Annotated in this window: 56 protein-coding genes (2 of these 56 only partly in view); 30 read left to right on the forward strand and 26 right to left on the reverse strand. The window is 59.9% G+C overall.

The genetic code is table 11. The annotated features are described in order from the left end of the window. From FHT76_RS29935 to FHT76_RS29965, 7 genes are all read left to right on the forward strand, one after another. Positions 1–183, forward strand: the 3' portion of a protein-coding gene (locus FHT76_RS29935; RefSeq protein ID WP_183757513.1) for an ATP-binding protein. 1332 nt of this gene lie to the left of the window's left edge; the window shows 183 of its 1515 coding nt (coding positions 1333–1515); the start codon falls outside the window, past its left edge; it ends in the stop codon at positions 181–183. Between the two features lie 153 nt (positions 184–336). After that, entirely contained in the window at positions 337–1794 is a 1458-nt protein-coding gene (phoA, locus tag FHT76_RS29940; protein ID WP_183862630.1) for an alkaline phosphatase, read from the forward strand. Between the two features lie 255 nt (positions 1795–2049). Beyond that, positions 2050–2667 carry a 30S ribosomal protein S4 gene (gene rpsD, locus FHT76_RS29945; RefSeq protein WP_183757462.1) on the forward strand — a complete coding sequence of 206 codons (618 nt, stop codon included), beginning with the start codon at positions 2050–2052 and terminating at the stop codon, positions 2665–2667. A gap of 69 nt (positions 2668–2736) precedes the next feature. Continuing rightward, entirely contained in the window at positions 2737–3666 is a 930-nt protein-coding gene (locus FHT76_RS29950; protein ID WP_183862627.1) for a glutaminase, read from the forward strand. 59 nt (positions 3667–3725) lie between these two features. Beyond that, entirely contained in the window at positions 3726–4610 is an 885-nt protein-coding gene (ttcA, locus tag FHT76_RS29955; protein WP_183862625.1) for a tRNA 2-thiocytidine(32) synthetase TtcA, read from the forward strand. Positions 4611–4639: 29 nt separating this feature from the next. After that, entirely contained in the window at positions 4640–5464 is an 825-nt protein-coding gene (locus tag FHT76_RS29960) for an inositol monophosphatase family protein (RefSeq protein WP_183862623.1), read from the forward strand. A gap of 157 nt (positions 5465–5621) precedes the next feature. Continuing rightward, complete coding sequence (locus FHT76_RS29965; RefSeq protein WP_246712617.1) at positions 5622–6221, forward strand: LysE family translocator; 600 nt, start codon at positions 5622–5624, stop codon at positions 6219–6221. A 52-nt stretch (positions 6222–6273) separates the two neighbouring features. On the opposite strand, the gene FHT76_RS29970 is transcribed toward FHT76_RS29965, so the two are convergent. The 3 genes from FHT76_RS29970 to grxD all read right to left on the reverse strand — a co-directional run bounded on the left by FHT76_RS29970 (position 6274) and on the right by grxD (position 9265). After that, a complete protein-coding gene (locus FHT76_RS29970; RefSeq protein ID WP_183862621.1) occupies positions 6274–7545 on the reverse strand; it encodes a multidrug effflux MFS transporter in 1272 nt (423 codons plus the stop codon). Between the two features lie 35 nt (positions 7546–7580). Beyond that, complete coding sequence (locus FHT76_RS29975) at positions 7581–8786, reverse strand: multidrug effflux MFS transporter (protein WP_183757512.1); 1206 nt, start codon at positions 8784–8786, stop codon at positions 7581–7583. 143 nt (positions 8787–8929) lie between these two features. Continuing rightward, on the reverse strand, positions 8930–9265 hold the full coding sequence (grxD, locus tag FHT76_RS29980; RefSeq protein WP_016554134.1) for a Grx4 family monothiol glutaredoxin: 336 nt from the start codon (positions 9263–9265) through the stop codon (positions 8930–8932). Positions 9266–9550: 285 nt separating this feature from the next. On the opposite strand from grxD, the gene FHT76_RS29985 reads away from it, so the two are divergent. Next, positions 9551–10702: a hypothetical protein gene (locus FHT76_RS29985; RefSeq protein ID WP_183862619.1), complete on the forward strand. Its 1152-nt coding sequence runs from the start codon at positions 9551–9553 to the stop codon at positions 10700–10702. A 21-nt stretch (positions 10703–10723) separates the two neighbouring features. Here FHT76_RS29985 and FHT76_RS29990 read toward each other — a convergent pair whose 3' ends face one another. The 3 genes from FHT76_RS29990 to FHT76_RS30000 all read right to left on the reverse strand — a co-directional run bounded on the left by FHT76_RS29990 (position 10724) and on the right by FHT76_RS30000 (position 14944). Beyond that, positions 10724–10957 carry a BolA/IbaG family iron-sulfur metabolism protein gene (locus FHT76_RS29990; RefSeq protein WP_183757455.1) on the reverse strand — a complete coding sequence of 78 codons (234 nt, stop codon included), beginning with the start codon at positions 10955–10957 and terminating at the stop codon, positions 10724–10726. A 19-nt stretch (positions 10958–10976) separates the two neighbouring features. Next, entirely contained in the window at positions 10977–13211 is a 2235-nt protein-coding gene (purL, locus tag FHT76_RS29995; protein ID WP_183862617.1) for a phosphoribosylformylglycinamidine synthase subunit PurL, read from the reverse strand. A 314-nt stretch (positions 13212–13525) separates the two neighbouring features. Further along, a complete protein-coding gene (locus FHT76_RS30000; RefSeq protein WP_016554130.1) occupies positions 13526–14944 on the reverse strand; it encodes a PLP-dependent aminotransferase family protein in 1419 nt (472 codons plus the stop codon). 78 nt (positions 14945–15022) lie between these two features. Here FHT76_RS30000 and FHT76_RS30005 point away from each other — a divergent pair, with 78 nt between their 5' ends. After that, positions 15023–15280, forward strand: a complete 258-nt coding sequence (locus tag FHT76_RS30005; protein ID WP_183862615.1) for a DUF1127 domain-containing protein — start codon at positions 15023–15025, stop codon at positions 15278–15280. Here FHT76_RS30005 and FHT76_RS30010 read toward each other — a convergent pair whose 3' ends face one another. The 7 genes from FHT76_RS30010 to FHT76_RS30040 all read right to left on the reverse strand — a co-directional run bounded on the left by FHT76_RS30010 (position 15281) and on the right by FHT76_RS30040 (position 21186). Further along, entirely contained in the window at positions 15281–15679 is a 399-nt protein-coding gene (locus FHT76_RS30010) for a hypothetical protein (RefSeq protein WP_183757452.1), read from the reverse strand. A 47-nt stretch (positions 15680–15726) separates the two neighbouring features. Then, entirely contained in the window at positions 15727–16398 is a 672-nt protein-coding gene (gene purQ / locus FHT76_RS30015) for a phosphoribosylformylglycinamidine synthase subunit PurQ (protein WP_183862613.1), read from the reverse strand. Positions 16399–16406: 8 nt separating this feature from the next. Then, complete coding sequence (locus tag FHT76_RS30020) at positions 16407–16652, reverse strand: hypothetical protein (protein WP_183757450.1); 246 nt, start codon at positions 16650–16652, stop codon at positions 16407–16409. A gap of 21 nt (positions 16653–16673) precedes the next feature. Further along, positions 16674–16916 carry a phosphoribosylformylglycinamidine synthase subunit PurS gene (purS, locus tag FHT76_RS30025; RefSeq protein ID WP_007789552.1) on the reverse strand — a complete coding sequence of 81 codons (243 nt, stop codon included), beginning with the start codon at positions 16914–16916 and terminating at the stop codon, positions 16674–16676. Between the two features lie 34 nt (positions 16917–16950). Further along, positions 16951–17715, reverse strand: coding sequence for a phosphoribosylaminoimidazolesuccinocarboxamide synthase (purC, locus tag FHT76_RS30030; protein ID WP_007532892.1), 765 nt, complete (start codon positions 17713–17715; stop codon positions 16951–16953). A gap of 230 nt (positions 17716–17945) precedes the next feature. After that, positions 17946–20240 carry a bifunctional diguanylate cyclase/phosphodiesterase gene (locus FHT76_RS30035; protein ID WP_183862611.1) on the reverse strand — a complete coding sequence of 765 codons (2295 nt, stop codon included), beginning with the start codon at positions 20238–20240 and terminating at the stop codon, positions 17946–17948. A gap of 391 nt (positions 20241–20631) precedes the next feature. Beyond that, the gene (locus FHT76_RS30040; RefSeq protein ID WP_183757448.1) at positions 20632–21186 is read right to left on the reverse strand and encodes an alpha/beta hydrolase; all 555 of its coding nucleotides are present in this window, start codon (positions 21184–21186) and stop codon (positions 20632–20634) included. Positions 21187–21344: 158 nt separating this feature from the next. On the opposite strand from FHT76_RS30040, the gene FHT76_RS30045 reads away from it, so the two are divergent. Both FHT76_RS30045 and FHT76_RS30050 read left to right on the forward strand, forming a co-directional pair. After that, entirely contained in the window at positions 21345–22148 is an 804-nt protein-coding gene (locus FHT76_RS30045; RefSeq protein ID WP_183862609.1) for a DUF2189 domain-containing protein, read from the forward strand. 70 nt (positions 22149–22218) lie between these two features. Continuing rightward, on the forward strand, positions 22219–22707 hold the full coding sequence (locus FHT76_RS30050) for a low affinity iron permease family protein (protein WP_183862607.1): 489 nt from the start codon (positions 22219–22221) through the stop codon (positions 22705–22707). Between the two features lie 6 nt (positions 22708–22713). Here the strand turns inward: FHT76_RS30050 and purB are convergent, their stop codons facing one another. From purB to FHT76_RS30070, 4 genes are all read right to left on the reverse strand, one after another. Continuing rightward, on the reverse strand, positions 22714–24021 hold the full coding sequence (gene purB, locus FHT76_RS30055; RefSeq protein ID WP_183862605.1) for an adenylosuccinate lyase: 1308 nt from the start codon (positions 24019–24021) through the stop codon (positions 22714–22716). 63 nt (positions 24022–24084) lie between these two features. Then, positions 24085–24576, reverse strand: a complete 492-nt coding sequence (locus tag FHT76_RS30060) for a hypothetical protein (protein ID WP_183862603.1) — start codon at positions 24574–24576, stop codon at positions 24085–24087. A gap of 16 nt (positions 24577–24592) precedes the next feature. Next, positions 24593–25273 carry a ribulose-phosphate 3-epimerase gene (gene rpe / locus FHT76_RS30065; RefSeq protein WP_183862601.1) on the reverse strand — a complete coding sequence of 227 codons (681 nt, stop codon included), beginning with the start codon at positions 25271–25273 and terminating at the stop codon, positions 24593–24595. A 39-nt stretch (positions 25274–25312) separates the two neighbouring features. Continuing rightward, on the reverse strand, positions 25313–26395 hold the full coding sequence (locus tag FHT76_RS30070) for a branched-chain amino acid ABC transporter substrate-binding protein (RefSeq protein WP_183862599.1): 1083 nt from the start codon (positions 26393–26395) through the stop codon (positions 25313–25315). Between the two features lie 169 nt (positions 26396–26564). Here FHT76_RS30070 and FHT76_RS30075 point away from each other — a divergent pair, with 169 nt between their 5' ends. Genes FHT76_RS30075 through FHT76_RS30105 form a run of 7 tightly spaced genes read left to right on the forward strand, consistent with a single transcriptional unit; the run spans position 26565 to position 32255 of the window. Next, positions 26565–27059: a flavin reductase gene (locus FHT76_RS30075; protein WP_183862597.1), complete on the forward strand. Its 495-nt coding sequence runs from the start codon at positions 26565–26567 to the stop codon at positions 27057–27059. Positions 27060–27080: 21 nt separating this feature from the next. Then, a complete protein-coding gene (locus tag FHT76_RS30080) occupies positions 27081–28010 on the forward strand; it encodes a MoxR family ATPase (RefSeq protein WP_183862595.1) in 930 nt (309 codons plus the stop codon). A gap of 3 nt (positions 28011–28013) precedes the next feature. Then, positions 28014–29273, forward strand: coding sequence for a VWA domain-containing protein (locus FHT76_RS30085; protein WP_183862593.1), 1260 nt, complete (start codon positions 28014–28016; stop codon positions 29271–29273). Then, the gene (locus FHT76_RS30090) at positions 29270–29599 is read left to right on the forward strand and encodes an XdhC family protein (RefSeq protein WP_183862591.1); all 330 of its coding nucleotides are present in this window, start codon (positions 29270–29272) and stop codon (positions 29597–29599) included. The genes FHT76_RS30085 and FHT76_RS30090 overlap by 4 nt, the downstream gene beginning before the upstream one ends. Continuing rightward, a complete protein-coding gene (locus FHT76_RS30095; protein WP_183862589.1) occupies positions 29599–30303 on the forward strand; it encodes an XdhC family protein in 705 nt (234 codons plus the stop codon). The genes FHT76_RS30090 and FHT76_RS30095 overlap by 1 nt, the downstream gene beginning before the upstream one ends. Next, on the forward strand, positions 30300–31934 hold the full coding sequence (locus FHT76_RS30100) for a molybdopterin-binding/glycosyltransferase family 2 protein (RefSeq protein ID WP_259128539.1): 1635 nt from the start codon (positions 30300–30302) through the stop codon (positions 31932–31934). The genes FHT76_RS30095 and FHT76_RS30100 overlap by 4 nt, the downstream gene beginning before the upstream one ends. 3 nt (positions 31935–31937) lie before the next feature. Next, entirely contained in the window at positions 31938–32255 is a 318-nt protein-coding gene (locus FHT76_RS30105; protein ID WP_016554111.1) for a TfoX/Sxy family protein, read from the forward strand. Positions 32256–32258: 3 nt separating this feature from the next. Here FHT76_RS30105 and FHT76_RS30110 read toward each other — a convergent pair whose 3' ends face one another. The 5 genes from FHT76_RS30110 to FHT76_RS30130 all read right to left on the reverse strand — a co-directional run bounded on the left by FHT76_RS30110 (position 32259) and on the right by FHT76_RS30130 (position 37023). Further along, positions 32259–32681 carry an NUDIX domain-containing protein gene (locus FHT76_RS30110; protein WP_183862586.1) on the reverse strand — a complete coding sequence of 141 codons (423 nt, stop codon included), beginning with the start codon at positions 32679–32681 and terminating at the stop codon, positions 32259–32261. A 7-nt stretch (positions 32682–32688) separates the two neighbouring features. Continuing rightward, entirely contained in the window at positions 32689–34176 is a 1488-nt protein-coding gene (locus FHT76_RS30115; RefSeq protein ID WP_114712783.1) for a DEAD/DEAH box helicase, read from the reverse strand. Positions 34177–34333: 157 nt separating this feature from the next. Further along, complete coding sequence (locus tag FHT76_RS30120) at positions 34334–35632, reverse strand: M23 family metallopeptidase (RefSeq protein WP_183757434.1); 1299 nt, start codon at positions 35630–35632, stop codon at positions 34334–34336. A 96-nt stretch (positions 35633–35728) separates the two neighbouring features. Continuing rightward, positions 35729–36553, reverse strand: a complete 825-nt coding sequence (locus FHT76_RS30125) for a ferritin-like domain-containing protein (RefSeq protein ID WP_183862584.1) — start codon at positions 36551–36553, stop codon at positions 35729–35731. Beyond that, positions 36550–37023, reverse strand: coding sequence for a peroxiredoxin (locus FHT76_RS30130; protein ID WP_183862581.1), 474 nt, complete (start codon positions 37021–37023; stop codon positions 36550–36552). The genes FHT76_RS30125 and FHT76_RS30130 overlap by 4 nt, the downstream gene beginning before the upstream one ends. A gap of 119 nt (positions 37024–37142) precedes the next feature. On the opposite strand from FHT76_RS30130, the gene FHT76_RS30135 reads away from it, so the two are divergent. Beyond that, positions 37143–40535, forward strand: a complete 3393-nt coding sequence (locus FHT76_RS30135) for a DUF3971 domain-containing protein (RefSeq protein ID WP_259128551.1) — start codon at positions 37143–37145, stop codon at positions 40533–40535. A 51-nt stretch (positions 40536–40586) separates the two neighbouring features. On the opposite strand, the gene tyrS is transcribed toward FHT76_RS30135, so the two are convergent. Then, positions 40587–41843, reverse strand: coding sequence for a tyrosine--tRNA ligase (gene tyrS, locus FHT76_RS30140; RefSeq protein ID WP_183862577.1), 1257 nt, complete (start codon positions 41841–41843; stop codon positions 40587–40589). 116 nt (positions 41844–41959) lie between these two features. Here tyrS and FHT76_RS30145 point away from each other — a divergent pair, with 116 nt between their 5' ends. Both FHT76_RS30145 and FHT76_RS30150 read left to right on the forward strand, forming a co-directional pair. After that, complete coding sequence (locus FHT76_RS30145; RefSeq protein WP_183862575.1) at positions 41960–43078, forward strand: anhydro-N-acetylmuramic acid kinase; 1119 nt, start codon at positions 41960–41962, stop codon at positions 43076–43078. Positions 43079–43116: 38 nt separating this feature from the next. Beyond that, positions 43117–43599 carry a GNAT family N-acetyltransferase gene (locus FHT76_RS30150; RefSeq protein WP_183863012.1) on the forward strand — a complete coding sequence of 161 codons (483 nt, stop codon included), beginning with the start codon at positions 43117–43119 and terminating at the stop codon, positions 43597–43599. Here FHT76_RS30150 and FHT76_RS30155 read toward each other — a convergent pair. After that, positions 43596–44273: an alpha/beta hydrolase gene (locus FHT76_RS30155; RefSeq protein ID WP_016554101.1), complete on the reverse strand. Its 678-nt coding sequence runs from the start codon at positions 44271–44273 to the stop codon at positions 43596–43598. The genes FHT76_RS30150 and FHT76_RS30155 overlap by 4 nt on opposite strands. 203 nt (positions 44274–44476) lie before the next feature. Between FHT76_RS30155 and FHT76_RS30160 the strand changes: the two genes are divergently transcribed. The 9 genes from FHT76_RS30160 (at position 44477) to FHT76_RS30200 (ending at position 53347) form a co-directional block, all read left to right on the forward strand. Then, positions 44477–45643, forward strand: a complete 1167-nt coding sequence (locus FHT76_RS30160) for a cysteine desulfurase family protein (RefSeq protein WP_183757428.1) — start codon at positions 44477–44479, stop codon at positions 45641–45643. Positions 45644–45787: 144 nt separating this feature from the next. Next, positions 45788–47257, forward strand: a complete 1470-nt coding sequence (gene sufB / locus FHT76_RS30165) for a Fe-S cluster assembly protein SufB (protein WP_183862573.1) — start codon at positions 45788–45790, stop codon at positions 47255–47257. Between the two features lie 73 nt (positions 47258–47330). Further along, complete coding sequence (gene sufC / locus FHT76_RS30170) at positions 47331–48086, forward strand: Fe-S cluster assembly ATPase SufC (RefSeq protein WP_259128553.1); 756 nt, start codon at positions 47331–47333, stop codon at positions 48084–48086. A 23-nt stretch (positions 48087–48109) separates the two neighbouring features. After that, positions 48110–49384 carry a Fe-S cluster assembly protein SufD gene (gene sufD / locus FHT76_RS30175; RefSeq protein WP_183862571.1) on the forward strand — a complete coding sequence of 425 codons (1275 nt, stop codon included), beginning with the start codon at positions 48110–48112 and terminating at the stop codon, positions 49382–49384. 12 nt (positions 49385–49396) lie between these two features. Continuing rightward, the gene (locus FHT76_RS30180; RefSeq protein WP_183862569.1) at positions 49397–50638 is read left to right on the forward strand and encodes a cysteine desulfurase; all 1242 of its coding nucleotides are present in this window, start codon (positions 49397–49399) and stop codon (positions 50636–50638) included. A gap of 11 nt (positions 50639–50649) precedes the next feature. Next, positions 50650–51030: an SUF system Fe-S cluster assembly protein gene (locus FHT76_RS30185; protein WP_016554095.1), complete on the forward strand. Its 381-nt coding sequence runs from the start codon at positions 50650–50652 to the stop codon at positions 51028–51030. A gap of 77 nt (positions 51031–51107) precedes the next feature. Next, complete coding sequence (sufA, locus tag FHT76_RS30190; protein ID WP_016554094.1) at positions 51108–51500, forward strand: Fe-S cluster assembly scaffold SufA; 393 nt, start codon at positions 51108–51110, stop codon at positions 51498–51500. Positions 51501–51635: 135 nt separating this feature from the next. Continuing rightward, on the forward strand, positions 51636–52253 hold the full coding sequence (locus tag FHT76_RS30195; protein ID WP_183862567.1) for a LysE family transporter: 618 nt from the start codon (positions 51636–51638) through the stop codon (positions 52251–52253). 311 nt (positions 52254–52564) lie between these two features. Continuing rightward, the gene (locus FHT76_RS30200; RefSeq protein ID WP_183863010.1) at positions 52565–53347 is read left to right on the forward strand and encodes an alpha/beta fold hydrolase; all 783 of its coding nucleotides are present in this window, start codon (positions 52565–52567) and stop codon (positions 53345–53347) included. A gap of 56 nt (positions 53348–53403) precedes the next feature. On the opposite strand, the gene FHT76_RS30205 is transcribed toward FHT76_RS30200, so the two are convergent. Further along, entirely contained in the window at positions 53404–53676 is a 273-nt protein-coding gene (locus FHT76_RS30205; RefSeq protein ID WP_183757422.1) for a DUF982 domain-containing protein, read from the reverse strand. Between the two features lie 70 nt (positions 53677–53746). Continuing rightward, positions 53747–56000 carry the 3' portion of an aminomethyl-transferring glycine dehydrogenase gene (gene gcvP / locus FHT76_RS30210; protein WP_183862565.1) on the reverse strand. The gene runs 611 nt beyond the window's last position, so only the last 2254 of its 2865 coding nucleotides appear in the window; its start codon lies off the right edge, out of view; its stop codon occupies positions 53747–53749.

Below are 56000 nucleotides of genomic sequence, written 5' to 3' on the forward strand. Positions count from 1 at the left end.
GGCACTCATTCGGCCCGGCGGGCGCGACGTCTGCTCGGCTATTTCGAGGAGCAGGGGACGGTCGTGGTCCACACGGATTTCGCCGGCAAGCGCATCGTCGCGTTCCCCGATATGAATTGCCAGACAGCCCCCGGCGATGCCAACGCGCCCGATGCGGATGAAATGCGCTCCGCAGCGGAATGAAGACTGGATCGAGCGCGGGTAATCGGCTCGGTCTATAGTCGATCTCAAATGTCACACGAAGAAGTTGCTTTTGTCACAAGAGCTTCATTCGGGTGGTGGATAAGGCGCGCGACCCATGCGGTCGATGCGGATTATCAAAAGGAGATCTCGGTCATGAGAAACAATGTTCGTCACCCGCTGCTGCGCCTTGTCGTCGGCGGCCTGCTTGCAACCGTCGCCATTCAGCCAGGCTATGCCGACGATGCAGCGAACAAGCTTCTGCAGCGCGCGGCAAGCGCCGATCTGAGTGCTCCTGGTGGCGCACGCCGCCTTTCCGGCGATATCACCGAAGCCTATCGCGCGGCGCTGAGCGACACACGCCCGAAGAACGTCATCCTGCTGATCGGCGACGGCATGGGCGATTCCGAAATCACCATCGCGCGCAACTACGCGGTTGGCGCCGGCCAGTATTTCAAGGGCATTGATGCGCTGCCGGTCACCGGCCAGTACACGCATTATTCGCTCGACAAGAAGACGGGCAAGCCGACCTACGTCACCGACTCCGCTGCCTCGGGCACCGCCTGGGCGACCGGTGTTAAGTCCTATAACGGCGCAATCGGCGTCGACATTCACGAGAAGGCGCACGAAACCCTCCTCGAAAAGGCAAAGGCCGCCGGCATCGGCACGGGCAACGTCTCGACGGCCGAATTGCAGGATGCGACGCCCGCAGTCCAGATCGCACACGTGACCCAGCGCAAGTGCTACAGCCCGTTGTCCACGACCGAGAAGTGCCCGACGAACGCGCTTGAAAACGGCGGCAAGGGATCGATCAGCGAGCAGTTGCTCAATGCACGCGCCGACGTGACGCTCGGCGGCGGCGCCAAGAGCTTCGCCGAAGCCGCGAAGGCAGGCGAATGGAAGGACAAGACGCTTCGTCAGCAGGCCGAGGAGCGTGGTTACAAGATCGTCTCGAATCTCGACGAGCTCCAGGCTGTCAAGCAGGCGAACGACAGCGCGCCGGTGCTCGGCCTGTTTGCCGAGGGCAACATGCCTGTTCGCTGGGAAGGCCCGAAGGCCAGCCACTACGGCAATGTCGAGAAGGAACCTGTCGTCTGCAAGCCGAACGAGAAGCGCACGGCAGCAACCCCGACGCTGGCACAGATGACGTCGAAGGCGATCGAGTTGCTCCGGACAAATGAGAAGGGCTTCTTCCTGCAGGTCGAAGGCGCCTCGATCGACAAGCAGGATCATGCCGCCAATCCGTGCGGGCAGATTGGCGAGACGGTTGATCTCGACGAAGCCGTTCAGGAAGCGCTGAAGTTCGCTCAGGAAGCCGGCGACACGCTCGTTATCGTCACCGCCGACCATGCGCACGCCAGCCAGATCGTCGATGCCGATACGAAGGCTCCGGGCCTGACGGAAGCGCTGATGACGAAGGACGGCGCTGTCATGGCCGTGAGCTACGGCAACTCCGACGACGCTGACGATCAGGGTCACACCGGCTCGCAGCTGCGTATCGCTGCCTTTGGACCGCGTGCCGCCAATGTCACCGGCCTGACGGACCAGACGGATCTGTTCTATACGATCAGCGACGCACTCGGCCTGAAGACCGAAACGGCGAGCGCCAAGTAAGCTCCCAAGCCTGGCACATCGGGGTTATTGAGGGGCGAGGGCGTGGAATTGTGATTGACATTCCAGCGACTTCGCCCTAAAGACCGCGCAGCACCGGGCAGAGATGTCCGGTGTTTCATTTGACATGTCCCGTGGATTTGTCCTGTTCGCGTAATAGGATGATCCTGTCGGATCCTCGAAAGAAGATCAAAGGAGGGCGTGTTTCCTTCGAGCGGTTTGGAAACAAGCCGCCGTAACACTCTGAAAGGAAATACGATGAGCAAGCGCGAATCGTCCAAGTACAAGATTGACCGCCGTATGGGCGAAAACATCTGGGGCCGTCCGAAGTCCCCGGTGAACCGCCGCGAATACGGCCCGGGCCAGCATGGTCAGCGCCGCAAGGGCAAGCTTTCGGACTTCGGTGTGCAGCTGCGCGCCAAGCAGAAGCTCAAGGGTTACTACGGTGACCTGCGCGAGAAGCAGTTCCGTGCAATCTTCGCTGAAGCCTCCCGCCGCAAGGGCGACACCTCTGAAAACCTGATCGGTCTTCTGGAGTGCCGTCTGGACGCGATCGTCTATCGCGCCAAGTTCGTTCCGACCGTTTTCGCTGCCCGCCAGTTCGTGAACCACGGCCACGTGACCGTGAACGGCGTCCGCGTCAACATCGGTTCCTACCGTTGCAAGGCTGGCGATGTCATCGAAGTTCGTCAGAAGTCGAAGCAGCTCGTTTCCGTTCTGGAATCGATTTCCCTGGCTGAACGCGATGTTCCGGACTACATCGAAGTCGACCATAACAAGATGGTTGCGACCTTTGCTCGTGTTCCGGCGCTCGGCGACGTACCTTATCCGGTCGTCATGGAGCCGCATCTGGTGGTCGAATTCTATTCGCGTTAATCGCGAGGCGTTTTCGCTTACGGAAAAGCCGCCTCTTGGGGCGGCTTTTTTGTTATCTGGAGAGGTACGATGACGGACTTGCAGGCAGTTCTCGACAGCATCCATAAGGAACTGGCGCCCCGTATCGGCGAAGGCAAAGTTGCGGACTATATTCCAGAGCTTGCCAAGGTGGACCCGAACCAGTTCGGCTTGAGCGTGGTGACCGTAGACGGCAAGGTCTATAACGTCGGCAATGCAGACGTGCCGTTCTCCATCCAGAGCATTTCAAAGGTTTTCATGCTGACGCTTGCGCTCGGCAAAGTCGGCGAGGGCTTGTGGAAGCGCGTCGGCCGTGAGCCTTCGGGCTCGGCGTTCAATTCGATCGTCCAGCTCGAGCACGAGCAGGGCATTCCGCGCAATCCCTTCATCAACGCCGGTGCGATTGCCGTGACAGATGTCGTCATGGCCGGCCATGCGCCGCGCGAGGCGATTGGCGAGTTGCTGCGGTTCGTCCGCTATCTGGCGGATGATGAGTCGATCAGCATCGATGATCGCGTTGCAAAGTCAGAGACGCAGACGGGCTACCGCAATGCGGCGCTCGCCAATTTCATGCGTTCCTATCGCAACCTCGATCATCCCGTCGATTACGTGCTTGGCGTCTATTTCCACCAGTGCGCTCTATCGATGACTTGCGAGCAACTGGCGAAGGCAGGGCTCTTCCTTGCCGCACGTGGCAGCAACCCGATGACCGGCCATTCGGTCGTATCGCCGAAGCGGGCCCGGCGCATCAATGCGCTGATGCTGACATGCGGCCACTACGATGGTTCCGGCGACTTCGCCTACCACGTCGGCCTTCCCGGAAAGAGCGGCGTCGGCGGCGGTATCTTTGCTGTGGCCCCCGGCATCGCGTCCATCGCTGCGTGGTCACCGGGCCTGAACAAGGTCGGCAACTCACAGCTCGGTGCTGTCGCGCTCGAGATGCTGGCCGCGCGCACGGGCTGGTCGGTTTTCGGGGATTGATGCTGGGTTGTCTTGGCGCTTTCTGCTAAGGCGGAGGCAGTGACTGATTGGAAGAGAGAATGAACATCGCAGCCAACATTGCCGATGAGCTTGAAACGCCGAACGCGGACGGCGCGATCGCGCACGCGCTCTTTGCCGAAGCTCCGAACTCGGTATCGTTCAACAAGCTGCGCAAGCGGCTGCTGCGAAACGTCAGGCAGGCATTCGACGATTTTGCGATGCTGAAGGGGCAGAAGCGTTGGCTGATCGGTGTCTCCGGCGGCAAGGATTCCTACGGGTTGCTCGCCCTTCTCCTCGACCTGCAGTGGCGCGGTCTTCTGCCGGTGGAACTGATCGCCTGCAATCTCGACCAGGGCCAGCCGAACTTCCCCAAGCATATCCTGCCTGAGTATCTTACCAAGGTCGGGGTCAAGCATCGGATCGAATATCGAGATACCTATTCGATCGTGAAGGAGAAGGTTCCGGAGGGCGCGACGTATTGCTCGCTCTGTTCACGGCTGCGCCGCGGCAATCTTTACCGGGTTGCCAGGGAGGAGGGCTGTGACGCACTGGTGCTTGGCCACCACCGCGAGGATATCCTCGAGACCTTCTTCATGAACTTCTTCCATGGCGGGCGGCTCGCCTCGATGCCGGCGAAGCTGCTCAATGACGAGGGCAACCTGATGGTACTGCGCCCGCTCGCCTACTGCGCGGAAGACGACATGGCGAAGTTTGCGGCTGCCATGCAGTTTCCAATCATTCCCTGCGATCTCTGCGGCTCCCAGGACGGGCTGCAGCGCAATGCGATGAAGGACATGCTCGCCGATATCGAACGGCGCATGCCGGGCCGCAAGGACACGATGCTGAGAGCACTCGCACATGTGAATCCTTCACATCTGCTCGATCCAAAGCTTTTCGATTTCGCCGGCCTGATGGCCGGAGAGACCGCGCCGAAGAGCGAATAGTCGGCGCTCACGCCAAAGAAGGAAAGTCCATGAGTTCCACGATAGATGTAACGACGCTAGCCGATCTCCTGAGGCGGGCGGCGAAGGCAGAGATATTGCCGCGTTTCCGTCGACTTGGAAGCGATGACGTGCGCGCCAAGAGCGAGGCGACCGACCTGGTGACGGAAGCCGACCTGCAGGCGGAGCGGATGATAAAGGCGGAAGCCGGCGCGCTTTGGCCAGATGCCGTGTTCATCGGGGAAGAGTCGGTCGCTGCGGATCCTGGCCTGCTTGGGAGGCTCGAGGGAGCGGACCTTGCCATCGTCGTTGATCCGGTGGATGGTACGTTCAATTTCGCGTCCGGGATTCCGGCTTTCGGTGTCATGGCCTCCGTGGTGTTCAAGGGTGAAACCGTTGCCGGCATCATCTACGACCCGATGGGTGACGATTGGGTGATTGCGGAGACAGGCGGCGGCGCATGGCTTCGACGTCCTGACGGGGAGGCAGAACGGCTCTCTGTTGCGGCGCCCGTCGCGTTGGAGGACATGGTCGGCATGGCGTCCACCGGCTTTCTGCCGAAGCCGAAGCGCAGTGAAATCCTTGCGAATTTGGCCAAGGTTCGGTTCCTTGCCAACTATCGCTGCGCCGCTCACGAATACCGCGCCTTTGCTGGCGGCCACGTGCACTACCTGATGTATAACAAGCTGATGCCCTGGGATCATCTTGCGGGCACACTTATCAGCATCGAGGCTGGCGCCCATGCGGCCCGTTTCGACGGTTCGCCCTACCTCCCGCATCACACCCGCGGCGGCTTGCTGATTGCGCCTGACCACGACAGCTGGGACATTCTGCGGCGTGAAGTCTTCACCATCTGATATCGAGGCGGCCGCCACACGCGGACTGCCACCACTAACTTGCGCTTCGTGGGTGCGATATTGGCGCTCCCAACAGAACGCCGTGCGCACAGACGTACAATACGGATAGGCACGCCTATCGTAGATATCCTCTCGCTTTTGAAATGACGAGGAGGGAATGATGGATATCGCGCAGGCGCTGGCTTTCTTGCTGTTTGCGTTTATCGCGGCCGTTACGCCGGGACCCAGCAACACCATGATCCTGTCCACCGGTGCCGCTGTCGGTACCTTGAGAGGCATCGGCTGTCCGCTCGGCGCATCGCTGGGCATGGGCGTGATGATCGTTCTAAGTGCTTTTGGCGTCGGAGAAATTGTCGCAGCCGCACCGGCCATCGTAATAGCGCTGAAGATGGCGGGATCTCTGTTTCTGCTGTGGCTGGCTTGGAAGATCGCCAATGCCGGCACGGTTGAAGCGAATGGACAGAGGCGGACGGTCGGATTTCGGCAGGCTTTTCTATTCCAATGGCTGAACCCGAAAGGCTGGCTGGTCGCGCTGAGCGCAGGTAGCACCTTCCTTGTATCCTCGCAGCAGGCTCAGACTAGCGGCGCTTTGTGGATGGGTGTGCTGTTTGCAGCAGCCGCGTTTCCGGCTGGGTTCCTTTGGCTCGTCCTAGGTGCTCTCGTGGCCCAGGTTCTGCGGACCTCACGCGCGGCGAGGTTCTTCAATATCGCCATGGCGTTTGCGCTGGCTCTGTCGGTTGCTCTTGTGTGGCGCTAACTCCTGAAAGAATTGCGCCCGCAACAACGTGTCGCGGGCGATAAGGAACGCTCTACGCGTTAGAAATGAGTTGCGGGCTGTCGCCCGGATGCGTGAAGAGCTTGCCGCCTTCCGCCCAGAGCGTCGCCGCGATACTGATCGCACCGAACACGGCAAAGCCACCGAAGAGCGGCTGGACAGTGCCGTTGAAGAGCTGGCCAACAGTGCCGCCGAGGATCGCGCCGAAGGTCGTGGACACGAAGCCGGTGATGGCGGTTGCTGTGCCAGCGAGGTTACCCATCGGCTCCAGGCTGATCGCTGTGAAGTTGGTCGCGATGACTGCGAACATCATCAGCAGGATCGTAAACAGCGCATAGGCGAAGGCGAAATCGGGCCGTCCGCCCAGCGCTTTGACGTAGCCGATTGCCGAAACAATGGTGAAGACGATCATGGCGACATGCGAGATACGCCGCATGCCGAACTTACGCACGAAGAAGCCGTTGGCGAAGTTTGCGACCGCGATGCCGCCTGCCGTTGCCGCAAAGGCAATCGGCAGCCAATCGCCAAGGCCGTAGACTTCACCGAAAACCTGCTGGACCGAAATGACGTAGGCGCTGATGACAGCTGTGAACATTGTCAGGCCGATCATATAGCCGCACGTGATCTTATTCGTCAGAACGGTCTTGAAGCCATCGAGGACGGAGCCGACCGATAGCGGAATGCGCTCTTCCTTCGGAAGCGATTCCTTCAAGCGCAGTGATGCCCAGACAAACAGGATCCCACCAACGAGACCAAGCAGGATGAAGATCCAGTGCCAGTTGGCATAGGTGATGATCAGCTGACCGACCGAAGGTGCCACGATCGGAACGATCATGAAGACGATCATTACATAGGACATGACACGGGCCATCTCGCGACCACCAAAGCAGTCACGAACGATGGCCATGGTGGTGATGCGAACCGCTGCGCCGCCGAGGCCTTGTATAAAGCGCATGACAAGCAGCATTTCAAAACTGCCCGTGGCTGCCGCGCCGAACATGGCGAGCATGTAAACCGCCAAACCGCCGAGCAAGATGTTGCGGCGGCCGAACGTGTCGGACAGGCTGCCGAAAATGATCTGCGAGACGCCGAAGCCCAGGAAGAAGACGCCGATGACCAGCTGCGCATCGTTGGCGTTGGCGACGCCGAGCGAATGGCCGATTGCGGGCAGGGCCGGCAACATGCTGTCGATCGCCATCGCGACACTGGCGGTCATGATGGCGATGGTGATGACAAATTCGACGAAGCCCATGCCTATTCGGCGGGAGCCTTGATTCTCAACATGAGGTTTATGTGGTGGCGTCATAATGGAAATCCTGAAATACGGGACGGGCGACCCATTCAGACCGCGGGATTATGCGGTTGAAAGAGGCGCCCTTTTTCTGCGATCAAAACGAAGATCAGACCGATGATCGAGACGGTGAAATAGCCTGCGACCATCGGCAGTGCGGTGCCGTTGAAAGCCTGTCCGATGCCGGCGCCGATCAGAGCGCCGCCGACGGTGCTCATGAAGCCCAGCACGGACGAGGCCGTTCCCGCAACATGACCAAGCGGTTCCATGGCAAGCGAATTGAAGTTCGAGCCGATCCAGCCGAACTGGAACATCGCCAGGCCGAAGAAACTGATAAAGAGGAAGAATGGCATCGGGTGCGGCCCGAGGAGGAGCGCTGCGAGCCAAATGGTGTTGACGGCGATGAAGCCGGTCAGTGCACCATGCGACAGGCGCCGCATCCCGAACTTGCCGACGAGCCGCGAGTTGAGGAACGACGACAGCGACATGAAGACGGCGACACCGGCGAAAGCGAGCGGAAAGTAGGCGCCGAGATCATAGATCCCCACGTAGATCTGCTGGGCGGAATTGATAAACCCGAACAGCGATCCGAAGATGAAGGTGGTAGCGATCGTGTAGCAGAGCGCGATGCGGTTCGTGAGAACAAGCTTGAAGCCGCCGATGACGGAGCGCGCCGTGAACGGCCGCACGTTCGAAGGATGCAATGTCTCGGGAAGGCGCATGTAGGCCCAACCCGAAATCAACGCCGCCATCACCGCGATAAACACGAAGATCAGGTGCCAACTGCCGAAAAACATGATGATCTGACCGCTCCCCGGCGCGATGACGGGGACGATCATGAAGACCATCATGATCAGCGACATGACCTCTGCCATCTGGCGACCGCCGTAGACGTCTCGCACGATGGAGATGGTGATGACGCGTGTAGCTGCGGAACCAATACCCTGGATGAAGCGAAGCACGAGGAGGCCGGTGAAAGTCGGCACCAGTGCGATCCCAAGGGCGGAACAGATATAAATCGCAAGACCGATCAAAAGCGGCAGGCGGCGGCCAAAGCGGTCGGAGAGGGGCCCGTAGAACAGTTGCGCCGAACCGAAGCCGAGGAGATACGCAGAAACGACAAACTGACGATGATTTTCACTCTCAACGCCGAGGCTTGCACCGATCTGCTGCAGCGCCGGAAGCATGATGTCGATCGCGAGCGAATTGATCGCCATAAGGAAGGCTGCGAGCGCAATGAACTCCCCTTTGCCCATGGGCAATCGGCCCGCGTGCACGGCTTGTGATGAATCTGTCACAATGAAATTCCCATAAACAGGCCAAGGCGCTGTTCAGCACAGCGCCTCGGACTCAAAATACAGATTTGGAAACCGGGCGAAGCGTCCGGTGACCGGGCAGGTCAGGCGGCGCCGCGAACGGTGACGCCGTGTTCCTGCAGGTGCTGCTGCAACTCACCGGCCTGGAACATTTCCCGGACGATGTCGCAGCCGCCGACGAACTCGCCCTTTACGTAAAGCTGTGGGATCGTCGGCCAGTTGGAATAATCCTTGATGCCCTGGCGGATTTCGGAGTCAGCGAGCACGTTGATGCCCTTGTAATCGACGCCGATGTAATCGAGAATCTGCACGACCTGGCCGGAGAAACCACACTGCGGAAACTGCGGCGTGCCCTTCATGAAGAGGACGACGTCGTTGCTCTTGATCTCGTTGTCGATGAATTCGTTGATACCGCTCATAGGGACCTAATCCTTTCCACAGGCGAGTTAAAGGCCCGCCGTTTCAATCGTTAAGCTTAGATAGCATGTGATCGCCGGAATTCCAGCAGGCGCCGGCAAAAAAAGAGCACCCTATCGGTTTGCGGGAGGCGGATTGTTGCGCTTGCGTTACGCCGGTTGCTGAACCGGCCCGGGAAGGCATTCGGCGCAACCGGTCTCGGGGTAACTTACCCGGATTTCGCCACAATTGTCGCGGAATGCGTCGCAGCAATTTATCGGCCGCGTGCGCGGCAACGAAAGAAAATAATGACATTGATTTCGAAGAGGGTGGTTCTCCATTTTCCGGGGTTCGAGCCACTTGATGGGCGTGCACACAAGGCACGGTACGAACGATCCGCAAAGCAAAGTGCCGCGGTTTGGGACTGTGGAGTTACCATCGGCGAGCCCAAATGCATGCCGGATTCGACAAGTTTCAAGGTGACGTCGATTGCGGATGGTTGGGAAACCAACAGCCATATTCATGTCTTTGATCACAATGCTCTCGTGGAGTGGCTTGGAGCCGGCAGCCGGGCGTGGCAAATTCTCGCGGGCTTTTGGGCCGCTCTGCAGGTAATCGGTTACGGCGGGATGGCCGGCTATTTCAAGTATGCATGGCGATTTGGACTGTTCTTCATCTTCCCGTTTCTGATGATGATCCTCGGCTTCTCGCTCAGCGCAACGATCGCTGTCATCCCGGTTGGAATGGAATTGCCGGCCCCTCATCTCTTCTGGAGCGTGGGGTTGGCGTCGTGCTTCTTCATCTTCGCGTTCCTGCCCGTTGCCGAGCGCTTCTACACATTGCATCTCTTCGCGGACTGGCGCATGGCGGTAGCGCTCGCTCGCATGAGCCATGCGGAATTCAATGAATGGCTCGATCGCTGTGCTGTGGCAGCGCGTGCCGCTTTGTCGGAATCGGCGGATGAATACGTGATCTCGTCTCACAGCATGGGTTCGAGCGTTGCCGCGCATGTGATCGGGCGCCTTCTCGAGGAACAACCAGATGTCTTCCGCGATAAGAGAGTAGTGTTCGCAACGCTCGGGTCGGCGCTTCTGCAATGCGCGCTATTGCGCCCGGCGAAATTGTTGCGGTCACGAGTGGGCTTGATCGCCCGCTGCGAGAACATCCATTGGCTCGACGTCCAGTGCCTGACGGATGCAATTCACTTCTACAAGGTGCCGGTCGTGGCCGTTTGCGGACATGGCGATCTACGCCCTGCCAAGATGGTGTTCATCCGCGTCAAGCAAATGCTGACGGTCGAACATTACCGCAAGATCAAAAAGGACTTTCTGCGCGTGCACCGACAGTATGTCCTGGGGTCGGATCTGCGGGCGCCGTTTGATTTCACGCTGCTGACGGCCGGCCCACGCTCGGCACTCGTGCTTGCCGAGGCCGGCTACAGCAAAATGCCCGGCTTCTAACCGGGCATTTTGCGTTCGATATCAATCGGGTGCCGATGTCTGCAGGGCCAGGGCGTGCAATATGCCGCCCATGTTACCCTTAAGAGCCTCGTAGACCATCTGGTGCTGCTGCACGCGGCTCTTTCCGCGAAATGCTTCGGCGACGACCTCGGCAGCATAATGGTCGCCGTCACCAGCGAGATCTCGGATGGTCACCCTGGCGCCGGGGATGCCGGCTTTGATCATGTCTTCGATATCACCGGGTTTCATAGGCATGATCGTTACTCCTTGCGCATTATTCCGTGGCAGCGAGTGTGCCATGGCCTTCCATGTAATCAGGGAACCATGATTCATGGGCGTCGCGCAATTGCTGAATCGGCAGCGTCAGCAGATCGTCGACCACGAGCTTGTCGCCTTCAACCGTGCCGAGGCGGCGGAACGGGACACCCGCACCTTCGGCATTTGCGCAGACGAAGCTCGCAACGTCCGCCGGCACCGTCAGGACATAGCGGGCCTGATCCTCGCCGAACAGCAACGCGTGTGGTGCACCCCTGCATTCATTGAGGCTAATCTTGAGGCCCTTGCCTGACGCCATCGCCATTTCGGCGAGAGCAAGGACGAGGCCGCCGGAAGAGATGTCGTGGCAGGCGGTTGCCTGGCCATTACGGATGACCGAGCGTACGAAGTCGCCATTGCGGCGCTCCGCAAAGAGATCGACCTCAGGGGCCGGGCCTTCAATGGTGCCAACGATATCCCGCAGATAGGCCGACGAGCCGAGATGGCTGCCGTCCGTACCGATCATGATGACCTTGTCGCCATTGGAGGCGCTGCCGATACGCGCCATCTTCTTCCAGTCAGGCAGAAGACCGACGCCGGCGATCGTCGGGGTCGGCAGGATCGCAACGCCATTGGTTTCGTTATAGAGCGAGACGTTACCCGACACGATCGGGAAATCGAGGACGCGGCAGGCTTCGCCGATGCCTTTTACTGCCAGGACGAACTGCCCCATGATTTCCGGCTTTTCAGGATTGCCGAAGTTCAGGTTGTCGGTGGCCGCCAACGGCTCTGCCCCTGTGGCGGTGATATTACGCCAGCACTCTGCGACTGCCTGTTTGCCGCCTTCAAAAGGATCGGCCTCGACATAGCGCGGTGTGACGTCAGAGGAGAACGCGAGGGCTTTGGTCGGATGGTTCTCGACGCGAACGACGCCGGCATCGCCACCCGGAAGTTGGAGCGAATTGCCCTGGATCAGGGTGTCGTACTGTTCGTAGACCCAGCGGCGGCTTGATTGATTCGGAGAACCGACAAGCTGCAACAGCGCCTGACCGTAGTCTGCCGGTTCGGCCACGAGATTTGCGGGCAGGGGCGCGCGTTTATCCGACTCGCGCCACGGACGATCATATTCAGGCGCCTGGTCGCCGAGATCCTTGATCGGCAGGTTTGCAACTTCCTCGCCCTGATGAACCACGCGGAAACGAAGGTCGTCGGTCGTCTTGCCGACGATCGCGAAATCGAGGCCCCACTTGACGAAGATCGCCTTCGCGACGGCTTCCTTTTCCGGTTCCAGAACCATGAGCATGCGCTCCTGGCTTTCCGACAGCATCATTTCATAGGCCGTCATCTGCTCTTCACGCACCGGCACGGTATCGAGATCAAGGAGAATACCCAGATCGCCCTTGGCGCCCATTTCGACGGCCGAGCAGGTGAGGCCCGCAGCACCCATGTCCTGGATGGCAATAACGGCGCCGGTCTGCATCAGTTCGAGGCAGGCTTCCAGCAGGCACTTTTCGGTAAAGGGGTCACCGACCTGGACGGTCGGGCGCTTTTCGTCGATCGACTCGTCGAATTCGGCCGAAGCCATTGTCGCCCCGCCGACGCCATCGCGGCCCGTCTTTGCGCCGAGATAGACGACCGGCAGGCCGACGCCCTTGGCTTCTGACAAGAAGATCGCGTTCGACTTTGCGAGGCCAGCCGCGAAGGCGTTGACCAGGATGTTGCCATTGTAGCGGGCGTCGAATTCGACTTCGCCGCCGACCGTGGGCACACCGAAGGAATTACCATAACCGCCGACACCCGAGACGACACCGGAGACGAGGTGACGAGTCTTCGGATGGTCCGGCTCGCCGAAGCGCAGCGCATTCATTGCAGCGATCGGGCGTGCACCCATGGTGAAGACGTCGCGCAGAATGCCGCCGACGCCGGTTGCCGCGCCCTGATACGGCTCAATGTAGGAGGGGTGGTTGTGGCTCTCCATCTTGAAGACAACGCAGTCGCCATCATCGATATCGACCACACCGGCATTCTCGCCGGGCCCCTGGATGACGCGCGGGCCTTTGGTCGGCAGGGTACGCAACCACTTCTTGGAGGATTTATAAGAGCAGTGCTCGTTCCACATCGCCGAAAAGATGCCGAGCTCCGTGAAGGTCGGTTCGCGGCCGATCAGGTCCAATATCCGCTGATACTCGTCTGGCTTCAGGCCATGGGCGGCAATCAGTTCGGAGGTGATCGGGCGGGTATTGGAAATGGTCATGAGCTCTCGGAAGTCCCTGCCGTTGCGCGATTGCGGTGTCTTTAGCCTAACTGGATGGAACGCGCGACAGGAAAATGCCCGCTGTTAACAGACAGCGGGCACCGAATGGTAACTACCATGGTAGCTTAGAACTTGTAGCCGACCTGAATACCGGCGCGCGTCATGCCGTTGGAAATTCGATCGCCATTCAGATTCCCTCATCCGACTCGCGTCAGGGTCCGTCTGAATTCGTAGCATCGATCGGGGCTTGATAAAGCGAGTTTGAGAGGGGCTTGGGCCTTTTACTTCGGATGTGCGGCTAATCTAGCGCAGTCTCAGATCTCACCGTCATAACCCGCGCCGCCGCTTTCTAGCAGGCGTCGCAATGTCGTGAGGCCCGCAACCAAATCGTCGCGGTTTCGGGGCGAGGAGAAGCCTACTCGAACGCGATGATAGACTTTCTCGGCTCGCGCAGCCTTGAATTCGTCCTCGTCGTCGATCAGCACTCCCTCTCCGTAAGCAGCGTTCTTGAACGTTCCCGACAGCCAGGGATCCGGCAGCTTCAGCCACAGGAAGGGGACATGCGGATGCGATACGAAGTCGTATCCTTGCAACTGCTCCCGTGCGAGACGCTCACGGACGGCGAGTTCCACCGTGCTGGCCTTACGGATTTCGTGCGCCTGACCGCTCTCGACGAGACGCGCGCAAGCCTCGGCCAGAATGAATGGTAGTCCGCCGGTGATCATCTTGTGTGTCACCTTGATCCGCTGAGCAAAATGCGGCGGGCAGGCGACCCAGCCGCCCCGCACGCCGGCAGCCACCGATTTCGAAAGGCCACTGATCAGGAACGTGCGATCGGGTGCGAGCGACGCAAGCAAGGGGTTTTCGTCGCCAGTCATACCACCGTAGAGATCGTCTTCGATTAGCCAGACACCGTGGCGGCGCGCTATCTCGGCGACGCGTGCCCGGCGCTCGTGCGGCATCGTCGCCAGGGTGGGATTGTGCGCGGTCGGCATGAGGAATGCGAGCTTTGGGTGCTGCTGAAGGCACAGGCGCTCGAAGTCATCAGGAATCACGCCATTTTCGTCGGACTCGACGGTGATCGTACGGCGGCCGAGAATACGTGCGCTGCGGCTCACCTGCGTATAGCTCAACTCTTCGAAGACGATCTTGTCACCGGGCGACGACACCGCTGAGATGACGGCGACAGCAGCCGCGTGGGCTCCAAGGGTAGGGACGATGTTTTCCGTTTCCGGCATCCAATCGTTTCTGGCGAGCCAACGCCGGCCGGCCGCGTACCAGTTCTTGGGAAACACACGCGAATAGGACGAAATCTCGGAGAGCTGCTCCTCGCCGATCGCGGCAAGAACACTGCCGATAATCTTGCCCTGGCCAAGATCCGGCGCAGCCGTGGTGTCGAACCGTATCTTACCGGCGGGCGCATCGATCGGGCGTGTTCCGCCGAGCGCAACCGTCAGCGGGTCCGGTTGATTCCCGGGTGCTGTCTCGGCGCGATCGAGCACGTAAGTGCCGCGGCCGACTTCTCCGGCGACGAGGCCGCGCTCGTGCACGAGCGCATAGGCTCGGCCGATTGTCCCAATTGTTACGCCGATATCATAGGCGAGGTTTCGTTGCGGCGGCAATTTGCTGCCAGCTGCCAAGGTGCCACTGGCTATGGCTGATTCAATGCTGTCCGCGATCCGGAGGTAAACCGGGCCTGAGCCGCGCGAAACATCTGGGAGCCAATTTGTCATCATGACAATTATCTATATTGTCACCCTCCATACGTCAACATTATCTCCACGACAGATACAATTCATTTGGAGAATGATATGTCTGTCGTTCCAGAAAGCGAGACCCGGATTGCATCTCTACCTTCCGGGGTGCAATCGATTCAATACCGTGTTTCGCGAGAGTTGCCTTTTGGCCGGGCAGTGCTTCAATCCACATGGCGATGGCTCTTATATCGACATGAGAAACGGCAAAGCCGTAGGGCTCTGCTCGATCTGACGGATGACGCGCTGTTAGATATTGGCGTCACGCGTGCGGACGCGCGTAAGGAAGCCGGCAAGTCGTTCTTTTGGGACTGATCAGCCGCAGGCCTTGTTGCCCGAGGCCCAGCGGGTGACATCGTTGACAATGCGCGGTCCGGTGGCGCTTTGCATCATCGGACCAAAGGCGTCGAGCTTTGAGGGATTGCCTTCCGCTTGAACGACGAGCAACGGGCGGCTCTCGGGGCTTCCCTTGTGCACGACGAGAATGCGAGGGCGACCGGAAAAGGAATTCAATTCCGGCGCCAGCCTGTATGCGGCGAAGGCCGCGTCGCCGGATTTGAACCAGCAGGAGTTCGCCCCAAGAGCAACGCGCTCCATGGTAGACAGCGCGCTGCGGTCAGGACCCTTCGCCGGCGTATTCGATTGGCAGGACGCAACCAGCGCCGCGGTTGCGGCAATCGCGAAAACACGTGTCGTCGTAAGGCGAGGGCGCATCAACTTGCTCCAATGGATCGGATGAATGGCCTCTTACGTGCCGAAGGTTAAGCAGCGATTACCTCGAGAGCAGAAGCGAACAGGCCACGGCCGTCGGAACCGCCATGTGCTGCTTCGATGAGGTTTTCCGGGTGCGGCATCATGCCGAGGATGTTGCCTTTGTCGTTCATAACAGCGGCAATATCGTTGAGGGAGCCGTTCGGATTGGTGCCTTCCGCATAGCGGAAAACGACCTGGCCGCTGCCTTCGATCGTTGCCAGGGTCTCGGCATCGGCGAAGTAGTTGCCGTCGTGATGGGCGACTGGGCTACGAATGATCTGGCCCTTGGAATAGGCGCGGGTGAAATCGGTGTCTGCGTTGACAACTTCGAGCTTGATCTCACGGCAGACGAACTTGAGGGAGGCATTACGCATCAGCGCGCCGGGAAGCAGACCGGCCTCGAGAAGGATCTGGAAGCCGTTGCAGACTCCGAGAACCTTGACGCCCTTGTTTGCCTTTTCGATGATTGCCTGCATGACCGGCATGCGCGCAGCGATGGCACCGCAACGGAGGTAGTCGCCATAGGAAAAGCCGCCGGGGATGACGATGAGGTCGACGTCTGGAATGTCCGTCTCCGTTTGCCAGATGGTCACCGGCGCGTGACCGGAGATTTTCGTCAGTGCAGCGATCATGTCGCGATCGCGATTGAGACCCGGAAGTTGAACGACGGCTGATTTCATGAGTGCGACTAAAACCTTGTTTGTGCTTCTGCAAGTTCTCGAAGGACGAGACGCTTTTCAATTCGCTCCAGCCGGCCTTCATGCCGGCCGAGGACGCCGTAAATACTATGTATTTCCTGCTGCATCGAGGTCATCGTGTCGCGCATGCAGTGCATTTCGCTCCGGATTTCGTCGAGTGATGCATCCAGCGTATCGATGTGCTCGTGCATTTTCGTCAACAACTCAAGCACGAGCTCTTGCGTCAATTCAGCCATCGAGTGCGCTCCACGACTAGGTTAGTCGACGGAAATATTATAGTTCTCGATCACCGTATTTGCGAGGAGTTTTTCACACATTGCCTTGAGGTCACTCTCCGCTTTCGCCTTGTCAGCGCCTTCGAGTTCGACGTCAAAAACCTTGCCCTGACGAACATGGCCCACACCATCGAAGCCGAGTGCGCCAAGGGCGCCCTCGATTGCCTTGCCCTGCGGATCGAGAACGCCGTTCTTCAGCGTGACGGTTACACGAGCCTTGATCACTTTATCGTCCCTGTCTTTGCTTAGCCTGAAAGTCTTACTTCACGAGCACCGGACCGGTGCCGCGCACAGGTTCGTTCTCGTTGATGATGCCGAGGCGGCGCGCAACTTCCGAATAGGCTTCGAGAAGTCCACCCATGTCGCGGCGGAAGCGGTCCTTGTCCATCTTTTCGCGGGTATCGATATCCCAAAGACGGCAGGAATCCGGCGAGATCTCGTCGGCCAGGATAATGCGCATCATGTCGCCTTCATACAGGCGGCCGCATTCGATCTTGAAATCGACAAGCTGGATGCCGACGCCGAGAAAGAGACCGGTCATGAAGTCGTTGACGCGGATGGCGAGCGCCATAATGTCATCGAGCTCGGCGGGGTTGGCCCAGCCAAATGCCGTAATGTGCTCTTCGGAGACCATTGGATCGTCGAGCGCGTCGGACTTGTAGTAAAACTCGATGATCGAGCGCGGCAGCACTACGCCTTCTTCGATGCCGAGGCGCTTCGACAGCGAGCCCGCGGCAACGTTGCGGACGACGATCTCAAGCGGGATCATTTCCACTTCGCGGATCAACTGCTCGCGCATGTTGAGACGGCGAATAAAGTGCGTCGGAATCCCGATCTTGTTCAGATGGCTGAAGATGTATTCCGAAATGCGGTTGTTCAGGACGCCCTTGCCATCGATGACTTCGTGCTTTTTCTTGTTGAAGGCGGTGGCATCGTCTTTGAAGAACTGGATCAGCGTGCCCGGCTCCGGGCCCTCATACAGAATCTTTGCCTTGCCCTCGTAAATACGGCGGCGACGGTTCATTGCAATTGTTCTCTATCGTTGGCGCTCTTGGGATAGCGCGAGTGGATCGATCTCGTGGCGTCCCCTTAAAGGAAAAGCGAGGGTTTCACAATCCGCCTGTCACTCCTTCCCCGGAATCCGGATTGCCGGAGTGCCGCTAAGAGAATCGAAGACTTTCTGCGAAGGAGTTTACAGGTTTTTTGCGATCAACGGAATGTGAGCCGCCCCCATCGAGGCAGTCATGCAGACCTTTATCTTTGGCCGGAGCCGTTGACCGACTTGCGCAGATCCTGCTGGAGGCCCCTGGCAGGGCCTTCCACGCCCCGCCAGGACGCTGCTCGTACGAAAGGAGCTATCTGCATCGCGGGCATGGGACGGGCCAGCGCATAGCCCTGAAGCATATCGCAGCCGAGGTCGTAGAGAATGCGGACGTGATCCATCGTCTCGACGCCCTCGGCCGTGACCAGAATGTTCAGCGAGCGGCCGATATCGATGATCGAACGGACCAGTTTTCGCTGCTCTGCCGAATGCGGCAGCATGCGGATCAGTTCGCGGTCGATCTTCAAGGTCTTGGGGCTCAGCTTCAAAAGGCTGACGATCGACGCGTGGCCCGTGCCGAAGTCATCGATCTCGATATCGATGCCGAGCCGGCGCAGGTGCCGGAGGTTGGCGATCACAGCATCGTCGCAGTCGTCCAGCGAGATCGATTCCAGCAGTTCAAATGAAATCGTCCGAGGTTCGATCTTCAGGCCACGAAGCTTCTTCGCGAGGTTCGGATCTGCGAGACGACGTGACGAGACGTTGACTGCGATCTTGGGGATGCGGAGGCCTTCATCCGTCCATCGCTTGCGATCAGCCAGCGCCTGCTCGAGGATAAGGCCGTCGATCGTCGAGACAACATCCAGATCCTCGGCGATCGCGAGGAAGCGATCGGGCGCCAGCAAACCATGTTCCCGATGCTGCCAGCGCGCCAGGGTCTCGACGCCAGCAACTTCTAGCGTTCGGGCATGGAACTGCAACTGGTAAAACGGAACAAACTCGCCGCGTTCGAGGCCCAACAGGATTTCATCAGCCAAGCGCTTGCTGGCGATGATGCGCCGCCGCTCATCGGTCGAGAAGAATTCGTGCCGGTTGCGGCCGCCACTCTTGGCGCGGTAGAGGGCAATATCTGCATTCAGCAGAAGCTGCTTGGCGTCGAGTGTCGGGCCGCTATCCGTCGCAATGCCGATGCTTGCGCCGAAACGGCAATCGTGACCCTCGTAACGTATAGGCTTGCAGAGTTCGCGAATGATGCGCTCAGCGAGATTGGAGATTTTCTTTGGGGTGACGTCCAGCGTGCATAGGACGACGAATTCGTCGCCGCCAATACGAGCGACGAAATCGGTGGAACGGACATTTCTCTTCAATACCTGCGCGGCATGCTTCAACATCGCATCGCCGGCGCGGTGGCCAAGCGTATCGTTGATCTGCTTGAAGCGATCGAGATCGATGTGGAGGATTGCGAGCGTCAGCCCCGTGCGGCGACATTCGGTCGAACGTTCGTCCAGCATCCGGTCCAGATATCGGCGATTGGGTAGCTCGGTGAGATAGTCATGCAGAGCCAGATGCTCGATGTTCTCCTTGGCGCTTTCGAGTTCCTTGTTGCGGGCTTCCGCGAGATCCTTGGCGCGCTGCAACTCGTTATTGAGCCGAACTTCGGCAGTGACATCCCAATTCGCACCGATCAGCTTGCGACGTCCGTCGCTGTCAAGAAAGAAAGCAGCCTTTGCGCGAATGACGCGCTCGATACCGTCCTGCCTGATGATGCGGAACTCGTGCTCGAAATCCGTGTTGTTGGCGACGCTGTCATTGATCGTTGCCAGCACGCGCTCACTGTCGTCGGGATGCAGCGAAGCCTCCCAGGCGTTGCCGGTGTTCGCCGGTGACGTGTCTGCAATGCCGTAGATCGCCAGAAGGCGGTCGTCCCAATCGACTGTGCCGTTTTCGATGTCCGCCTCGAAGACGCCGATGTTGGAGATATCGAGGGCGAGATCGAGGCGCCGCGACACGTGCGCGAGCCGCTCTTCCGCCTCCTTGCGCTCGGTGATGTCCGTATCGGTGCCGACGAGCCGGGCAGGGGCACCGGTTTCGTCCCATTCGACACAGGCGCCACGGCATTCAATCCAGATCCAATGGCCGTCTCTATGCCTCTCGCGATACTCGAAAATCTGATAATCCGGGTCGCCGGCATTCTGACGATCGATAGCCTTTACGACGAATTCCCGATCGTCCGGGTGGATGAGCTCGATCCACGCATCATAGTCGCCGTCGGCTTCCTCATCGGGCGCCATGCCGCGCATGACTTTCCACGTGTCGGAATAATAGCGCTTGCCAAGACGAAGATTGTGATCCCAGACGCCGAGGCCCGATCCCACAAGAGCGTAGTTCCAGCGGCTCTCGCGCTCCGAGAGTTCAGCACCATTCTGCGGCGCCATGCTGCCGTCAAACGCTGCAGCTTTGACCTTGGCTTTAGATTTGGCCCGTTTATCGGGAGTTGCTTGCTTCAAACTGCATACTCGCTCTTTTAGCGTGTATATATTTTGCATTTATTGAATTAAACAGCCCTTAATGTCGCCAAAATAATAATAATGTGAAAACAAAGGCTTAGCCGCACCTTCATCGCGCGACTACTGGGACGCGGCTAATTTTTCCAAAGTCTGCCTACACTTGCACGGCGGCACCCTATATCGCCCGGATCGGGGGGGGAGGAAGTGACATGTCTCCAGAATGGCCGATGTTCATACTGCAATGCATCGTTCTCGTGGGCCTGGCGGGCGTTCTCTTCATTCGCGGCGAGGGCGATTAGCCGACAATCAGCCGCCATGGTGCTTGTTTCCGCGACGCGTCTCCTCGCGCCGCTGCCGATCTCATTGATGCTACCCCGGCAGGGCGGCTAGGCTATGGCTTCAAGCGGCTGAGAAACTGCGCAAACACCATGGTGCCTTCCGGCCAAGGGCCGTGGCCGGACTCGCTGTTGATGTGGCCGGCTTCCCCGGCGTCGATGAGGAGTGATCCCCAGCTTGCAGCGATATCATCAGCATGCTCGTAACTGCCGAAGGGATCGTTGCGACTGGCGATCGTAAGAGTGGGAAACGGAAGGGGATCGCGCGGGTACGGGCCGAACGTCATCAGATGCTTTGGCCGTATGGCCGGATTCGCGACGTCGGGCGGTGCGACGAAAAATGCCCCGGCAACCTTGTTGCGAAAATGCGGAATGGCATGGATAGCCGACGGGATGCCGAGCGAATGCGCCACGAGAACCACCGGCTGCGTCGCGGCATTGACTTCTTCGGCGATGCGGCGAACCCAATCGTCGCGGACCGGCTTCGACCATTCCGCCTGTTCGACGCGGCGAGCCGTACTGAGCTTGGCCTCCCAGCGGCTTTGCCAGTGGTCGGGACCGGAGTTCGTGTAACCGGGGATGATGAGAATTTCGGCGTCTGAAGCTTTCATGATCGCCGGATTTGAGAAAGCTTGGCTGCGATGTCAAGGGAGGGTGGGACAAGGCCGCCGAAATTTGTTATGTTTTTCGGCAGTGCCGGTTGCGTCTCGTATCGGCGTCGTCGCCGATCCTTTCGCTGCCGGCCATCTTGGCTGAGGAGGAGAAAGCCATGACGGCATTCCATGTTATGTCGGGTGCGAGCGATGTCTACACACGCCCGGTCGTCAACAAGATCAGCGTTGCAGATGTCTTCGATGCGCTACGGCGCGGGCTCGATGATTTTCGAGAAAAACCATCCCACTATGTCTTTCTATGCCTGATGTATCCTATCGCCGGGATTTTTCTTGCGCTCGCAACCTCGAGTGCCAACCTCCTGCCGATGATTTTTCCGCTTATCTCGGGTTTCGCGCTGATCGGTCCGATTGCCGCGATTGGCCTCTATGAGATCAGCCGCAGGCGTGAAGCCGGTATGGACACCTCCTGGACGCATGCGATCGAAGTAACGAGATCGCCGGCGTTCCCATCGATCATTGCCGGCGGATTGCTGCTGTTCGGCTTCTTCATTGTCTGGCTGGTCGCCGCGCAGACACTTTATGCCAACGTCTTCGGCGACGTCTTCCCTCGCTCGGTCTCGTTGTTCTTCTCGGAGATCTTCGACACCCCTGAGGGATTGCAGCTAATCATGTGGGGACATGTTCTCGGTCTCGGCTTTGCCATCGTCGTTCTCGCCACGACCGTCGTGACCTTCCCCTTGTTGCTGGATCGAGACGTCGGGCTCGTCTGCGCGATGGAAACTTCCGTCAGGGCGACTGTCGCCAATCCGATCCCTGTGTTGAGCTGGGGCCTGATCATCGCTGTTTCGCTCATTGTCGGTACGATCCCGTTGTTCGTTGGGCTGGCGCTGGCGATGCCAATCCTCGGTCACGCCAGCTGGCATCTTTACAGGAAGCTTGTCGCGCCACCGGTGGTCTGAAAACCAAAAGACCGGGAACTGCTAGCCTCCCTTGGAGTTTCGCTGAGGCGGATACCGAGGGAGGTTAGATATGGCTACACCGCAACATCTGTTTACCCGCTTTGCCAGCAAGACGTCCGAATGGGCAGGCCGGCCGGCAACGTTCGTGCTTGCCGTCGTGCTGGTCGCAGCCTGGGCAGGGACCGGCCCAGTTTTCGGGTTCTCCGAGACTTGGCAGCTTGTCATCAATACCGGCACGACCATCATCACGTTCCTGATGGTCTTTGTACTGCAGAATGCCCAGACACGGGACGCTCGGGCTGTACAGGCCAAACTCGACGAAATCATTCTCACCAGTCACGCGGAAAACCGCTTCATCGGCATCGAGCATCTTGACGAAGAGGACCTGCAACATCTCGATCGCCTCGTCGCCAAGGCGGCGAAAGGCGCTCGCAACGAACGGTCAGCAAGATCGTCGAATACCGAGACTGACACTGACGAGGCGAGCGACGACAGCGCATCGACAAAGTCTACAAGAGCGAAACGAAAAACGGCGCCTGCGAAGGCGCCGACTCATTGATCCAACTCAGGCGGCGCCGAAGACGCGCCGGAAGATCGTATCCACATGTTTTGTGTGGTAGCCGAGGTCGAACTTTTCTCGGATTTCTTCCTCGGACAACGCAGCCCGGACCTCTGCATCGGCCAGTAGCTCCTCGAGGAAGTCCTTGCCTTCCTCCCAAACCTTCATCGCGTTGCGCTGAACGAGTCGGTAGGCATCTTCACGCGACACGCCCGCCTGCGTCAGCGCCAGAAGCACGCGCTGGGAATGCACGAGGCCGCGGAACTTGTCGAGATTCTTCATCATGTTGTCAGGATAGACGACGAGCTTCTCGATGACACCCGCCAGCCGGTTCAGGGCGAAGTCGAGCGTGATCGTCGTGTCGGGCCCAATGGCGCGCTCGACGCTGGAATGGCTGATATCGCGCTCGTGCCAGAGGGCAACGTTTTCCATGGCCGGAACAACCGACATCCGGACCAGCCGCGCCAGACCTGTGAGGTTTTCGGTCAATACCGGATTACGCTTGTGCGGCATCGCGGAAGAGCCTTTCTGGCCAGGCGAGAAGTATTCCTCAGCCTCCAGAACTTCCGTGCGCTGCATGTGACGGATCTCGATCGCGACGTTTTCTATGGAGGACGCGATCACGCCGAGCGTAGCGAAGAACATCGCGTGCCGATCGCGCGGAATGACCTGTGTCGAAACGGGTTCTGGAAGCAGGCCGAGCTTGGCGCAAACGTGTTCCTCGACCCGCGGGTCGATATTGGCGAAGGTGCCGACTGCGCCAGAAACCGCGCCGGTGGCGATTTCGGCACGCGCGGCCACGAGACGCGCGCGGTTGCGGCTCATCTCGGCGTAGAAGCGCGCCAGGGTCAGCCCCATGGTCGTTGGCTCGGCATGAATGCCGTGGCTGCGCCCGATGCGGATGGTGTCCTTGTGTTCAAACGCACGTGCCTTCAATGCCGCAAGCACCCGGTCCATGTCGGCGAGCAGGATGTCAGCCGCGCGCACGAGCTGGATATTCAGCGTGGTGTCGAGAACATCCGAAGAGGTCATCCCCTGATGGACGAAGCGGGCATCAGGGCCGACGATTTCAGAAAGGTGCGTCAGGAAGGCGATGACGTCGTGCTTGGTGACGGCTTCGATTTCATCGATGCGCGCAACATCGAACGTGGCGGCACCACCGCGTTCCCATATCGTCTTGGCGGCGGATTTCGGAATGACGCCCAGTTCGGCGAGCGCATCGCAGGCGTGAGCCTCGATCTCGAACCAGATGCGAAATTTGGTCTCAGGCGACCAGATGGCGACCATCTCAGGTCGGGAGTAGCGCGGGATCATGGCTTCCTGCTTTCGTTCATAAAGGGAATGCTGGCGCCCCTGTAGCAAAGACAGGCGGCAATCTCAACGCATCCGTTTTGCAAGCGCAAAGCTGGTGCCGAAAAGGCAGACAAGGCCGAGCGGAAGAAACAGCCGCAGCCCCAGCACCGCGAACTGATAGACGGCGCTGGCGCCGGTAAAGGCGAATTGAAATACCCATGTCAGAGATCCGAATGGCGCATGCCATGCGGAGTAGAAGACACGGTAGTCCATGGCAAAGAGAAAGGCTGTCATCAGAATGGTGCCGGCGGCCAGTGCTACGAAGAATGCGGCAAAGCGTGTCTCCAGGGATCGTCGATGCGCAAAGAAGCGCGCCAGAGGCAACACGAATGGCCATGCCAGCAAACCGCCCGCAAAGTAGAGTATTGCGAGGTCGCGGACATGCGCCGTCTCCATCCCGTTCCTGAGATAGAGGGCGGCCATTGCCGATATCAGCATCTGCGTGCCCCAGAGGGGAGCGCCGACAAAGAGCTCGGGGAAAGATGGGCGAGCCGCCTTCAGCCGCTCGGAGATCAAAGACGGCCTGCTTTCGTCACGACTTCGATTTGCCTTCCGCGGCAGCCCGCAGCGCACTGATCGCTGCCTTGTAGGACTCCACCGAGCCTCCCTTGAAAATCGCCGACCCTGCCACGAGAACGTTGCCGCCGGCCTTGCCGATGACCGGCGCGGTTTCTACCGTCACGCCACCATCCACCTCAAGATCGATCGGCCTATCACCGATCAGTGACCGTGCGGCGGCAATCTTGTCGGCCATGGCAGGAATGAATTTCTGCCCACCGAAACCGGGGTTGACGGACATGATGAGGATCAGGTCAACGTCATCGAGTACGTTCTCGATCGCCGAAAGTGGCGTCGCTGGATTGATCGTCACGCCGACTTTCTTGCCGAGCCCTCGGATAGTCTGAAGCGAGCGGTGGAGATGTGGACCGGCTTCGGCGTGGACGGTGATGCGGTCGCAGCCAGCCTTTGCGAATGCCTCGAGATACGGATCGACCGGCGCGATCATCAAATGGCAATCGAATACGGCATCCGTGTAGGAGCGCAACGACTTGATCACGTCGGGGCCGAAAGAGATGTTCGGGACAAAGTGACCGTCCATAACGTCGAGGTGGATCCAGTCGGCTCCAGCCGCGGTTACATCGCGTACTTCCTGGCCGAGCTTGGCGAAGTCGGCAGCAAGGACCGATGGCGCGATCCGAATGGGCGTGGTCATTGTAATCTCTCCCTAAAACTCATGCCGAAGCGCACGACGCTACTCGATCGGTGTACTTGCCGGGACGAACGAACCGGCCTGCCACTGCAGCAGGCGGTATGGGTTGTCGGCCAGTTCGTGGCCGGCATTGAAAGCAATTTTCCCGATGACAGTTTCGAAGGCTGTTCCGCCAATGTGCTGGGCGATCGGCCTGTCATCCGCGCCAGCATCGCTGGCCGCCTTCGTCGCGATTTCCACGGCCGCATAGGCAGGCAGCACATAGCCTTCAGGCTCGACACCGCGCGCTCGGAACGAGTCGACCACAGCCTTTGCCTCCGGGCGCGCCGCGTAGTCGGGCAGGGCGACGGCGAGAACGCCATCCGCCAGCGCGAGCGGCTGGTCGGCAGCCTGCATTGCGTCACCACCCAGAATATCGAGGTGGATTTTCTCGGCCGCAGCATCCCGTGCGATGACCGCAACGTCGCTACGGTCTCCACCGACGAAGACCTTAGTCGCCCCGGCCTTCCGAAGCCGTCGCACGAGCGCGACCTGTTGCTCCTGGCCGGGTCGATATGTGTCGGTAAAGACCGGCTTGAGACCCTTTTCCTCGAGCGCATTGCGGATCGCTTCCGTCAGTTCGCGACCATGGATAGTTCCATCCTCGATCAGCGCGATCGGCGCGGCGGCCCACTCGCGCAGGATTACGTCGATGATCTTTTCTGCCTCGGCTCCATCGGCAGGCGCAAGCCGGTAGAGTGGCCAGCCGTTCTTCAGCGCATCTTCCATAAGGATGCGCGAACGCACAGAGACGGTGATCGCCGGGATATTTGCGTCCTTCAGCTTCGGCAGCGCGCCTTCAAGAGTCTCGCTGCAGAGAAAGCCCACGGCAACCTGAACCTTGGCATTGATCAGGGCATCGGCGATCGCTGCACCGCTGTTTTCCGCGCACGTCTCATCGATCGTGACGATCGTGTCGCCGTCCTGCTGGACCTTGGCACTCGCACCGGCGATGATCTGAGCACCAATTGGCGCGAGATTGCCATTCTGCGGCGCTACGATACCAACGATTAGGCCGGCAGCATGGCATTCTCCGGCCGCAAGGAGCAGCATCGGCAGAAGTGCTAGGCCACGCAAAGTATTCATTAAAGATGCCGGTTCCTGTCGTTTGTCTGCTCTTTTATCCGTCCGGCATCGATCGTCAAAGAAAAACGCACAATGAGGAAGCTTTTCGCCCGGCTTTTGTAGAAAACGTAAGAGATCACCTTCATATTAAAGGAAACGACAACCCGGCAATGCCGGATGGAGAATGCATTTGTTGAACAAACAACCGATCGATCCGCGCCTCTACCGGGATGCGATGAGCCGCTTTGGGGGCCATGTGCAACTCGTGACGACGGCAATCGGCGAGGAGCGCCGCGGCGTGACGATCACCGCCGCTTGCTCCGTATCGGATGACCCTGCGACCGTTCTGGTATGCTTGAACAACAGCAATCCGAAGAATGACATTTTCTTCCGGAGCGGCATCTTTGCGTTGAATACGCTGGCGGCGCACCATCAGGCGCTTGCTGATGCCTTTTCCGGCCGCGCCCAACTGACAAACGACCAACGGTTCCAGACGGGCGCCTTCGACAGGCTCGTGACCGGGGCGCCCGTTCTTCGCGATGCGCTTGCCTCCTTCGATTGCCGTGTAAGCGAGATCAAGGAAATGTCGACGCACCACATCATTTTCGGTGAGGTCGTAGCCGTCCGCTACAACGAGGCGAAGCCTGCGCTTGTCTATATGAACCGCGACTATCACACGCTATAACTTCCCGAAATGGGAGGAAACATGTCGGATCAAGCTCATCCGCCGCTGCCGTCGTCGATCGACGAAACGATCGCGATGCTGGGCAATCAGAATTATCTGGCGGGGCGGGCCCTCGGTACGGTCCTTTTCCTGGCCCTGAAAATGAAGCGCCCCCTGTTCCTGGAGGGCGAGGCGGGCGTTGGAAAGACGGAGATCGCCAAGGTCCTGTCGAAGGCCTTGGGACGACCGCTGATCCGCCTGCAGTGCTACGAGGGGCTGGATATCGCCTCAGCCGTCTATGAGTGGAACTATCCGGCGCAGATGCTGGAAATCCGTCTCGCTGAAGCGTCCGGGCTTACCGACAGAAACAGGATCGAATCGGATATCTTTTCCGAGCGTTACCTGATCCGCCGGCCCGTGCTGCAGGCTCTATCCAGCGCGAATGGTCGGGCACCGGTATTCCTCATCGATGAACTCGACCGGACCGATGAGGCCTTCGAGGCCTTTCTGCTAGAGGTTCTTTCCGACTTTCAGGTTACGATCCCTGAGCTTGGCACGATCCGGGCGACCGAACCGCCGATTGTCATCATCACCACGAACCGGACGCGCGAGGTCCACGACGCCCTGAAGAGGCGCTGCCTGTATCATTGGGTTGATTATCCCGATGCTCCGCAGGAACTCGAGATCATTCGCCGGAAGGTGCCGGGCTGCAATGCCGCCCTGTCCGCCCAGATCGTCGCCTATGTGCAGCGGCTTCGGACGCTGGATCTCTTCAAGAATCCGGGGGTTGCCGAGACGATCGATTGGGCGACAGCGCTAACCGAACTCGATCGCCTGGCGCTCGATCCGGAAACGATCTCCGACACCATCGGGACGCTATTGAAGTATCAGGATGATATCGCTCGAATCCAAGGCAGCGACGGTGCGCGGGTGCTCGAAGACATCAAAAGCGAACTGCAGGCGGCTGGGTAACAAATGGATCCGAGAAGCGGGCAGGATGAGATCGTCGCTCCGCCTCCTCCGGTAGGCGGTCGATTCGCCGACAACATCGTTTTCTTTGCTAGAGCGCTCCGCAAGGCCGGCCTGAAGATCGGACCGGCGGCGATCGTCGATGCGATCGAGGCTGTCGAGGTGATCGGCATGGGATCGCGGGAGGAATTTCACGCCGCACTTTCTGCCGTTTTCGTCAAGCGCCACGAAGACAAACCGGTCTTCGACGAGGCGTTCCGCCTCTTCTGGCACTCGCGCGATCTCGTCGCAAAGATGATCGCGATGATGTCGCCCCGTGCGCCGGATACCCGTGACCGTGAAAAGGCGAAACCCGGCGCGAGCCGCGCTGCGGACGCGCTCCTTGGGAACCGAGAGAATGAGAAGCCGCCACGCGATGAACCTGACATCGAGATCGATGCGCGCTTCACCATGTCGGGCAACGAGGTCTTCCGACGTATGGACTTTGCCCAGATGTCCGCGATGGAGATTGCCGCTGCCAAGAAGGCGCTCGGGAAACTGCAGTTACCCCTGGACACGGTACGGACTAGGCGCTTCCGACCGTCGCATGTTCATTCGCGCGTCGATCCCCGCGGGACGATGCGGGCTGCCCTGCGCAGCGGAGCAGGGCTGATTTTGCCGCGCTATCGAGAGATTCGGGAGGTGCAGCCACCGTTGGTGGTTCTCGCCGATATTTCCGGCTCCATGAGCCAGTACACCCGCATTTTTTTGCACTTTCTGCACGTGCTGACGGAGAAGCGCAGGCGGGTTCATACCTTTCTATTCGGCACGCGGCTCACGAACGTCACCCGCCAGATGCGACACAAGGATCCTGACGAGGCGATGGACGAATGCGCCGCCGCCGTCAAGGATTGGTCCGGAGGAACGCGGATCGGCGAAACGCTGCAGGAATTCAATCGGCTGTGGGCTCGGCGCGTGCTCGGGCAGGGCGCTGTCGTTCTTTTGATCACGGACGGCCTGGAACGCGAAGGAACCGATTTGCTCTCGGCTGAGATGGATCGCCTGCACCGTTCCTGCCGGCGATTGATCTGGCTCAATCCTCTGTTGCGTTTCGACGGCTTCGAGCCAAGGGCGCGCGGCGTGCGCGCAATGCTGCCGCATGTTGACGAATTCCGACCGGTCCACAATCTATCATCATTGAACGATCTCGCAGCAGCACTCGGTGCAACCAGGTCGACAACATACGATCCGCGCCGGTACCTCGGAACATTGAAAGGCATCGCATGACGGGGACATCATTTGACCTTGATCCGTTGATGATGGCGGAAGCTTGGAGGAAAGCGGGGCGAGATGTCGCGGTAGCGACGGTAATCGAGACGTGGGGATCGGCCCCGCGGCCCGCCGGCAGCCATTTGGTGGTCGACCGCGACGGCAATTTCGAAGGGTCTGTTTCAGGAGGATGTGTCGAAGGCGCTGTCATCGCTGAGGCCCTGGACGTTATTGCCGAGGGCAAGGCGAAGATGCTCGAGTTCGGCGTCGCTGACGAGACCGCGTGGCGCGTCGGCCTTTCCTGTGGCGGCCGGATCCGGGTCTACGTCGAAAGGCTCGATTGATGGATGCCACAAATCTTGGACAGCTCAACGATGCGCGCCGGGCGCGCCGGGCCGCCATCCTGCTCACCGACCTCGAGACCGGCGACGATAGCGTCGTCCTCGAGGGGGATTCCGTCTCCCCTTCCTTTGGACTGGCCATCGAGGCTGCTTTTCGTTCGGGAAGGTCGACGTCGATCGAGGCCGATGGCCGCCGCTACTTTCTAAACGTGCATCTGCCACCGGCGCATATCGTCGTTATCGGCGCGGTACACATCAGCCAGATTCTGGCACAGATGGCATCTCTCGCCGGCTTCGATGTCCGGATTATCGATCCACGAACGGCTTTCGCCACGCCCGAACGGTTCCTCGGCATCGATTTGACCGCTGATTGGCCGGTGGACGCGCTCAAGGAGCGTCCGCTGGATGCCTATACGGCGCTTGTTGCCGTCACGCATGACCCGAAGATCGATGATTTTCCGATCACCGAGGCGTTGCGAATTGGCTGTTTCTACGTCGGTGCGCTCGGCAGTCGCAAGACGCACGCGGCTCGCCTGGGAAGACTGCGTGCCGAGGGCGTGGACGAGGCTGCACTTGCCAGGATCAGCGGACCCATTGGGCTCAATATCGGTGCAGCGAGCCCGGCGGAAATTGCGGTCGCCATTCTCGCTGAGATCGTCCATACGCTGCGGACCCGCGAAATATCACCTACCGGTGATAACAAATGAAATTCGGATCGTTTTCCATCGACGTTGCCGAAGGCGTGATTCTCGCCCATGCGGTGAAGCTTGCAGGCGGCAACCTGCCCAAGGGGCACAAGATCGAATCTGCCGACATTGAGCGGCTGATCGGCGAGGGTATCGAGCATGTGATCGCGGCACGCATCGAGCCCGGCGACATCGGTGAGGATGAGGCGGCAGGGCGACTTGCGGGAGCCGTCGCTCCTGATCACCTGCGCTTCTCGGAAGCGTCCACCGGGCGCGTGAATGTGTACTCGACCGTGGACGGCCTGTTCGTCGCGAACCGAAGCACCGTTGATCGGCTGAACAGGATCGATCCCGCCATCACGCTTGCCTGCCTGAATGACCACGTACCCGTCCGCAACGGGGACATGGTCGCAACGTTCAAGATCATTCCGCTCGCTGTTTCGGGCGCTAAGCTTGACATGGCCTGCGAAGTGCTGCGGGCCACATCCGCTTTCGAGGTCAAGCCCTTTGCCAGCCGATCGGTGTCATTGATCGCAACGGTACTGCCTTCGCTCAAGCCCACGGTGATGGACAAGACTGCGCGCGTGCTTTCTCGCCGGCTTACCGCATCCGGAAGTCAGCTTGTCAGAGAGGCACGGGTTGCGCACGATGTGGAGCCGGTCGCCGAGGCACTTCGGACAGCATCACGCTTGCCCGACGCCGCGGCGAAACTAATCATTCTTTTCGGTGCGTCTGCGGTCATTGATGATGAAGACGTGATTCCCGAAGCGATTCGACGGGCGGGAGGTGAGGTGGTGCAGGTTGGCATGCCTGTCGATCCAGGCAACTTGCTCGTGCTCGGACGTATAGGCGATGTGCCGGTGATCGGCGCGCCAGGTTGTGCACGCAGCCCCAAAGAGAATGGCTTTGACTGGGTGCTCGATCGGATCCTCGCGGGTGAGAAGCCGAGTGCGCTCGATATCAGCGGCATGGGCGTAGGAGGTCTCCTGATGGAAATCCAAGCACGGCCACGCCTGCGTGAAGCGGAAGCGCAAACGGCCCCGGCCGGCGAGGTCGTGATCGTGGTTCTCGCTGCTGGCAAGGCCAGCCGGATGGGCGAGGGCGGGCCGCACAAGTTGCTCGCTGAGTTTGATGGGGTGCCGCTCATTCGGAGATCCGTCATGACGGCGATCGGCAGTCAGGCATCGTCTGTCGTCGTAGTGACCGGCCACCGGAAGGACGCTCTGGAAGCGGCTGTATCCGGATTGAACATCACGACTGTTCACAATCCGGACTACGCCTCCGGTATGGCCTCGTCGCTCGCGACCGGATTTTCCGTCGAACAAGCGCGGAGCGCGGATGGTATCTTGGTCATGCTCGCTGATATGCCGGGTGTTTCCACTGGTGATCTCGATGCGCTAATCGGAGCATTCCGGCAATCGAGCGGCCAATCGATTATCCGGGCCGTGTCGGGCGGCAAGCGCGGCAATCCGGTGGTTCTGCCCAAATCGCTGTTCGATGCCGTCCTGAGGCTGGAAGGTGACGTTGGGGCCCGGCACATCATCGAAACCTCGGGAGTGCCTGTGGTCGATGTCGACATAGGGGACGCGGCGCATCTGGACGTGGATACGCCAGAGGCCGTGATCTCCGCCGGCGGAATTTTGAAGGGTTGAGGAATGGATTCGGCGGCGATCGAAGAGATGTTTCAAGGGCTTGGCCCCGTTACCATCAAGCGGATGTTCGGTGGCAAGGGCATCTATCATATGGGCCGGATCGTTGCGGTCGAGGTGCGCGGAGAAATGCTGCTCAAGGCCGACGAGCGGAGTGCTTCCGAGTTCGCGGCAGCGGGAGCCACGCAATGGGCCTATGAAGGGAAGAAGGGAAGCCCTGTGAAAATGCCATATTGGTCGATCCCGGACGATGCCTATGATGACCCTGATCTCATGGCGCGATGGGTACGGCTTGCCTATGAAGCGGCGCTCCGTGCGGAATAAGTCTTAGAGAAATTCGTCCGCGTTCAGCCGCTCCATGGCAGCGGTTGCAAAGGCGGAAAGCGGCCGCGGGAGGTCGGCACGACCGAACCACCCGAAGTCCGAGAGCTTTTCCGGCTCAGTAAGCTGCGGTTCGCCGTCAAATTCGGACGCGATGTAGAGCAGAGAAACCCAATGCTGCTCGTCTGTCGTACTGATAACTTCGGCAGGGCCGAGGAGATTGATACGGCCGATCGAAAGTCCCGTTTCTTCTTCCGCTTCCCGGCGCGCCGCTTGCTCGGCCGGTTCCATATGATCCACCTTGCCGCCCACGATACTCCAGTGGCCGGCCTCAGGGGCCCGAATACGCTTGTAAAGTAGGATCTTGCGATCCCGCAAGATCACCAGGCCAACGCCGACGCCCGGAAAATCGATGCCCGGCGTACCCATGGGCTCGTCAGATCTTGGCGTTTGCCGTGATCAGCATGAAGGCGGGAATCTCATCGCCGAAGCCGACAGGTGTCGGGCCGTCATCGTGGTCACGGTAGCGCCGGCGGTCGCGATTGTCATCGTTTGCCGGATAAGGACGAGCGGCGCGCGTGTTGTGGTGCGGCTTGTTTTGTTCTGCTTTGCGCTCTTGCTTCACGCTTTCGACCTTTGCTGGTGCTGCTGTTTCCATCGTCTCGACGTCATTATCTGCGACGGCGATATCAGATTTATGACCTCCACGGCCCTTGCCGCGACCGCGGTCCTTGTCCCGGCCCTTGCGGCGCGAACGATCGTCGTCACGGCTCGGCTCGGGAGGGGGCAAGGCGGTGAGGTCACCGTTCAACCACTCGACCTTCTCGCCGATAAGTTTTTCGATCGAGTCGGCATGTTTCTGGTCATGGCGGGTGACGATGGTGAATGCAGCGCCGGAACGGCCTGCGCGGCCAGTGCGGCCGATGCGATGCACATAATCCTCGGAATGGATCGGAACATCGAAGTTGAAAACGTGGCTGACGTCAGGAATGTCGAGACCGCGGGCGGCGACATCGGAAGCCACGAGAAGCTGGAGGTTGCCATCCTTGAAGTTCTGCAGCATGGCCATGCGCGAGCGCTGGTCCATGTCGCCGTGTAGGGCGCCGGCGGAAAAGCCGTGGCGGTCCAGCGAACGGAAGAGCTCGGAAACATCCTTCTTGCGGTTGCAGAAGATGATTGCGTTCTTGAGATCGCTCTGTGCCTTGACGAGATCGCGAAGGACAGCACGCTTTTCGTAGTCCTTGCCATGCGAGGCGACGAAGCGCTGCGTCACGGTCTTCGCCGTCGACGCCGGCTTGGCGACCTCGATGCGCTCCGGATTTTGCAGGAAGCGATCGGCGAGCTTCTGGATTTCAGGCGGCATGGTGGCCGAGAAAAACAGCGTCTGGCGGGTAAACGGAATGAGTTTGGCAATGCGCTCGATATCGGGGATGAAGCCCATGTCGAGCATGCGGTCAGCTTCGTCGATGACGAGAATTTCAACGCCGCTCATCAAGAGCTTGCCACGCTCAAAGTGGTCGAGCAGCCGGCCGGGGGTGCAGATTAGAACGTCGGCACCGCGCTCAAGCTTGCGGTCCTGATCTTCGAAGGAAACACCGCCGATCAAGAGGGCGACGTTCAGACGATGATTCTTGCCATACTTTTCGAAGTTTTCGGCAACCTGCGCAGCTAGCTCGCGGGTCGGCTCCAAGATGAGCGTACGCGGCATACGTGCACGGGCACGGCCCTTTTCCAGCAGCGACAGCATCGGCAGAACGAACGACGCGGTCTTGCCGGTTCCGGTCTGCGCAATTCCGCAAATATCGCGACGTTCGAGCGCAAACGGGATCGCGCCAGCCTGGATGGGGGTTGGCGTCGTATAGCCCGCGTCGGTCACAGCGGAAAGCACTTTTTGGCTCAAGCCAAGATCAGCAAATGTCGTCAAAGGGAAAACTGTTTCCGTTCCGGTTCGGCCGCACTCTGATTGAGTCGGCGTGATTGCATGCCGCAATGCAGCGCGACATAAGCCGAAACTGTCCTTAAGTCAAGGAATACAGGCCTTGCAACCAGTGCAGAGGTAAAGACGTGGTTAGCGCGCGTAGTTACTTCATGTAACTGGCAAGCTTCAAGCCGGCATTCATGAAGTAAATGGGGTCGATGGCACGACCATTCTGGCGGACTTCGTAGTGCAAATGCGTGCCAGTGGACCTGCCGGTGCTGCCGGCCAGGCCGATCACGTCGTCGCGGTCAACCCTGTCGCCAATTTTCGCAAGAATTTCAGACATATGGCCGTAGCGCGTGGAAATGCCATTGCCATGGTCCACTTCCACCATGTTGCCATAACCACCCGTCCAGCCAGCCGCGATCACCTTGCCGGGCGCTGTCGGGCGCACTTTCTCGCCGGGCGTAAAGCGGAAGTCGATGCCCGAGTGCAGCGCCAGGCGCCCAAGGAACGGATCACGCCTGTTACCGAACGAACTCGTAATCTCCTTGCCAACTGCAGGGTTCTGGAACGGCAGCGATTCGGCGGTGCTTCGTACCGTCTCCAGGCGGGTGAGGGCATCATCGAGTTGCGTAAGCGAACTGTCGAAATCATCGGCGCTTTCGGGTTCAACATAGGGGCCGCCGACGGCGCTGTCGTCTTGTTTTGCGCGTTCTGCCGGCACCGAAATGCGGAAGCGCGTCAAGACCTTGGATATGGCATCGGCTGTACCGCCGGCATCGCTCGTCAGTTGGGCGATGCGATTGCGCTGCTTCTGTTCAATGTCCTTCAGCGACAGCGTCACTTTGGAGAAAACGCGATCGGCGCGATCGCCGACAGTCTCGTGCGCCGGGACATCTGTGGGCGAGGCATTGTCGGTCGTCACGTCGGCCGGTTCGTCAGCGCCAGCAAGTTCGTTTTCGATCGCCTGAACGGCACCCGAAAGCGACGCACGCTTGTTCTTCACCTCGGGAGCATACGACTGCAGCGGTGTCGTTTCTTTGCCGCCCAGCCCGGAATTTTCAGCGCGATCCAAGAGGGAGCCCAACTTGCCGTGGCGTGACGTCAGGGCCAGTTGCTGCTCCATCAGCTTGTCTACCTTGTCTTCGACAACTTGCTGATCAAGCAATTGACGCGACGTGACACGATCCACTTGAGCACGCAGAGCGGCGATCCGGTCTTCGTAATCATGTTGCATACGCGCCTGCCTGGCCATCGTCGCGCCGATCAGGTCGTCACGCAGGACGAGGTAGGAGGTGGCCAGCAGATAGCCGATCGAGAAGACGCCAACAAAACAGAAGGCGAGTGCTGCCATCCACGGCCGGACCGTCAGGTGACGGACCCGATCGCCGCTCGCCAGGATCAGGATATGCTCTTGTTTTCTTTGGCCGAATACGCGGCTCTGCTGTGCATGCGTCACGGAGAATCTCCCAATTGACGGCCAATGCCTCAATTGCCTTAATTACGCATGACTATGGTTAATATTTACTTAGGTCAGCATTGCTGTCGCTGCAGATCAGGCGTTGCTAGTCGATGTCAGCGAGCGGTAGAAGGACGGCGTCAGGCCCGCCTCGGCCCGCGCAATGTCGTTGAAGGGCGGCTTCAACGGACCGCGAAAATTCGCGCGCACCAATTCGTGGAACGTGCGAGCCGGATCCCGCCTTTCGCGCGCGCAGAGGAAGCGGAACCATTTGGCGCCAATGGCAACATGACCCTTCTCGTCATTGTAGATGACATCGAGCACGGCCGCACTCTCCATGTCCCCAGTCTCGCGCATCTTGGCCTGCAACGAAGGCGTCACGTCCAGGCCCCGCGCCTCCAGGATCAGCGGAACAACGGCAAGCCGCGCCGTCAGGTCATTCCGGGTCGAATGCGCGGCCTGCCACAGGCCATCGTGGGCGGGCAGATCGCCATAATCCGCGCCGAGGTCGTTCAGGCGGGCGCGCACCATGCGGAAATGCTTCGCTTCCTCAAAGGCAACCTGCATCCAGCCGTCGAAGAATGAGTTCGGCACCGGTTCGGTCGCGAATCGCGCCACGATATCAAGTGCGAGGTCGACAGCGTTAAGCTCGATATGGGCGATTGCATGGAGCAGCGCAATGCGTCCCTTCACTGTGTGCAGGGAGCGCCGTTCGACCTGCGTCGGCGGTATTAACTCCGGCTTATCGGGGCGGCCTGGCCTATCGGGCAGCGACGCGTCGAGCGGCGAACGCAGCGACAAGGTCCGGCCAAACCATCGCGTGGCAGTCTCTTGGGCAAGGGCAGTCTTCTCGTCGAGATCGGTCGCTCGGATGGCGTCAATCGCTCCGCCGCGCAACGATGTGATGGAGCGATGCGTCATCGTGAGAGGTTTTGCACTGCTGCAAGCACGATTTCAGCGTGACCGGACACCTTCACCTTCTGCCAGATCGTGCCGATCGTCCCGTCGTCGCGAACGAGAAACGTGGTGCGTTCTACACCCATGAAATTGCGGCCGTACATGGTCTTCTGCTTCCACACGCCATAGGCCTTAAGCGTCGTCTTCTCTTCGTCGGACGCCAAGACAACCGAAAGATTGTGTTTCTTGATGAAGCGATCATGACATTTGACCGAATCGGGAGACATGCCGATGACTGCGGCGCCGGCTTTTTCAAAGTCGTCGGCCAGTGCCGTGAAGGCGAGCGATTCCGCCGTACATCCCGTCGTGTCGTCCTTGGGATAAAAGAAAAGCACCAGCGGCTTACCACGGAATTCACCGAGCGAAACACGGCCTCCGCCGTCTCGCGGAAGATCAAAGTCCGGCGCTGCGGTGCCGATGCTTATATCCGCCATGGAGAAACCTTTCTTTTGCCGAGTTTGTGGATAACAGGTGATTTGCCAGATATATATTGGACGAACAATCGTCCAGCCAGTCTGGTCCAGACCACAAAATAAGGAGTTAGGCGAGGCGCATGTCGGCGATCCGCGGCGAAAAAATTAGATTCCGCAAGAAAGATATCGTCGCACTGCATGAGCTTCCCTCCGCGCAGGCCGAGGATCCCATCATTGTCAGCTGCCCGCCGTCGCGTTCGCGCATGCGCCGAACCGCGGGCGTCACTGGTGGTTGCGTTGCCGTTATCCTTTTCGTGCTCGCGGCGATCGCCTTCGCGGTGGAAAGCGGCATGTTCGACGCACTGCTTTCGCGACAGGCGCAGGTTGCATTGAACTCCGCCATCGGACCCCGCTATCGAGCGGAGGTCGGTTCGACCGTCATTCGCTTTACATCAAACCTGCGGCTTGCGCTCGAGGCGCGCGACGTCAGCATGATCGACGAGAAGAGCGGACAGCACCTATCGACAACGCATGCGATGCGCATCGCGCTTGACCCGCTGCAACTCTTCCGTGGCCGCATCGCGATTGCGCAGATCGAGGCGCAGGATATAGCGCTCGACACAGCGCTGCTGCCATCCGGAAAGCCGCTCAAGCTCGACGATGTTCGCGTCGACCAGATTCCCGCTGCGATGGAAGCCGCGTTCGCTCAGCTCGATATGGTCGACGGTTTTGTCGAGCGGGGCGGAACACGGTCGGTAAAGCTCTCGGGCATCGACATCAAGCTTGCCGATACTGCAAACGGTCCGCTTTCGATCGTGGTCAACAACGTGGCTTTCTCACGAACACGCCAGGGGGCACTGGCGCTTGATGGCGAGGTCGCGATCAACGGCAAAGCAGCAACGCTTAGCATCCTCACCGAAAGGACTGATGGACGCACCTCGAAACTGACCGGCCAGGTCGCGGGCGTCGATCTGGGGCCGTTCACGCTGAAGCGGAACGTTCAGGGTCAGATTCGACAAGGCATCGATGCCGCCAGTGATCTGACGATCTCTGCCGTTCGCGCCGGCGATCAAGAGCCGCCGGCGCTCGCTGCCGCAATCGAACTGAAGCCGGGACAGTTCTACATGGACGGCGACGAGCAAGAACTGAACGGCGGTCGCATCAATCTCGCCTATGATTTCTCCAAGCAGACGCTCGAGATTGCAAAGTCGCGCGTTCAGTTCGGCGCCACATCCGTGCCGCTCAGCGGCGCCCTTATCGATCTGGACAAAGTCGATGCGTCGGCAGGAAAGGGCTTCGGGATTGATCTCCTTGTCAGCGGCGGCACCGCGGCGCCGTCAGGGTCCGGCGAGCAACCTCTCGCCTTCGACATCCAGGCGACGGGTCGCTACCTCGTTGCCAGCCGTGAGCTCCAATTTCCAAACATGCGGGTTTCAAGCCCGGCCGGCGGTCTCTTTGGCTCGCTCCATGTCCGTCTCGCAGATGTGTCACCGGAGATCAGTTTTGCTGGTCAGTCACAGCAGCTGCAGACCACGGCGGTCAAACAGCTATGGCCGTTCTGGATGGCGTCGAAGGGTCGCGAATGGGTCCTTCGCAACCTCTTCGGGGGCACAGTTACCGACGCATCAATCTCTGTCTTCATTCCGTTCGGACGTCTTGATGAGGCGGTCGGCAAGGGGCTGAAACTCAATAAGGACCAGATCCGCATTGCGTTCGATATCGCCGATACGCGGATGAACGTCGCCGGTGACATCCCGCCGATACGCGATACGAGTGCTCACTTTGATCTCAGCGGTCCGCGCGCAACAATCTCCATCAAGGGCGGGACTGCATTCTTCCCTTCGGGACGATCTGTCAACGTCGGCGAGGGTACGTTTGTCATGCCGTCGACCTATGACAAGCCCCTCATGGCCGAGATCAATCTTCCCGTTTCCGGCGCGGCGGACGCCGTCGGCGAACTGCTGACCTACAAGCCGATCCAAGTACTCCAACGCGCTGGTTTCGTGCCTGAGGACCTCAAAGGCAAGGTGTCGGCAAAGGTGCAGGCACGCATCGGGCTGATCTCGTCCCAGAATCCTCCGCCGGCCGAGTGGAAGGCTGTGCTGCAGCTGCAGGATCTCGATATTGCCAAGCCAATTTCTGGCCGCAAGATCACCGGTCTCGACGGGGTTCTGAACGCCGACCCGAAACAGGTAAGCGTTGACGGCAAAGGGCTGATTGACGGGATTCCCGCTGGCATCAAACTCGTTGAGCCGACCGACAAATCGTCGGACGTCCAACCGCAACAAACCATCACAGCCACGCTCAACAACGACCAGCGTGAAAAAGTGCTACCCGGCCTCAACGACATCATCGATGGCAGCATCGATGTCGAGCTCAATCGTATCGATCAGGACCGGCAGGCGGTGTCGGTCGACCTTGGAAGGGCACGGCTGTCTCTTCCATGGATCGGCTGGTCGAAAGGAGCCGGAATCGGCGCGACGGCGACATTCGAGGCATCTGGCCCCGCCGACAATACTGAGTTGAAAAACTTCGTCCTCAAGGGGGATGGATTCGGGGCGAACGGCTCCCTTGTCATCGGCAAGGGCAACCTCATGAAAGCGGATTTCGACAGCGTCAAACTGTCGTCGCTCGATGATTTTGCGGTGTCGGTGAAGAGGAACAAGGGAGGGCTTGATGTCTCCGTATCCGGCGACAGCGCCGATGCGCGCCCGATCATCGCCCGGGTAAAGTCCGCCGGCGGCGGGGGCGGTGACTCCGATCGCAGCGGCAGCGTATCCGTCCGTGCCAAGCTCGGCCGCATCATCGGCTTCAATGACGAGAAGATGCGGAATGCCGACATGCTGTACGTTTCCGCCGATGGTCGGCTGCAATCGTTGAACTTCACCGGCGTCACCGACAGCGGCGAGGCGTTCGTAGCCCAGACGAAGGGCAATGGCGTTATCAACGTCACCAGCGGGGATGCCGGCTCGGTTTCGCGCTTCGCCGACCTCTATCAGCACATGATGGGTGGCTTGCTCAACATGCAGATCCGCCTTGGCGCTGGAGATCGCTGGGATGGCTCGATCGACATCAGGCGCTTCTCCCTGGTCAATGAGCAGCGTCTGCATTCAATTGTGTCGACGCCCGTCGGTCAGGAGCAACGAAGCCTGAATTCGGCGGTCAAGCGGAACATCGATACCTCCGCACAGCGGTTCCAGCGCGGTTTTGCCAGAATTGTTTCGCAGAACGGCGTGATCGGCATTGAGAACGGTGTTGTGCGTGGAGATCAGGTCGGCGCTGTATTCCAAGGCACGGTACGCGACCAGCGCGGCAATATGGACATGACCGGCACTTTCATGCCTGCGTACGGGCTCAATCGCCTGTTCGCCGAGTTGCCGTTAATCGGATTCATCCTCGGCAATGGCACGGATCGCGGCCTGATCGGCATTACCTTCAAGCTGACGGGCAAACTGGAATCCCCGGCTCTCATCATCAATCCGCTGTCGATCATTGCGCCTGGCGTCTTCCGCAACATCTTTGAATTCCAATAGGCACAAAAAAGCCGGCTCGAGGCCGGCTTTCGGTTTCCGATGTCGTCCGTGTTATGCGGCGCGGCGGATCAGAATGTGCTTCTTCTTGCCAAGCGAAAGCTTGATGACGCCATCGGCGGTAACTTCGCCACTGCCGATCACCTTGCGCTCATCACTGACGGCCTGGTCGTTGATACGTACGGCACCGCCCTGAACATGGCGGCGCGCCTCACCATTCGAAGCAGCAAGGCCAGCGCGGACGATCAGCGACAGAAGGCCGATGCCGCCGTCGAGTTCGGCAGCCGGTACGTCGACAGACGGAAGGTTTTCTGCAAGGCCGCCTTCCTCGAACGTCTTGCGGGCGGTTTCGGCAGCTTGTTCAGCGGCTGCACGGCCGTGCAGGATGGCGGTGACTTCCGTGGCGAGGATCTTCTTGACCTCGTTGATCTCGGAGCCGGCGAGCGCCGAAAGTCGTGCGATTTCGTCCATCGGTAGGGTTGTGTAGAGCTTTAGGAAGCGCGAAACGTCGGCATCCTCTGTATTGCGCCAGTACTGCCAGAAGTCATAGGCCGACAGCATGTCTGCGTTGAGCCAGACAGCGCCGGTGGCAGACTTGCCCATCTTCGCACCTGACGCGGTCGTCAGCAGCGGCGAGGTGAGGGCGTAGAGCTGCGGCGTCCCCATGCGGTGACCGAGATCGATGCCATTGACGATGTTGCCCCACTGGTCCGAACCACCCATCTGCAGACGGCAGTCGTAACGCTTCGCCAATTCGACGAAGTCGTAGGCCTGCAGGATCATGTAGTTGAATTCGAGGAACGACAGCGACTGTTCGCGATCGAGGCGCGTCTTGACGCTATCGAAAGCTAGCATGCGGTTGACCGAGAAGTGCCGGCCAACATCGCGCAGGAATTCAAGGTAGTTGAGAGATCTCAGCCATTCGGCATTGTTGATCATCAACGCGTCCTTCGCCTCTTCGCCGTAGGTCAGGTAATTCGAGAAGACGCGCTTGATCGAAGCGATGTTGCTCTCGATCGTATCGACGGTCATCAGCTGCCGCGCCTCCTCCTTGAAGGAGGGGTCGCCGACCATGCCGGTGCCGCCGCCCATCAGCGAAATGGCGCGATGGCCCGTCGCCTGCATCCAGTGCAGCATCATGATCTGGATCAGCGAGCCAGCATGCAGGCTAGGCGCGGTCGGGTCAAAGCCGATATAGGCTGTTACCGTTTCCTTGGCGAAGAGTTCGTCGAGGCCGGATTCATCGGAAATTTGATGAATGAAGCCGCGCTCTTTCAGCGTGCGGAGGAAATCGGATTTGAACTCGGACATGACCTTTTGCTCTCGGATGCGGATTTTCGGATTGGCTATTGTCGAAGTGACGCGGCGCGTTTAGCACTGTTTTGCCGAACAGTCACCATTTGGCAGGAATCTTCCAGCGAGGCTCCATGGAGAAGATCAGAACCGCGATCGGTTTGATGAGCGGAACGTCGATGGATGGTATCGATGTGGCGCTGCTGCGCACCGACGGCCGTACCGTCGTCGAACGCGGGCCCTCCCTTGGTGTCCCGTATGAGCCCGCCTTTCGCGACCGGCTGAAGGTTGCGCTGGAGCAGGCGAAAATTATCACGCGGCGTGAGCAGAGACCGGGCGAACTGGCATCAATCGAGCGAGAACTGACGTTGCGTCATGCAATTGCCGTTAGGCAATTTCTGGACGCGAACGCGCTGGATGCATCCGCGATCGACGTCATCGGCTTTCATGGGCAGACGGTGCTGCATCGGCCGGACGAGGCGCTGACGGTCCAGATCGGTGACGGGACGCTGCTCGCCCGCGAGACGGGGATACCTGTCGCCTATGACCTCCGCGCCAATGACATGGTCCACGGCGGTCAGGGCGCACCCCTGGTCCCGGTTTACCACGCGGCGCTTGCTGCTAACGTCGCTGATGCGACCTTGCCGGTCTGCTTCGTCAACATCGGCGGGATTTCCAACCTGACCTATGTCGGTGCTGATGGCATCATCGTCGGATATGATAGCGGGCCGGGCAATACGTTGATCGACCAGTGGGTTGAGACCCATGCGGGGGTGCCGTTCGATCAAGGCGGCATGATTGCCTCGGAGGGACGGGTGATCGACGATCTCGCGGATCGCTATTTGAGCAGCCCGTTCTTTACAGCGGAGAAGCGGCGCTCGCTTGACCGCAACGACTTTCCACCACCTTCAGGCTCGGACGCAGAGCTTGCGGATGGTGCGCGCACCCTTGCGCATGTCGCCGCCGCGTCGATCATCAAGTCCGCGGGTCACCTGCCAGTGATGCCGACGCTGTATATCATCTGCGGAGGTGGGCGCCTCAATCGCGTGCTGATGCAGGATCTGAAGGATCTGGCGCAAAGACGGGGCGCCGAGGTGATTGCAGCGGAAGAAGCGGGGTTCAACGGTGATTCCATGGAGGCGGAAGCCTGGGCTTATCTCGCTGTTCGGTCGCTGGACGGCCTGCCTTTAACATTTCCGGGAACGACGGGAGTTGGTACGCCTGTCAGCGGCGGTGTGGTGGTGAAGCCGTGAGGCAGGTCATTCTGGAGACGCCCCGGCTTGTCGCCGTCATGTGGGAACCCGACGATGCCGGTCTCATTCAGGAGCTTCACTCGACGATCGAGACGACGCGATATCTTTCCGGCGCAGCCCCATGGTCGCGAGAGAAGGCCGACGAGCGACTGCGCAGCTGGTTCGGCGAGCAGGCGCGGGACGGAACGACGAAATACAAGGTTATGAGTCGTGAGGATGGCCGCTTCATCGGTCGCGCGGGCTTTTCGCTGTTCGGCGGCGACAGGCAGGATTTCGAACTCGGGTACTCGCTGAGGCAGCAGGAGTGGGGCAAAGGCTATGCGACGGAGATTGCCAGCCGCCTGATGGACTGGTTTTTCCGGCGGAACTTTGCGCAACAGTTCATCGCATTCACCCATCCTGACAATGCCGCGTCCCAGCATGTCCTGACGAAAATAGGCATGCGAAGCCGCATGCCTATGATCATTGACGGATTGTCCTGTCCGACGTTCGAAATGACCGCCGGGATGCGATCGGCCTAGCGGATGCGCTTGGCGGCCGGCTCAGGCACCAGTTCGCCATTCAGGCGGCGATCGAGGTAATCCTCGCATTCGCCCATCAGCGTCTCGACCTGGCCGTTGAAGAAGTGGTTGGCGCCCGGCACCGTGCGGTGCGTGATCAGGATACCCTTCTGCGTCTTCAGCTTCTCGACGAGGCCGTTCACATCCTTTTCGGGCGCGACCTTGTCGGCTTCGCCGTTGATGATCAGGCCGGACGACGGGCAGGGTGCGAGGAACGAGAAGTCGTAGGTATTCGGCTGCGGCGCAATCGACATGAAGCCTTCGATCTCAGGACGACGCATCAGGAGCTGCATGCCGATCCAGGAGCCGAAGGAATAGCCGGCAACCCAGCATGTCTTCGAATCGGGATGCAAGCTCTGCACCCAGTCGAGGGCCGAGGCCGCATCGGAAAGCTCGCCGGCGCCGTGGTCGAATTCGCCCTGGCTGCGACCGATTCCCCGGAAGTTGAAGCGCAGCGTCGTGAAACCGCGCTTCTGGAACATGTAGAAGAGCTGGTAGACGATCTGGTTGTTCATCGTGCCGCCGAACTGAGGGTGCGGGTGCAGGATGAGGGCAATCGGCGCGCTCTTTTCCTTGGAGGGCTGGTAGCGGCCTTCAAGGCGGCCTGCGGGGCCGTTGAAAATGACTTCGGGCATCGGTACTCCGGCGTTTATTTCTTCGCGTTCACGCTGCGCAGACTTGACGAACGTTGTCAGCTTTTCTAAAACGCAGTTTAGAACAATTCGAAACTTGCATGGCGATCCACGCATTGTGGGATGTGTCATAAGGCAAGCCCGGCCGAAATTTCAAGGAAAATGAGCCGAGGCGTCGTGCAAGCTTAAAGCGCAGGACAAAGATCATGGCGCCGCCACGCCTTTATCTCGACTGGAACGCGACTTCGCCGCTGCATCCACATGCGCGCGACGCGGTTCTGCGCGCGCTGGATCTGTTCGGCAATCCGAACTCGGTGCATGGCGAAGGCCGCAGCGTCCGAGCTGCGATCGAACACGCGCGGCGGCAGGTCGCTGTCCTTACGGGTGCCGATGCCGCGCATGTGATCTTTACCAGTGGCGCTACCGAAGCAGCCAACATGGTGCTGACGCCTGATTTCAAGATGGGGCGGACGCCAATAGCCATCGGTCGGCTCTATTATTCGGCGGTCGAGCATCCGGCCGTGCGGGAGGGTGGTCGGTTTTCGAAGGAGCAGACGACGGAAATTCCGGTGACAGAGGCCGGTGTCGTCGATCTTGACGCTCTTGGCGCTCTGCTTGCTGCTCACGACAAGTCGGCAGGGTTGCCGATGGTCGCGGTCATGCTTGTCAACAACGAGACCGGCATCGTTCAGCCAATTTCCGATATTGCAAAGATCGTGCAGGCGCAGGGCGGGCTGCTTGTTGTCGATGCTGTACAGGCCGCGGGCCGACTGAAGCTCGATATCAACGAGCTTGGCGCCGATTTCCTGATCGTATCGTCGCACAAGATTGGCGGCCCCAAGGGCGCCGGCGCGCTCGTTACACGCGGGGAAGTGTTGATGCCACTGCCGTTGATCCACGGCGGTGGCCAGGAGAAGGGTCACCGCTCGGGGACGGAAAATTCATTGGCGGTGGTCGGCTTTGGCGCTGCCGCGGAAGCCGCTGTCGCGGAATTCGAGGCCCGCAACGCGGCAATTTCGGCGCTGCGTGACCGGCTGGAAAGCGGTATGCGTGGGGCTGCACCCGATGTTGTCGTCTACGGCGCCGAGGGAGCACGCGTTTCCAACACGACTTTCTTCACCCTTCCGGGGCTGAAGGCTGAAACGGGCCAGATCGCCTTCGATCTCGAAGGCGTTGCGCTTTCCGCCGGCTCTGCCTGCTCGTCCGGCAAGGTGGGCGAGAGTCATGTTCTGGTCGCCATGGGGCGTGATCCCAAGCTCGGTGCTCTGCGGATTTCGTTGGGCTTTGCCACGACCGAAGAGGAGGTCGACCGAGCGATTTCCGTCTTTGCGAAAATAGCCGCTCGGCGCAAGCCGGCCGGAGAGGCGGCGTGACCGCTTCATAAATTTGCGGAAAGGCAATTTTCCGCTTGCCATTCGGGCTGAAAAGTCCCTTTTGGCCACCTACATACGGGGCAAACCTATACTGCCCGAACGACAAGCTGCCGGACCTTTTCTCCGGCGAGATTGGAGAATGACATGCCCGCCGTCCAGGAAACGGTTGATCGCGTCCGCGAGATTGACGTCGATCAGTATAAATACGGTTTCGAGACCATCATCGAAATGGACAAGGCACCCAAGGGCCTGTCCGAAGATATCATCCGTTTCATCTCCGCCAAGAAGCAGGAACCGGAATGGATGCTCGAATGGCGTCTGGAAGCCTACAAGCGCTGGCTGACGCTGGAAGAGCCCACCTGGGCGCGCGTCGACTATCCGAAAATCGATTTCAACGACATCTACTACTACGCCGCGCCGAAAAGCACGCCCGGCCCGAAGTCGCTCGACGAAGTCGACCCTGAAATCCTCAAGGTCTACGAGAAGCTCGGTATTCCGCTCAAGGAGCAGGAAATCCTGGCCGGCGTCGAAAGGCCGAAGATCGCAGTCGATGCCGTCTTTGACTCCGTTTCGGTCGTCACGACCTTCAAGGAAGAGCTGAAGAAGGCCGGCGTGATCTTCATGTCGATCTCGGAAGCGATCCGCGAGCATCCGGAACTGGTGCAGAAGTACCTCGGCTCCGTCGTTCCGACCTCCGACAACTATTATGCGACGCTGAACTCGGCTGTCTTCACCGATGGGTCGTTCGTGTTCGTTCCGAAGGGCGTTCGCTGCCCGATGGAGCTGTCCACCTACTTCCGCATCAACGAGAAGAACACCGGCCAGTTCGAGCGGACGCTGATCATCGCGGAAGAGGGCGCCTACGTCTCCTACCTCGAAGGCTGCACCGCCCCGCAGCGCGACGAAAACCAGCTGCATGCGGCTGTCGTCGAGCTCGTGGCTCTCGATGATGCCGAGATCAAGTATTCGACTGTCCAGAACTGGTATCCTGGTGATGCGCAGGGCAAGGGCGGTATCTACAACTTCGTCACCAAGCGCGGCGACTGCCGTGGTCACCGGTCGAAGATTTCGTGGACGCAGGTCGAAACGGGTTCGGCTATCACCTGGAAGTACCCGTCCTGCATCCTGCGCGGCGACGACTCCAGAGGCGAATTCTACTCGATCGCCGTGTCGAACGGCCACCAGCAGATCGACTCGGGCACGAAGATGATCCATCTCGGCAAGAACACGTCGAGCCGCATCGTTTCCAAGGGCATTGCCGCGGGCGTGTCGCAGAACACCTATCGCGGACAGGTCTCGGCCCACCGCAAGGCGTCGAACGCGCGTAACTTCACGCAGTGCGACTCGCTGCTGATCGGCGACAAGTGTGGCGCGCATACGGTGCCGTACATCGAGGCGAAGAATTCGACGGCGCAGTTCGAGCACGAAGCGACGACCTCGAAAATTTCCGAGGACCAGCTGTTCTACTGCCTGCAGCGCGGCATCCCGACCGAAGCGGCGATCGCCCTGATCGTCAACGGCTTCGTCAAGGAAGTCCTGCAGGAACTGCCGATGGAATTTGCCGTCGAGGCGCAGAAGCTCATCAGCATCTCGCTCGAAGGCAGCGTCGGCTGACGCAACACGACAATGAATGCGCGAGGGCGCGTGGATCGCGCCTTTCTCCGATTGCTTTTTATGGGACAAGACCATGCTTGAGATTAAGAACCTGCACGCCCGCATCGCCGAAGACGGCACAGAGATCATCCGCGGCCTGAACCTCACCGTGAAGGCCGGCGAAGTTGCCGCCATCATGGGCCCGAACGGCTCCGGCAAGTCGACGCTCTCCTACATCCTGTCGGGCCGTGAAGACTACGAAGTGACCGAAGGCGACATCCTCTACAACGGCGAGAGCATCCTGGAACTCGACGCTGCCGAGCGCGCGGCCAAGGGCATTTTCCTCGCCTTCCAGTACCCGGTCGAAATTCCGGGCGTTGCCACCATGCAGTTCCTCAAGGTCGCGATGAATGAGCAGCGCAAGGCTCGCGGCGAAGAAGAGCTGAAGACGCCTGACTTCTTGCGCCTCGTGAAGGACGCTGCTGGCAAGCTGCAGATCAACACTGAGATGCTGAAGCGCCCGCTGAATGTCGGCTTCTCCGGTGGTGAGAAGAAGCGCGCCGAAATCCTGCAGATGGCATTGCTGCAGCCGCAGCTTTGCGTCCTCGACGAAACCGACTCCGGTCTCGACATCGACGCGCTGAAGATCGTCGCCGATGGCGTCAACGCGCTGCGTTCGCCTGATCGCGCCGTCATCGTCATCACGCACTACCAGCGCCTGCTCGACTATATTGTCCCGGATACGGTTCACGTTCTCTACAAGGGCCAGGTGATCAAGTCGGGCGACAAGACGCTGGCGCATGATCTGGAAGCCAATGGCTACGCCGACATCATCGGTGCGGCAGCCTGATTACGGCGGAAAGGACGAGTCTCATGAACATGCAGACGACGAGCCGCCAGACCGCCGCGGAAGCGGCGCTCATCGAGGCTTTCAATGATCAGATCGGCGAACTGCCGGGCGACGGTTCGGTTATCGCCATCCGCGACCGCCTGCTTGACGACCTGAAGAAGGCCGGCCTACCGACGCGTCGCGTCGAGGCCTGGCACTATACCGACCTCAAGACCCTGCTTCGGACCATTCCGGACCAGGCAGGCGACGCCGGTTCGGAAGCCCGCGACCCGCTGGTCGAAGAGTCCTCGGTTCTCTCGGTCATTCAGGGCGTTCCCGACCTCAAGCGTTCGGTAGACGGGTTGGAAATTTCGGGCTACGCGGCCCAGCTTTCAAACGGCACGGCTGCCACCAGCCTTGGGGCGCTCGGCAGCGACGACGCGATCGGTCGCATCAACGGCAGCTTCGTGCGTGATGGCTATGTCCTCGACGTTCCCGCCGAGACTTTGCTCGAAGAACCGCTGGAGATCCAGTTCGTTCACGCTGGTGGTCAGGCGCATACGCGCCTGCCGGTCAGCTTCGGTGCCAACATCAAGGCGACCGTTATCGAGCGTCACCTTGCAGTGACGTCGGATGCGGCATTCGTGTCGCATGTCAGTGACATCACGGTCGGAGAGGGCACCGAGCTTACCTGGATCATCGTCCAGCAGCAGGGTGCCGAGGATACACATCTTGGCCAGATCCGTGTCGACCTCGGGGCCGATGCCAAGCTGAAGCTCTTCATCATCAACGCCGGTGGCAAGCTGGTTCGTCAGGAACTGCACATCAAGGTGACGGGCGAGGGTGCCGATCTGACGCTGCGCGGCATCAACCTGCTGGGCGCCGAAACACATACCGACGTGACCATGGTTCTCGGCCACAACGTTCCGCATACGGGTTCCACCGAAGTGATCCGCAACGTGGTCTTCGACCGCGCCAACGGCGTCTTCCAGGGTATGATCCGGGTTGCGCCTGATGCGCAGAAGACTGACGCGAAGATGGCATGCAACACGCTGCTGATGTCCGACGACGCCGAATTCTCGGTGAAGCCGGAACTCGAGATCTTTGCTGACGACGTTCAGTGCGGTCACGGCGCGACCGTTGCCGACATCGATCACAACCATCTCTACTACCTGATGGCTCGCGGTATTCCGGAGAACAAGGCGCGCGCCATGCTCGTCAACGCCTTCGTTGCCGAGATCGTCGAGGAACTGGAAGACGAAGCCCTGGTCGAGTCGCTGGAAGGCGTCATCTCGGCCTGGCTCGAAAAGCACGCCTGATCGGATAGCGTCATGGACAAGATAGTTCCGGCCACAGCATACGACGTCGAAGCCATTCGCAAGGATTTTCCGATCCTTGCGAAGGAGGTCTATGGCAAGCCGCTGGTCTATCTCGACAACGGCGCCTCCGCACAGAAACCGCAGGTCGTCATTGATGCGATCTCGCATGCCTATTCGAACGAGTATGCGAACGTTCATCGCGGCCTGCATTTTCTCTCGAATGCGGCGACGGACGCCTATGAGGGCGCACGCGAGAAGGTGAGGCGCTTCCTCAATGCGCCCGATGTCAACGACATCATCTTCACGAAGTCTTCGACGGAGGCGATCAACACCGTCGCCTATGGCTGGGGCATGCCCAAGATCGGCGAAGGGGACGAGATCGTCATCTCGATCATGGAGCATCACTCCAACATCGTGCCGTGGCATTTCATCCGCGAGCGGCAGGGCGCCAAGCTGGTCTGGGTACCTGTTGACGACGAGGGCGCTTTCCATATCGAGGATTTCGAGAAGAGCCTGACGGAGCGGACGAAGCTAGTCGCCATCACGCATATGTCGAACGCGCTCGGCACGGTCGTTCCGGTCAAGGAAATCTGCCGGATCGCACATGAGCGCGGTATTCCGGTGCTGGTCGATGGATCGCAGGGCGCCGTCCATATGCCCGTCGACGTGCAGGACATCGATTGCGACTGGTACGTCATGACCGGCCACAAGCTCTATGGGCCGTCGGGCATCGGCGTGCTCTACGGCAAGAAGGATCGGCTACGCGAGATGCGGCCCTTCCAGGGTGGCGGCGAGATGATCTTCGAGGTGACGGAGGATGCCGTGACCTACAACGATCCGCCGCATCGATTCGAAGCCGGAACACCGCCGATCGTGCAGGCGATAGGGCTCGGCTACGCGCTTGATTACATGGAAAAAGTCGGCCGGGAGGCGATTGCACGCCATGAAGCTGATCTCGCCGCCTACGCCGCAGAGCGACTGCAGGCGGTCAATGCATTGCGGGTGTTCGGTACGGCGCCGGGCAAGGGCGGTATCTTCTCCTTCGAGCTTGCCGGTCTGCATGCTCATGACGTGTCGATGGTGATCGACCGCCAGGGTGTTGCGGTTCGCGCAGGCACACATTGCGCCATGCCGCTCTTGAAACGCTTCGGCGTCACCTCCACATGCCGCGCGTCCTTCGGGATGTATAATACACGGGCCGAGGTCGATGCCTTGGCCGATGCGCTTGATTATGCGCGCAAGTTCTTTGCCTAAGGAGTGTCCATATGAGCCTGGACGAAAGCGAACAGAAGATCGACGTGCGCGAAGGCATCGTGCATTCCAGCATTCCGGCCGATGAACTGGCACGGCTTAGCGACGATGTGATTTCAGCACTCAAGACGGTCTATGACCCGGAAATTCCCGCTGACATCTTCGAGCTCGGGCTGATCTACAAGATCGACATCGAAGACGACCGCATGGTGAAGATCATGATGACGCTGACGGCGCCTGGCTGCCCCGTCGCCGGCGAGATGCCCGGCTGGGTCGAGAACGCCGTTGGGGCGGTCGAGGGCGTGTCAGGCGTCGAGGTCGAGATGACCTTCGATCCGCCGTGGACGCCGGACCGCATGTCGGAAGAGGCGCAGGTCGCTGTCGGCTGGTATTGATCGGTTAAGCTGCTGGCACTACATTTGAATCATGAAACGCCGGACCTTTAATCCGAGCGCGGAAGGAGAAGAGGCCAATGGGCTTTGCAATAATGAGCATGACGGACGCTGCCGCGAACCGCGTGAAGGCGATCGTCGAAAACTCCGGACCGGAAGCCAAGGGCGTCCGCGTCGGCATCAAGAAGGGTGGTTGCGCAGGGATGGAATATACCATCGACCTCGTGACCGAGCCGAACGCGAAGGATGACCTGATCGAACGCGATGGCGCCAAGGTCTGGGTCGAACCATCGGCTGTGCTCTACCTCCTCGGCACAGAAATGGGCTTCGAAAGCACGACGTTGCGCTCGGGCTTCATTTTTACCAACCCCAACCAGACATCGGCTTGTGGCTGTGGCGAATCCGTCGAGCTAAAGCCCGCGGACCTCGCAGCGCTAGCCGCCCAGGGCAATGCTGTCGTGCCGGCGCACTGATTGTCACAATCGATCGAATCATCGACAAGGCTGCCGTCTCGGCAGCTTTTTTCGTTTTACCTCCCTGCGGCTGCCGTTTATGGCCCGGTGTCGAGAGCTCGTGAAAGGCGCCAGCGAAAAGGAATCCGCGGAAGAATGCTACTACTGTTCCTGAAAGGCGCTTTGCTGGGTGTCATCATCACCGCGCCACTTGGGCCGATCGGGATGCTATGCATTAACCGCACACTCGAGCGCGGCTTTCTGGCTGGCTTTTCTTGCGGCTTCGGGACGGCGGTGGGCGACGCCAGCTACGCTCTTGCGGCGGTAACGGGCATTGCCGTTTTTGAGGAGTTGATGTCGGCCGCTACCCTGCCATTGGCATTCGGCGGAGGACTACTGTTGCTGGCGCTCGGTTATCGCGGATTGACCCACGATCCAGTTCGCGCTGCAGATGTCAGGGCGGGTGGGCTACTTGGCACGACGTTAGCGACATTCCTGCTTACGATTTCCAATCCGGCGACCATTCTCTCGTTCGGCGCTCTCTTTGCCGGCTTTGGGCTGACGGAGGAGACCCGGCGCTTCAGCTCGGCAGCCATCGTCGCTGGCGTATTCTGCGGATCGCTTGGCTGGTGGCTTTCTCTAAGCGGCGCAGTGAACCTTGCAAGGGGAAAACTGCCCAAGGACTTCACGACGAAGGTCGCGCGAGGAACGAGCCATCTTTTGATCCTCTTCGGACTTCTTGCACTCGCCTCGGCGGTCTATTCGCTTCTTTAGAGCGTCATTGCAGTTGATCCTGAGTCGTCGCGCAGGTTTGTGTCGCGACCTATACCTATGTCTAGCGCAGGATAGATTGACCGGTTGCCGCTTCCTGAATAGCTTCATTGGCGAACGAGTGCAGTGCGAGAGCGCTTGAGAGCTCTTCGCAAAGGTCGTTCCAAGGGAGTTACCCAGCGCCAACGGCGCCGGTCTAACAGCGACAAGAAAAGCCACTTCGAACGAGTTTTTCAGGCCCACATGGTTGTGTGCGCAGCCACAGCTGCGCGCCCATTCTGCAGACAGTTCAACGTTTAGGGACATCGATCATGATGATGATGAACAGACGAACATTCTCAGCAGCACTCGTGGCAGGCGCTGCAGCTTCCCTCATATCTCCGCGCAGCATGGCAGCGCCTACCTCCCCGACGAGGGCCCGAAACGTCGTATTGGCACACGGACTGTTCGCCGACGGTTCCTGCTGGACCGACGTCATTGCTCGACTGCAAGCTGCAGGGCTCAATGCGACGGCCGTGCAGAACCCGCTAACGACGCTCCCCGAAGCCGCAGCCGCGGTGCAGCGCGTGCTCGACCGGCAGGATGGTCCAACGGTACTGGTCGGTCATTCGTTCTCCGGCATGTTGGTTACCGAGACGGGGGTGCATCCGAGCGTATCGGCGCTCGTTTTTGTCGCTGCGCGTGCGCCTGACGCCGGCGAAGACTATACGGCCCTTGCCAAGACATTTCCGACACCGCCTGCTTCAGCAGGGATAGTCTTCGATGGCGACGAGGGGCGGCTGACCGAAGCGGCGTTCCTGCGTGATTTTGCCGGAGATCTCCCCGAGGCGAAGGCTAAGGTGCTCTATGCGGTGCAGGAGCCATTCCACAAGGCGCTCCTCACGGGTAAGACGACACAGGCGGCATGGCGTTCGAAGCCCAGCTGGTATGCCGTTTCCACTGAAGACCGAACGATCAATCCCGACCTCGAGCGTTTCATGGCCAAGCGCATGGGCGCCAAGACCATCGAGCTGGAATCGAGCCATTTGTCACTGATTTCGCACCCGGACGCCATTGCCGGCTTAATCCTGGATGCCGCGGGGCAACAGAGGGCATAGCAAAAATCCCCGTTGCTCGCTCTGGACGCTGACACAACGAAAGCACGGGCTGGCGGTCAGCTCTTGATGTCGATACCGGCCTCGACGGCGGCGGCTATGAACGCTTCGCGGGCGTCGTCGTTGGTGCGCTTGCCCTTGATGACGTCGGCGCAGACAAGCAGCGCCTTGTCGAGTGCCGTGCCGTCTTCTGTCGGCCAATCCTCGATCATGGCCCAGGAGGCTGCCTGCGTTGTCGCGATCGTCACATAGTTGCCGGGCTCTTCGAGCGCGAGCAGCACCGGCTTCGGCCAGGGCGCCTGCGTCACGGAATCGGCGTCGTCTTTTGGCATTCCGCTCGGACCTTTATCTTGTCGCGTTCGTGGAAAGGCCCTCCCTATGGAAGGAAGGGCCGTTTGCATATTATTCCGCAGCTTCAGCGTAGCTTTCGAGCGGCGGGCAGGTGCAGATCAGGTTGCGGTCGCCGAAGACGTTGTCGACACGGTTGACCGGAGACCAGTATTTGTCGACGCGGAAGGCGCCGGGCGGGAAGCAGGCCTGTTCTCTGCTGTAGGGACGGTCCCACTCGCCGACCAGATCTTCGACCGTGTGCGGGGCGTTCTTCAGCGGGTTGTTCTGCTTGTCGGAACGGCCTTCCTCTATGTCGCGGGCTTCCTGGCGAATTGCCAGCATGGCTTCGCAGAACCGGTCGAGCTCGGCCTTGGTTTCCGATTCCGTCGGCTCGATCATCAGCGTGCCGGCAACCGGCCAGCTCATGGTCGGCGCGTGGAAGCCGCAGTCGATCAGGCGCTTGGCGACATCGTCGACGGTGACGCCGGCGCTATCGACCAGCGGGCGGGTGTCGATGATGCACTCATGCGCCACGCGACCGGCCTCTGACTTGTAGAGCACGCCGTAGGCGCCCTTCAGCCGGGCGGCGATGTAGTTGGCGTTGAGGATCGCCACCTTGGTCGCCTGCGTCAGCCCTTCGCCGCCCATCATCAGGCAGTAGCTCCAGGAGATCGGCAGGATCGAAGCCGAACCGAAGGCCGCCGCCGAGACAGCACCGGGGCGTCCGTCGCTCTCCGGATGGCCCGGAAGATAGGGTGCCAGATGCGCCTTGACGCCGATCGGACCCATGCCCGGACCACCGCCGCCATGCGGGATGCAGAACGTCTTGTGCAGGTTGAGGTGGGACACGTCGGAGCCGATGTCACCTGGGCGGGACAGGCCGACCATGGCGTTCATGTTGGCACCGTCGAGATAGACCTGGCCGCCATGCTTGTGCACGAGGTCGCAGATTTCCTTGACGGTTTCTTCGAAGACGCCGTGTGTCGAGGGGTAGGTGATCATGCAGCAGGAGAGGTTCTCCGAATACTGCTCCGCCTTGGCGCGGAAATCATCCATGTCGATATCGCCGTTGTCGCGAACCTTGACGACCACGACCTTCATGCCGACCATCTGCGCCGAGGCGGGGTTGGTGCCGTGCGCCGAAGTCGGGATCAGGCAGACGTCGCGGTGACCGTTGCCATTGGCGATATGGTAGTTGCGGATCGTAAGCAGGCCCGCATATTCGCCCTGCGCGCCGGAGTTCGGCTGCATGGAAAAGGCGTCGTAGCCTGTGACGGCGCAGAGCTTTTCCGTCAGGTCGTCGATCATCTCTCGATAGCCGAGCGCCTGGTCAGCGGGCACGAAGGGATGGATATCCGAGAATTCCGGCCAGGTGATCGGCAGCATTTCGGCTGTCGCATTTAGTTTCATCGTGCAGGAGCCGAGCGGGATCATCGAGCGGTCGAGCGCCAGGTCGCGGTCCGAAAGACGGCGGATATAGCGGGTCATCTCGCTTTCGGCGCGGTTCATGTGGAAGATCGGATGCGTCAGGTACTCGCTGGTGCGGGCGAGGCCCTTGGGCAGGCGATAGCTGGGCTCGAAATCCGCCACGGCGAAATTGCCGCCGAAAGCGCGCCAGACGGCTTCCAGCGTCGCCGGGCGAGTGCGCTCGTCGAGCGACATGCCGATCTTGGTGGCGCCGACCTTGCGCAGGTTGACGCCTTCGGCGACCGCGGCGCGCAGGATGACGCCCTGCATGTGGCCGACATCGACGGTGATGGTGTCGAAGAAGGTTTCCGGCTCGATGGTGTAGCCGAGCCTTTCCAGGCCCTTGGCCATCAGCACGGCCTTCTGGTGGACCTGCTGGGCGATCGCCTTGATGCCCTTGGGGCCATGGAAGACGGCGTACATCGAGGCCATAACGGCGAGCAGCACCTGCGCGGTGCAGATGTTCGACGTCGCCTTTTCGCGGCGAATGTGCTGCTCACGCGTCTGCAGCGACAGGCGGTAGGCGCGGTTGCCGCGGGCATCGACGGAGACGCCGACAAGGCGGCCGGGCATGGCGCGCTTGTGCGCGTCCTTGACCGACATGTACGCAGCATGCGGACCACCATAGCCGACCGGAACGCCGAAGCGCTGCGAATTGCCGATGGCAATGTCAGCGCCCATCTCGCCGGGCGACTTCAGAAGCGTCAGCGCCAGAATATCCGCCGCGACGATGGCGATGGCGCCGGTCTGGTGCAGGCGCGAAATCAGGCCGGTGAAATCATGCACATGGCCATGCGTGCCCGGATACTGGAAGATGGCGCCGAAGACGTCGACCGGGTCCAGATCGGTGAAGGGGTTG

Source organism: Rhizobium sp. BK176 (assembly GCF_024808055.1).

What these genes read in the sequence shown, in the direction of transcription:
- FHT76_RS30005 (WP_183862615.1), top strand. Translation starts at nt 15,023, where the DNA reads ATGTCTGTCGTTCCAGAAAGCGAGACCCGGATTGCATCTCTACCTTCC.
- FHT76_RS30045 (WP_183862609.1), top strand. Translation starts at nt 21,345, where the DNA reads ATGACGGCATTCCATGTTATGTCGGGTGCGAGCGATGTCTACACACGC.
- FHT76_RS30080 (WP_183862595.1), top strand. Translation starts at nt 27,081, where the DNA reads ATGTCGGATCAAGCTCATCCGCCGCTGCCGTCGTCGATCGACGAAACG.
- FHT76_RS30145 (WP_183862575.1), top strand. Translation starts at nt 41,960, where the DNA reads ATGGAGAAGATCAGAACCGCGATCGGTTTGATGAGCGGAACGTCGATG.
- purQ (WP_183862613.1), bottom strand. Translation starts at nt 16,398, where the DNA reads ATGAAATCAGCCGTCGTTCAACTTCCGGGTCTCAATCGCGATCGCGAC.
- FHT76_RS30180 (WP_183862569.1), top strand. Translation starts at nt 49,397, where the DNA reads ATGGACAAGATAGTTCCGGCCACAGCATACGACGTCGAAGCCATTCGC.
- sufA (WP_016554094.1), top strand. Translation starts at nt 51,108, where the DNA reads ATGGGCTTTGCAATAATGAGCATGACGGACGCTGCCGCGAACCGCGTG.
- FHT76_RS30095 (WP_183862589.1), top strand. Translation starts at nt 29,599, where the DNA reads ATGGATGCCACAAATCTTGGACAGCTCAACGATGCGCGCCGGGCGCGC.
- FHT76_RS30070 (WP_183862599.1), bottom strand. Translation starts at nt 26,395, where the DNA reads ATGAATACTTTGCGTGGCCTAGCACTTCTGCCGATGCTGCTCCTTGCG.
- purB (WP_183862605.1), bottom strand. Translation starts at nt 24,021, where the DNA reads ATGATCCCGCGCTACTCCCGACCTGAGATGGTCGCCATCTGGTCGCCT.
- FHT76_RS30130 (WP_183862581.1), bottom strand. Translation starts at nt 37,023, where the DNA reads ATGGCGGATATAAGCATCGGCACCGCAGCGCCGGACTTTGATCTTCCG.
- FHT76_RS30000 (WP_016554130.1), bottom strand. Translation starts at nt 14,944, where the DNA reads ATGACAAATTGGCTCCCAGATGTTTCGCGCGGCTCAGGCCCGGTTTAC.
- purL (WP_183862617.1), bottom strand. Translation starts at nt 13,211, where the DNA reads ATGACCATTTCCAATACCCGCCCGATCACCTCCGAACTGATTGCCGCC.
- FHT76_RS30040 (WP_183757448.1), bottom strand. Translation starts at nt 21,186, where the DNA reads ATGAAAGCTTCAGACGCCGAAATTCTCATCATCCCCGGTTACACGAAC.
- FHT76_RS30090 (WP_183862591.1), top strand. Translation starts at nt 29,270, where the DNA reads ATGACGGGGACATCATTTGACCTTGATCCGTTGATGATGGCGGAAGCT.
- FHT76_RS30105 (WP_016554111.1), top strand. Translation starts at nt 31,938, where the DNA reads ATGGATTCGGCGGCGATCGAAGAGATGTTTCAAGGGCTTGGCCCCGTT.
- FHT76_RS29985 (WP_183862619.1), top strand. Translation starts at nt 9,551, where the DNA reads ATGACATTGATTTCGAAGAGGGTGGTTCTCCATTTTCCGGGGTTCGAG.
- sufC (WP_259128553.1), top strand. Translation starts at nt 47,331, where the DNA reads ATGCTTGAGATTAAGAACCTGCACGCCCGCATCGCCGAAGACGGCACA.
- FHT76_RS29950 (WP_183862627.1), top strand. Translation starts at nt 2,737, where the DNA reads ATGACGGACTTGCAGGCAGTTCTCGACAGCATCCATAAGGAACTGGCG.
- FHT76_RS30020 (WP_183757450.1), bottom strand. Translation starts at nt 16,652, where the DNA reads ATGGCTGAATTGACGCAAGAGCTCGTGCTTGAGTTGTTGACGAAAATG.
- FHT76_RS30085 (WP_183862593.1), top strand. Translation starts at nt 28,014, where the DNA reads ATGGATCCGAGAAGCGGGCAGGATGAGATCGTCGCTCCGCCTCCTCCG.
- FHT76_RS30135 (WP_259128551.1), top strand. Translation starts at nt 37,143, where the DNA reads ATGTCGGCGATCCGCGGCGAAAAAATTAGATTCCGCAAGAAAGATATC.
- FHT76_RS29960 (WP_183862623.1), top strand. Translation starts at nt 4,640, where the DNA reads ATGAGTTCCACGATAGATGTAACGACGCTAGCCGATCTCCTGAGGCGG.
- FHT76_RS29975 (WP_183757512.1), bottom strand. Translation starts at nt 8,786, where the DNA reads ATGGGCAAAGGGGAGTTCATTGCGCTCGCAGCCTTCCTTATGGCGATC.
- FHT76_RS30200 (WP_183863010.1), top strand. Translation starts at nt 52,565, where the DNA reads ATGATGATGAACAGACGAACATTCTCAGCAGCACTCGTGGCAGGCGCT.
- FHT76_RS30195 (WP_183862567.1), top strand. Translation starts at nt 51,636, where the DNA reads ATGCTACTACTGTTCCTGAAAGGCGCTTTGCTGGGTGTCATCATCACC.
- FHT76_RS30100 (WP_259128539.1), top strand. Translation starts at nt 30,300, where the DNA reads ATGAAATTCGGATCGTTTTCCATCGACGTTGCCGAAGGCGTGATTCTC.
- FHT76_RS30010 (WP_183757452.1), bottom strand. Translation starts at nt 15,679, where the DNA reads ATGCGCCCTCGCCTTACGACGACACGTGTTTTCGCGATTGCCGCAACC.
- phoA (WP_183862630.1), top strand. Translation starts at nt 337, where the DNA reads ATGAGAAACAATGTTCGTCACCCGCTGCTGCGCCTTGTCGTCGGCGGC.
- FHT76_RS30125 (WP_183862584.1), bottom strand. Translation starts at nt 36,553, where the DNA reads ATGACGCATCGCTCCATCACATCGTTGCGCGGCGGAGCGATTGACGCC.
- FHT76_RS30205 (WP_183757422.1), bottom strand. Translation starts at nt 53,676, where the DNA reads ATGCCAAAAGACGACGCCGATTCCGTGACGCAGGCGCCCTGGCCGAAG.
- FHT76_RS29990 (WP_183757455.1), bottom strand. Translation starts at nt 10,957, where the DNA reads ATGCCTATGAAACCCGGTGATATCGAAGACATGATCAAAGCCGGCATC.
- FHT76_RS30110 (WP_183862586.1), bottom strand. Translation starts at nt 32,681, where the DNA reads ATGGGTACGCCGGGCATCGATTTTCCGGGCGTCGGCGTTGGCCTGGTG.
- FHT76_RS29965 (WP_246712617.1), top strand. Translation starts at nt 5,622, where the DNA reads ATGATGGATATCGCGCAGGCGCTGGCTTTCTTGCTGTTTGCGTTTATC.
- ttcA (WP_183862625.1), top strand. Translation starts at nt 3,726, where the DNA reads ATGAACATCGCAGCCAACATTGCCGATGAGCTTGAAACGCCGAACGCG.
- sufB (WP_183862573.1), top strand. Translation starts at nt 45,788, where the DNA reads ATGCCCGCCGTCCAGGAAACGGTTGATCGCGTCCGCGAGATTGACGTC.
- rpe (WP_183862601.1), bottom strand. Translation starts at nt 25,273, where the DNA reads ATGACCACGCCCATTCGGATCGCGCCATCGGTCCTTGCTGCCGACTTC.
- grxD (WP_016554134.1), bottom strand. Translation starts at nt 9,265, where the DNA reads ATGAGCGGTATCAACGAATTCATCGACAACGAGATCAAGAGCAACGAC.
- FHT76_RS30185 (WP_016554095.1), top strand. Translation starts at nt 50,650, where the DNA reads ATGAGCCTGGACGAAAGCGAACAGAAGATCGACGTGCGCGAAGGCATC.
- FHT76_RS30160 (WP_183757428.1), top strand. Translation starts at nt 44,477, where the DNA reads ATGGCGCCGCCACGCCTTTATCTCGACTGGAACGCGACTTCGCCGCTG.
- rpsD (WP_183757462.1), top strand. Translation starts at nt 2,050, where the DNA reads ATGAGCAAGCGCGAATCGTCCAAGTACAAGATTGACCGCCGTATGGGC.
- purC (WP_007532892.1), bottom strand. Translation starts at nt 17,715, where the DNA reads ATGAACCGTCGCCGCCGTATTTACGAGGGCAAGGCAAAGATTCTGTAT.
- sufD (WP_183862571.1), top strand. Translation starts at nt 48,110, where the DNA reads ATGAACATGCAGACGACGAGCCGCCAGACCGCCGCGGAAGCGGCGCTC.
- FHT76_RS30150 (WP_183863012.1), top strand. Translation starts at nt 43,117, where the DNA reads ATGTGGGAACCCGACGATGCCGGTCTCATTCAGGAGCTTCACTCGACG.
- FHT76_RS30050 (WP_183862607.1), top strand. Translation starts at nt 22,219, where the DNA reads ATGGCTACACCGCAACATCTGTTTACCCGCTTTGCCAGCAAGACGTCC.
- FHT76_RS29970 (WP_183862621.1), bottom strand. Translation starts at nt 7,545, where the DNA reads ATGACGCCACCACATAAACCTCATGTTGAGAATCAAGGCTCCCGCCGA.
- FHT76_RS30155 (WP_016554101.1), bottom strand. Translation starts at nt 44,273, where the DNA reads ATGCCCGAAGTCATTTTCAACGGCCCCGCAGGCCGCCTTGAAGGCCGC.
- tyrS (WP_183862577.1), bottom strand. Translation starts at nt 41,843, where the DNA reads ATGTCCGAGTTCAAATCCGATTTCCTCCGCACGCTGAAAGAGCGCGGC.